Origin of the sequence: Exiguobacterium sp. s168 (genome assembly GCF_018619035.1) — a bacterium.
GTDB lineage: Bacteria > Bacillota > Bacilli > Exiguobacteriales > Exiguobacteriaceae > Exiguobacterium_A > Exiguobacterium_A acetylicum.
This window is the reverse complement of the sequence record NZ_JACSNE010000004.1, coordinates 57,221-114,891: the sequence shown is the minus strand read 5'-3', so window position 1 is coordinate 114,891 and position 57,671 is coordinate 57,221. Positions and strand designations below refer to the sequence as shown.

Annotated in this window: 55 protein-coding genes (2 of these 55 running past the window's edge); 2 read left to right on the top strand and 53 right to left on the bottom strand. The window is 48.9% G+C overall.

Features of this window, described 5'->3' with window-relative positions:
- From KNQ15_RS04355 to KNQ15_RS04340, 4 genes are all read right to left on the bottom strand, one after another.
- Window positions 1-509, bottom strand: the 5' portion of a protein-coding gene (locus KNQ15_RS04355; RefSeq protein WP_029341218.1) for a DeoR/GlpR family DNA-binding transcription regulator. Its footprint begins 238 nt before the window's first position; 509 of the gene's 747 nt are visible here — the first part of the coding sequence; the start codon lies at window positions 507-509; the stop codon falls past the left edge of the window.
- A gap of 287 nt (window positions 510-796) precedes the next feature.
- Window positions 797-1,621, bottom strand: a complete 825-nt coding sequence (locus KNQ15_RS04350; RefSeq protein ID WP_214727963.1) for a fumarylacetoacetate hydrolase family protein — start codon at window positions 1,619-1,621, stop codon at window positions 797-799.
- A gap of 125 nt (window positions 1,622-1,746) precedes the next feature.
- The gene (locus tag KNQ15_RS04345) at window positions 1,747-3,189 is read right to left on the bottom strand and encodes a SulP family inorganic anion transporter (protein ID WP_214727961.1); all 1,443 of its coding nucleotides are present in this window, start codon (window positions 3,187-3,189) and stop codon (window positions 1,747-1,749) included.
- 72 nt (window positions 3,190-3,261) lie between these two features.
- Window positions 3,262-4,170, bottom strand: a complete 909-nt coding sequence (locus KNQ15_RS04340) for a TetR/AcrR family transcriptional regulator (protein WP_214727959.1) — start codon at window positions 4,168-4,170, stop codon at window positions 3,262-3,264.
- A 169-nt stretch (window positions 4,171-4,339) separates the two neighbouring features.
- On the opposite strand from KNQ15_RS04340, the gene KNQ15_RS04335 reads away from it, so the two are divergent.
- Window positions 4,340-5,812 (top strand): DHA2 family efflux MFS transporter permease subunit, encoded by a 1,473-nt coding sequence (locus KNQ15_RS04335; protein ID WP_214727957.1) that lies wholly within the window; start codon window positions 4,340-4,342, stop codon window positions 5,810-5,812.
- Here the strand turns inward: KNQ15_RS04335 and KNQ15_RS04330 are convergent.
- From KNQ15_RS04330 to KNQ15_RS04145, 38 genes are all read right to left on the bottom strand, one after another.
- Window positions 5,791-6,321: a 4Fe-4S single cluster domain-containing protein gene (locus KNQ15_RS04330; RefSeq protein WP_214727949.1), complete on the bottom strand. Its 531-nt coding sequence runs from the start codon at window positions 6,319-6,321 to the stop codon at window positions 5,791-5,793. The genes KNQ15_RS04335 and KNQ15_RS04330 overlap by 22 nt on opposite strands.
- Window positions 6,293-8,122, bottom strand: a complete 1,830-nt coding sequence (locus KNQ15_RS04325; protein ID WP_214727947.1) for an anaerobic ribonucleoside triphosphate reductase — start codon at window positions 8,120-8,122, stop codon at window positions 6,293-6,295. Before KNQ15_RS04325 ends, KNQ15_RS04330 begins: the two co-directional genes overlap by 29 nt.
- A 240-nt stretch (window positions 8,123-8,362) precedes the next feature.
- The gene (locus KNQ15_RS04320) at window positions 8,363-10,402 is read right to left on the bottom strand and encodes an ATP-binding protein (protein WP_149427025.1); all 2,040 of its coding nucleotides are present in this window, start codon (window positions 10,400-10,402) and stop codon (window positions 8,363-8,365) included.
- Window positions 10,403-10,503: 101 nt separating this feature from the next.
- Window positions 10,504-11,028: an AAA family ATPase gene (locus KNQ15_RS04315; RefSeq protein ID WP_214727945.1), complete on the bottom strand. Its 525-nt coding sequence runs from the start codon at window positions 11,026-11,028 to the stop codon at window positions 10,504-10,506.
- A 101-nt stretch (window positions 11,029-11,129) separates the two neighbouring features.
- On the bottom strand, window positions 11,130-11,813 hold the full coding sequence (locus KNQ15_RS04310) for an LrgB family protein (RefSeq protein ID WP_029341209.1): 684 nt from the start codon (window positions 11,811-11,813) through the stop codon (window positions 11,130-11,132).
- Window positions 11,806-12,195 (bottom strand): CidA/LrgA family protein, encoded by a 390-nt coding sequence (locus tag KNQ15_RS04305; protein ID WP_051656227.1) that lies wholly within the window; start codon window positions 12,193-12,195, stop codon window positions 11,806-11,808. Before KNQ15_RS04305 ends, KNQ15_RS04310 begins: the two co-directional genes overlap by 8 nt.
- Before the next feature lie 420 nt (window positions 12,196-12,615).
- Complete coding sequence (gene mutL / locus KNQ15_RS04300) at window positions 12,616-14,448, bottom strand: DNA mismatch repair endonuclease MutL (protein WP_214727943.1); 1,833 nt, start codon at window positions 14,446-14,448, stop codon at window positions 12,616-12,618.
- 10 nt (window positions 14,449-14,458) lie between these two features.
- Complete coding sequence (gene mutS / locus KNQ15_RS04295) at window positions 14,459-16,990, bottom strand: DNA mismatch repair protein MutS (protein WP_214727941.1); 2,532 nt, start codon at window positions 16,988-16,990, stop codon at window positions 14,459-14,461.
- Window positions 16,991-17,052: 62 nt separating this feature from the next.
- Window positions 17,053-17,490 carry a YlbF/YmcA family competence regulator gene (locus tag KNQ15_RS04290; protein ID WP_053452916.1) on the bottom strand — a complete coding sequence of 146 codons (438 nt, stop codon included), beginning with the start codon at window positions 17,488-17,490 and terminating at the stop codon, window positions 17,053-17,055.
- A gap of 112 nt (window positions 17,491-17,602) precedes the next feature.
- Entirely contained in the window at window positions 17,603-18,430 is an 828-nt protein-coding gene (locus tag KNQ15_RS04285) for a DNA-3-methyladenine glycosylase family protein (RefSeq protein WP_214727939.1), read from the bottom strand.
- A complete protein-coding gene (locus KNQ15_RS04280) occupies window positions 18,427-19,695 on the bottom strand; it encodes a DUF445 domain-containing protein (protein WP_353048886.1) in 1,269 nt (422 codons plus the stop codon). The genes KNQ15_RS04285 and KNQ15_RS04280 overlap by 4 nt, the downstream gene beginning before the upstream one ends.
- 105 nt (window positions 19,696-19,800) lie before the next feature.
- Window positions 19,801-20,088, bottom strand: coding sequence for a hypothetical protein (locus KNQ15_RS04275; protein WP_029341204.1), 288 nt, complete (start codon window positions 20,086-20,088; stop codon window positions 19,801-19,803).
- A gap of 124 nt (window positions 20,089-20,212) precedes the next feature.
- Window positions 20,213-21,667 carry a phytoene desaturase family protein gene (locus tag KNQ15_RS04270; protein WP_214727937.1) on the bottom strand — a complete coding sequence of 485 codons (1,455 nt, stop codon included), beginning with the start codon at window positions 21,665-21,667 and terminating at the stop codon, window positions 20,213-20,215.
- Window positions 21,664-23,280, bottom strand: a complete 1,617-nt coding sequence (locus KNQ15_RS04265; protein WP_214728028.1) for an alpha/beta hydrolase — start codon at window positions 23,278-23,280, stop codon at window positions 21,664-21,666. The genes KNQ15_RS04270 and KNQ15_RS04265 overlap by 4 nt, the downstream gene beginning before the upstream one ends.
- 147 nt (window positions 23,281-23,427) lie before the next feature.
- Window positions 23,428-24,603, bottom strand: a complete 1,176-nt coding sequence (locus KNQ15_RS04260) for a glycine C-acetyltransferase (protein WP_214727935.1) — start codon at window positions 24,601-24,603, stop codon at window positions 23,428-23,430.
- Window positions 24,603-25,691, bottom strand: a complete 1,089-nt coding sequence (gene tdh / locus KNQ15_RS04255; RefSeq protein ID WP_023467708.1) for an L-threonine 3-dehydrogenase — start codon at window positions 25,689-25,691, stop codon at window positions 24,603-24,605. Before tdh ends, KNQ15_RS04260 begins: the two co-directional genes overlap by 1 nt.
- A gap of 99 nt (window positions 25,692-25,790) precedes the next feature.
- Entirely contained in the window at window positions 25,791-26,657 is an 867-nt protein-coding gene (locus KNQ15_RS04250) for a 2-oxoacid:ferredoxin oxidoreductase subunit beta (RefSeq protein WP_023467707.1), read from the bottom strand.
- Window positions 26,644-28,392 (bottom strand): 2-oxoacid:acceptor oxidoreductase subunit alpha, encoded by a 1,749-nt coding sequence (locus KNQ15_RS04245; RefSeq protein WP_214727933.1) that lies wholly within the window; start codon window positions 28,390-28,392, stop codon window positions 26,644-26,646. Before KNQ15_RS04245 ends, KNQ15_RS04250 begins: the two co-directional genes overlap by 14 nt.
- 189 nt (window positions 28,393-28,581) lie before the next feature.
- On the bottom strand, window positions 28,582-28,842 hold the full coding sequence (locus KNQ15_RS04240) for a stage V sporulation protein S (protein ID WP_023467705.1): 261 nt from the start codon (window positions 28,840-28,842) through the stop codon (window positions 28,582-28,584).
- A 29-nt stretch (window positions 28,843-28,871) separates the two neighbouring features.
- Window positions 28,872-29,666: a TIGR00282 family metallophosphoesterase gene (locus KNQ15_RS04235; RefSeq protein ID WP_023467704.1), complete on the bottom strand. Its 795-nt coding sequence runs from the start codon at window positions 29,664-29,666 to the stop codon at window positions 28,872-28,874.
- Between the two features lie 49 nt (window positions 29,667-29,715).
- Entirely contained in the window at window positions 29,716-31,278 is a 1,563-nt protein-coding gene (rny, locus tag KNQ15_RS04230; RefSeq protein ID WP_023467703.1) for a ribonuclease Y, read from the bottom strand.
- 193 nt (window positions 31,279-31,471) lie between these two features.
- A complete protein-coding gene (recA, locus tag KNQ15_RS04225) occupies window positions 31,472-32,515 on the bottom strand; it encodes a recombinase RecA (protein ID WP_023467702.1) in 1,044 nt (347 codons plus the stop codon).
- Window positions 32,516-32,626: 111 nt separating this feature from the next.
- Window positions 32,627-33,859, bottom strand: a complete 1,233-nt coding sequence (locus KNQ15_RS04220) for a competence/damage-inducible protein A (protein WP_214727931.1) — start codon at window positions 33,857-33,859, stop codon at window positions 32,627-32,629.
- A gap of 71 nt (window positions 33,860-33,930) precedes the next feature.
- Window positions 33,931-34,509 carry a CDP-diacylglycerol--glycerol-3-phosphate 3-phosphatidyltransferase gene (gene pgsA / locus KNQ15_RS04215; protein ID WP_029341196.1) on the bottom strand — a complete coding sequence of 193 codons (579 nt, stop codon included), beginning with the start codon at window positions 34,507-34,509 and terminating at the stop codon, window positions 33,931-33,933.
- A 63-nt stretch (window positions 34,510-34,572) separates the two neighbouring features.
- Window positions 34,573-35,472: a helix-turn-helix domain-containing protein gene (locus KNQ15_RS04210; RefSeq protein ID WP_050678534.1), complete on the bottom strand. Its 900-nt coding sequence runs from the start codon at window positions 35,470-35,472 to the stop codon at window positions 34,573-34,575.
- Between the two features lie 27 nt (window positions 35,473-35,499).
- Window positions 35,500-36,282, bottom strand: a complete 783-nt coding sequence (locus tag KNQ15_RS04205) for a DUF3388 domain-containing protein (protein ID WP_214727929.1) — start codon at window positions 36,280-36,282, stop codon at window positions 35,500-35,502.
- A gap of 94 nt (window positions 36,283-36,376) precedes the next feature.
- Window positions 36,377-37,081 carry an elongation factor P 5-aminopentanone reductase gene (ymfI, locus tag KNQ15_RS04200; RefSeq protein ID WP_214728026.1) on the bottom strand — a complete coding sequence of 235 codons (705 nt, stop codon included), beginning with the start codon at window positions 37,079-37,081 and terminating at the stop codon, window positions 36,377-36,379.
- Window positions 37,081-38,349, bottom strand: coding sequence for an EF-P 5-aminopentanol modification-associated protein YfmH (gene yfmH, locus KNQ15_RS04195; RefSeq protein WP_214728024.1), 1,269 nt, complete (start codon window positions 38,347-38,349; stop codon window positions 37,081-37,083). The genes ymfI and yfmH overlap by 1 nt, the downstream gene beginning before the upstream one ends.
- On the bottom strand, window positions 38,349-39,602 hold the full coding sequence (yfmF, locus tag KNQ15_RS04190) for an EF-P 5-aminopentanol modification-associated protein YfmF (RefSeq protein WP_214727927.1): 1,254 nt from the start codon (window positions 39,600-39,602) through the stop codon (window positions 38,349-38,351). The genes yfmH and yfmF overlap by 1 nt, the downstream gene beginning before the upstream one ends.
- Complete coding sequence (locus KNQ15_RS04185; RefSeq protein WP_214727925.1) at window positions 39,599-40,150, bottom strand: cob(I)yrinic acid a,c-diamide adenosyltransferase; 552 nt, start codon at window positions 40,148-40,150, stop codon at window positions 39,599-39,601. The genes yfmF and KNQ15_RS04185 overlap by 4 nt, the downstream gene beginning before the upstream one ends.
- 33 nt (window positions 40,151-40,183) lie before the next feature.
- Window positions 40,184-41,911 (bottom strand): ATP-binding protein, encoded by a 1,728-nt coding sequence (locus KNQ15_RS04180; RefSeq protein WP_214727923.1) that lies wholly within the window; start codon window positions 41,909-41,911, stop codon window positions 40,184-40,186.
- 2 nt (window positions 41,912-41,913) lie between these two features.
- Window positions 41,914-42,630 (bottom strand): response regulator transcription factor, encoded by a 717-nt coding sequence (locus tag KNQ15_RS04175; RefSeq protein ID WP_023467692.1) that lies wholly within the window; start codon window positions 42,628-42,630, stop codon window positions 41,914-41,916.
- Between the two features lie 171 nt (window positions 42,631-42,801).
- Window positions 42,802-43,968: a c-type cytochrome biogenesis protein CcsB gene (gene ccsB / locus KNQ15_RS04170; RefSeq protein ID WP_029341189.1), complete on the bottom strand. Its 1,167-nt coding sequence runs from the start codon at window positions 43,966-43,968 to the stop codon at window positions 42,802-42,804.
- A complete protein-coding gene (gene resB, locus KNQ15_RS04165) occupies window positions 43,965-45,512 on the bottom strand; it encodes a cytochrome c biogenesis protein ResB (protein WP_029341188.1) in 1,548 nt (515 codons plus the stop codon). The genes ccsB and resB overlap by 4 nt, the downstream gene beginning before the upstream one ends.
- A gap of 22 nt (window positions 45,513-45,534) precedes the next feature.
- Window positions 45,535-46,125 (bottom strand): thiol-disulfide oxidoreductase ResA, encoded by a 591-nt coding sequence (gene resA / locus KNQ15_RS04160; RefSeq protein ID WP_023467689.1) that lies wholly within the window; start codon window positions 46,123-46,125, stop codon window positions 45,535-45,537.
- Between the two features lie 126 nt (window positions 46,126-46,251).
- On the bottom strand, window positions 46,252-47,013 hold the full coding sequence (locus tag KNQ15_RS04155) for a pseudouridine synthase (protein ID WP_023467688.1): 762 nt from the start codon (window positions 47,011-47,013) through the stop codon (window positions 46,252-46,254).
- The gene (scpB, locus tag KNQ15_RS04150) at window positions 47,013-47,585 is read right to left on the bottom strand and encodes an SMC-Scp complex subunit ScpB (protein ID WP_023467687.1); all 573 of its coding nucleotides are present in this window, start codon (window positions 47,583-47,585) and stop codon (window positions 47,013-47,015) included. The genes KNQ15_RS04155 and scpB overlap by 1 nt, the downstream gene beginning before the upstream one ends.
- The gene (locus KNQ15_RS04145; protein WP_023467686.1) at window positions 47,575-48,330 is read right to left on the bottom strand and encodes a segregation/condensation protein A; all 756 of its coding nucleotides are present in this window, start codon (window positions 48,328-48,330) and stop codon (window positions 47,575-47,577) included. The genes scpB and KNQ15_RS04145 overlap by 11 nt, the downstream gene beginning before the upstream one ends.
- Window positions 48,331-48,422: 92 nt before the next feature.
- Between KNQ15_RS04145 and KNQ15_RS04140 the strand changes: the two genes are divergently transcribed.
- The gene (locus KNQ15_RS04140) at window positions 48,423-48,887 is read left to right on the top strand and encodes a DUF309 domain-containing protein (protein WP_029341187.1); all 465 of its coding nucleotides are present in this window, start codon (window positions 48,423-48,425) and stop codon (window positions 48,885-48,887) included.
- A gap of 17 nt (window positions 48,888-48,904) precedes the next feature.
- On the opposite strand, the gene KNQ15_RS04135 is transcribed toward KNQ15_RS04140, so the two are convergent.
- The 11 genes from KNQ15_RS04135 to KNQ15_RS04085 all read right to left on the bottom strand — a co-directional run.
- Complete coding sequence (locus KNQ15_RS04135) at window positions 48,905-49,252, bottom strand: GNAT family N-acetyltransferase (RefSeq protein ID WP_029341186.1); 348 nt, start codon at window positions 49,250-49,252, stop codon at window positions 48,905-48,907.
- 152 nt (window positions 49,253-49,404) lie between these two features.
- Window positions 49,405-49,932, bottom strand: a complete 528-nt coding sequence (locus KNQ15_RS04130; RefSeq protein WP_029341185.1) for a type 1 glutamine amidotransferase domain-containing protein — start codon at window positions 49,930-49,932, stop codon at window positions 49,405-49,407.
- 97 nt (window positions 49,933-50,029) lie between these two features.
- Entirely contained in the window at window positions 50,030-50,467 is a 438-nt protein-coding gene (locus tag KNQ15_RS04125) for a peptidylprolyl isomerase (protein WP_023467682.1), read from the bottom strand.
- Between the two features lie 103 nt (window positions 50,468-50,570).
- Window positions 50,571-51,575, bottom strand: a complete 1,005-nt coding sequence (locus tag KNQ15_RS17010) for a S66 family peptidase (RefSeq protein WP_214727921.1) — start codon at window positions 51,573-51,575, stop codon at window positions 50,571-50,573.
- Window positions 51,576-51,658: 83 nt separating this feature from the next.
- Window positions 51,659-52,303, bottom strand: coding sequence for a hypothetical protein (locus tag KNQ15_RS04115; protein ID WP_214727918.1), 645 nt, complete (start codon window positions 52,301-52,303; stop codon window positions 51,659-51,661).
- Window positions 52,304-52,407: 104 nt separating this feature from the next.
- Window positions 52,408-53,709: a pyrimidine-nucleoside phosphorylase gene (locus tag KNQ15_RS04110; protein ID WP_029341182.1), complete on the bottom strand. Its 1,302-nt coding sequence runs from the start codon at window positions 53,707-53,709 to the stop codon at window positions 52,408-52,410.
- Window positions 53,710-53,755: 46 nt separating this feature from the next.
- Window positions 53,756-54,568, bottom strand: coding sequence for a purine-nucleoside phosphorylase (locus KNQ15_RS04105; RefSeq protein ID WP_029341181.1), 813 nt, complete (start codon window positions 54,566-54,568; stop codon window positions 53,756-53,758).
- Window positions 54,569-54,586: 18 nt separating this feature from the next.
- The gene (gene deoB, locus KNQ15_RS04100) at window positions 54,587-55,759 is read right to left on the bottom strand and encodes a phosphopentomutase (protein ID WP_214727916.1); all 1,173 of its coding nucleotides are present in this window, start codon (window positions 55,757-55,759) and stop codon (window positions 54,587-54,589) included.
- Window positions 55,760-55,877: 118 nt separating this feature from the next.
- Window positions 55,878-56,762: a site-specific tyrosine recombinase XerD gene (gene xerD, locus KNQ15_RS04095; protein ID WP_029341179.1), complete on the bottom strand. Its 885-nt coding sequence runs from the start codon at window positions 56,760-56,762 to the stop codon at window positions 55,878-55,880.
- A gap of 125 nt (window positions 56,763-56,887) precedes the next feature.
- Window positions 56,888-57,370, bottom strand: coding sequence for a ferric iron uptake transcriptional regulator (gene fur, locus KNQ15_RS04090; RefSeq protein ID WP_023467675.1), 483 nt, complete (start codon window positions 57,368-57,370; stop codon window positions 56,888-56,890).
- Between the two features lie 101 nt (window positions 57,371-57,471).
- Window positions 57,472-57,671 carry the end of an NUDIX domain-containing protein gene (locus tag KNQ15_RS04085; RefSeq protein ID WP_023467674.1) on the bottom strand. It continues 331 nt past the right edge of the window, so the window shows 200 of its 531 coding nt (coding positions 332-531); its start codon lies off the right edge, out of view; its stop codon occupies window positions 57,472-57,474.

The following is a 57,671-nucleotide window of genomic DNA, read 5'->3' as shown; positions in this document are numbered from 1 at the left end:
CCAAGGAACGCGACATCAAAATGGTAAATCAACATTCCTTCACGTGCGTTGTAACCGACGAGTGCTTGCGTTGAATGCTTCAGTTGACCTCCGACGACGAACGTCGGGATACGGTGATAGAGTAACGTGTTCGCTAGAGGAAGACTGTTCGTCACGACCGTAATCGCCTTCTCTTCGAGATACGGAACGATGGCAAGCGTCGTCGTTCCGGCATCGAGGTAGACATACATCCCGTCTTCGATCAGGTCGGCAGCCGCTCGTGCGATCCGTTCCTTCTCTTCGACATGTTTGTCACTCTTTTCGAAGTAACTCGGTTCCTCAATTTGCAAATGGTTCGCTGTCGCGCCCCCGTGCACCCGACGCAGATGACCTGCTGTCTCAAGCTGTGATAAATCCCGACGAATCGTAGACTCACTGGCACCGGTTTGCTCGACGATTTTTTGCATCTTGACGACTTCTTCTCGAGCTAGTAATTCGAGAATGAGTTGATGGCGTTTTTTCGTTAACATAAGGTTTCCCTCCACATCTATAATATAAAGCGTTTACATTCAAAAATCAATCAAAAACGTTCAAAAATTATATAATTTCTCTATAAAACGTTCAAAACACGACTTTTTTCGACATTAAATCGTCCTTATAGTTTCATTATACATCAAAAACGGTCATATGATGACTGTTTTATCGATTAGAATCAATCATTTTTCAAATTATCTATGTATTTCGCAAAATAAAAAACCGCTTTCCAAAGTAATGTGGAAAGCGGTGAATGAAATTCAAGCAATTCGGTCATCTTCGTTCACTGGACTTCGTTTTGGAGGCGACCGATACCTGCAATTGAGACTTCGACGACATCCCCTGTCTGAAGATAGACCGGCGGTTTCATACCGTGCCCGACACCAGCTGGAGTTCCTGTCGCAATGATGTCCCCTGCTTCAAGCGTCATCCCGCGCGACACTTCAACTAAAATCGTCACGACGTCGCGTAACATCAAGGCGGTTGATCCTGATTGACGAAGTTGTCCGTTTACGCGCGTCTCGACGAGGACGTCAAACGGATCAAAGCTGTCCGCTGAGACGATGACCGGTCCGAACGGACAGAACCCATCAAGCGATTTACCACGGAAGAACTGAACGTGTTCTTTTTGTAGATCCCGAGCCGTCACGTCATTGACGATACTATAGCCGAACACATGATCAAGTGCATTTTCTGGTGTCAAATCACGCCCCGTTGTGCCGATGATGATAGCAAGTTCCCCCTCATAATCCAGTTGCTGCGTCAAATCCGCATGCCGTTCGATTGGTTCGAACGGACCGACGATCGATGTCGGTGCTTTCGTGAACAAGACGAATTTCCCTGCTCCCGCCGTATCCATCTCCTTGATGTGATCGGCGTAGTTCTTGCCGACACAGATGACGTTTCGTGCCGGTACATACGGCGTGAGCTGACGAACATCCCCTTTAAGTAGTGGCGCGATATCTAGATCAAGGTCAACATCGAACTCACGTGAAATCACTTCAAACAATGAATCCGTATAGACTTGTGCCGTCACATCATATGTAGAGCCATCCCGTTCAACCCCGATACCTACTTTTCCTTCATGCTCAAATCGAAACCATTTCATCTTAACTGCCCCCTTTTGTTTTTAGTATAGCGAAACCAATCAAGGGACGCACTTCTCATCGTCAATCAGAAGGAAACAAAAAAGCGGTCGACATCGTGTCGACCACTTCCTCATATCCTCTTCCGTTATGCGATTCGCTGCGCTAATCGATCGACGAGCGCTTGCGACTCTTCATTCAATCCAGTGAGTTCGACTTTTTTGCCGAGCCGTTCGTATTTCAAGACGACGTTTTCGATCGCTTCGATAGCGGAATCATCAAACAAATGACACGCCGAGAAATCGAGCGTGATGACGGACGATGGATCAGCGTCGAGCTGGAATTGTTCCGCAAATGCTGTCGTTGACGCGAAGAACAACGGGCCACGAATCGTGTAACGGACTCGATCTGTTTGCTCCTTGCGCTCGACTTGAATGCGCGAAATTTTTGAAGCGAATAATAACGCCGCAAGCAAGATCCCGACAAGAACGCCCATTGATAAATCGTTCGTCAACACGGTGACGAGAACGGTTGCGAGCATGACCGCAGAATCACTTTTTGGTGACGTCTTGAGCATCTTGAATGATCCCCAGTCAAACGTCGCATACGAGACGAAGAACATGACACCGACGAGTGCTCCCATTGGAATCGTCATCAATAGATCATTCATCGTAAACATCAACAGCATTAGGAACACACCTGCTGTCAATGTCGACAATCGCCCACGCCCACCCGACGTGACATTGATGACCGATTGACCGATCATCGCACAGCCCGGCATTCCACCGAACATACCCGCGATGATGTTCGCAATTCCTTGTCCACGTGATTCCATTGCTTTGTTCGACGTCGTATCCGTCATCTCGTCGACGATTCGTGCCGTCAGCAACGATTCGATCAAACCGACGAATGCAAGTGACAAAGCATACGGGAAGATGATTTGGAGCGTCTCAAGTGAGAACGGAACATCCGGTAAGAAGAAGCTTGGTAACGCCGCTTCGATTTGTCCCATGTCTCCAATGACTCGTGTATCGAGTGAGAAGACGACCGTCAACACTGTCATGATCGTGATCGCAACGAGTGGTGCCGGGATTGCTTTCGTCACGCGTGGGAATAACAAGATGATGGCGAGTGATGCGGCAACCATTGCGTACATGATCCAGTTCTGTCCTTCGAACTGCGGCAGTTGTGCCGAGAAAATCAAAATCGCTAACGCATTGACGAATCCGACCATGACGGATCGAGGAATGAATCGTAATAACTTAGCAATTCCTAAAAATCCGAACGCGATTTGTAGAATTCCGGCAAGGATACCGGCAGCTAGTAAATAATCGACACCATGGTCCTTGACGAGCTGGACGACGACGAGTGCCATTGCACCGGTCGCAGCTGAAATCATTCCGGGACGACCGCCGGCAATCGAGATGACGATTGCAATGATGACGGAAGCATATAACCCGACCATTGGGTTAACGCCAGCGATCAGCGAAAACGCGATTGCTTCCGGAACGAGTGCCAAGGCAACGACGATTCCGGACAGCAAATCCGCTTTTGGTTGCAAGAACCACTCTTTTTTCCATTGAGTAAACATATGATGATTGAGACCCCTTTTCTAACATGAATGGTCTCAGTGTAATTGGCTCAGTTTCAAAAAGCAACCCTTTTAGGAAGTTTTGGTCCGGACACGGGCAATTTCATCGACCATTGCCTTATAGGTCGCCATGATTTCCTGACCCGCAAATACCGGATCTTCGTCCATCGTCTCGAGCGCACGACGCAGAAGATGAATTTTGGGTTTCTTCCGTTCGAGCAGCTCTTCATAGATGAAATCAAGAACTTCTTCATGGGCTTCCTTCGATTCATCAGAAATCGATGACAAGGTAATCAAGCGTTTCATATGCGCACTCGTCTTCTCGAATAAATCCTTCCGAATGACGACTTCATCTTGTGGCCGATCGAGCCAAACGGATAGGAAGCGCGGGGGAATCAACTGTTCTTCCGTCCGACTGACGTCTTCGACGAGATGCGTCAATCGATTGAATACATAACGGACGACTCGTTCCGGCTGTGTGTTCGGTTCGGATTGACGGAAGAAGTACATCGCATATTGCAACATCCCTGTATAAATGACAGCTAAATCTAGAAGATACAGTTCTTTCGTCTGACCGAATAAATCACGTAACCGCTCAAACGTCCATTCGATCTCAAGAAGACGGTTATTCTCCATGAATGTCTTCAGTTCTTTTTCATTCGAAGCAATTGCCTCTTCGAACAACGTATATAATTTATATTTTTGCATCAGTTCCAAATAACAATTGCCTTGTTGAATGAACGTCTCATAATCCGAGACATCTCGTCCGACGAGAATTTCCTTGCGCGCTGTCCGCATCTTTTCAAAGACGGTATTAAATACATCGATGAATAATTCATTTTTAGAGGAGAAGTAGTTATAGAACGTTCCTTTGGAAACGTTACTGTGCTCAAGAATGTCCTGGATGGACGTCGATTGATAACCTTTTTCGACGAATAGCTGATAGGCGGCATCTAGAAGTTGTTTCTTTTTTGGATTCATGGTCTTGTCCTTTTCTGTTCAAATGATTGCAATGGTTTAACAATCACTTATTTTAGTGTATGAAGCAAATAATTTGAATTCATTCGACTTAGCCTGGTAAGATAGCCAAGTTAGTCATAGAATTCAAGTCTAACATTTTAGACTCGTAGTACAAAAGGAGCATAACGAAATGCAATCACGCAAGCAATCATCACGACTTTATTTAATTTTAACTGTCCTTATGGCAGGTGCGTTCGTTGCGGTCCTGAACTCAACGTTACTTAATATCGCCTTACCGTCGATCATGGGATCCTTCGGTATTCAGGCAAGCACCGCCCAGTGGTTGACGACGGGCTATATGCTCGTCAACGGAATCATGATTCCGACGTCAGCCTTCCTTGTCCAGAAGTTCTCGACACGTCAACTGTTCTTGACGGCGATGACGCTGTTCTCACTCGGTACAATCATCGCCGGGCAAGCACATGTCTTCCCGCTTCTACTCGGTGCGCGGATGATGCAGGCATCTGGTTCTGCGATCATGATGCCACTATTAATGAACGTTCTTTTGACCGGTTTCCCGATCGAGAAACGCGGACAAGCAATGGGCATCTTCGGACTTGTCATCACGTTCGCCCCAGCCATCGGACCTACATTGTCCGGCTGGATTCTTGAACATTATGAATGGCGGATGTTGTTCCATCTCGTTACACCGATCGCATTACTCGTACTGTTCACGGGTGCCTTCTTATTGAAGAAAGAGACGGTTCGTAGCACACTCAAACTCGATTTATTTTCACTCGTTCTTTCAAGCTTTGGTTTCGGTGGTTTGCTGTATGGATTTAGTTCCGCTGGTTCAGCCGGATGGGGCTCTTGGACGGTCATCGGATCATTGATCATCGGTGTGATCAGTCTGACTTCCTTCATTATACGTCAATTTATGCTCGAAGAACCGATGCTTGAGTTCGGAATTTTCCGTTATCCGATGTTCGCCTTATCGCAAGGGATTTCGATGGTCTTAAACATGTCGATGTTCTCAGCGATGATCTTGATGCCAATCTACATCCAAACGATTCGCGGTATCTCACCGTTCCACTCTGGTCTCTTGATGTTACCGGGTGCAATCGTCATGGCGATTATGTCACCAATCACGGGTCGTCTGTTCGACCGGTTCGGTGCCCGGATCCTTGCCATCATCGGCTTATCACTGACGGTCTTGACGACGTTCTCGTTCAGTCAATTAGCGGCGGATACGTCATATGCGTTCCTCGTCATCATGTATACGTTGCGTTTCCTTGGAATTTCAATGGTCATGATGCCGGTCATGACAAACGGATTGAACCACATTCCGCAACACTTGACGCCACACGGTACGGCATTGAACAACACATTATCACAAGTATCAGGTGCGATCGGTTCAGGTCTGCTCGTAACGATCATGACATCGCGGACGAAACACCACGTTCCAGAATTCGCTTCACAACCAGAAGCCGCTAATCCGGAATGGTTGCAGATGCAGGCGATGATCGAAGGAATCAATGATACGTTCTTCATCGCGACGTTACTTGCACTCGCGGCATTGATCTTATCGTTCTTCATCAAAAAACGACGGACGACGACACTCGCAGTCGTCGAATCCGTCGATCAAGAACAAAAATATGCATGATCTGATTCTCCCCTGTCTGATGATACGGGGGAGTTTTTGTTTTTGTGTAACACTCTTTTTTGCAGTTGCTGTCGATCATAAATTCGTTGATTTGTACTGCCCCGAAAACGTGTCGTTCGGTCGAGTTTCGACAGGATGAACGGACCATCGATGAGTCCGTCTAGTCGCAGTATTAGTGGATGCCACCGTCGACGCTGTAAGATTTCCTCTAGTACATAGCCAGTATATAAAATGACGTCATAATCTGGTCCAAGTTGTTCGAGAAGTTGCACAAGTGCTGCCGCTTGAAGCATCGGCTCGCCGCCGGATAATGTTAAACGACGATTTCCGATCGCCTGAATCCGTTCCACTGTTTCTTCAATCGTCCACTCCACTCCACCTGCCGGATCCCAGGAGGACGGATTATGACAGCCGACACAGTGGTGTGGACAACCGGCAAGAAACAGGACCGTTCGCAAACCGGGTCCATCAACGACAGAATCAGGATGAAGGGAAAGAACGCGTAACATCGTGCTTCACCCGATTCTGCTCTTCAGCCCGTTTTGCCTCATTCCAACGGTCCAGTGTACCGACGAGATATCCTGTGATGCGTCGAATCCGTTCGATCGATCTACTTCCGCAAACCGGACACTGATCCTCGATTGTCTGCTCCGTTCGACAATCAAGACAACGATCGACGGGATGATTGATTGAACCATAGCCGATTCCAGCTTCCGCCATCAAACGAACGATGTCTTCAATCGCTTGCGGATTTCCAGCAAGGGCACCATCTGTCTCGACATAGGTGATATGTCCACCATTACATAATGCATGAAACGGTGCTTCGAGTTGAATCTTTTCACGGATCGTCACGGGCGCATCGACAGGGATATGAAAGGAGTTCGTGTAATACGGTTGATTGGTCACTCCTTTGATTTCACCGAAGTCACTAGCATCACGACGTGTGAACTTACCTGATAACCCTTCAGCTGGAGTTGCCAGTAAACTGAAGTTCAATCCCGTCATCTCGCCATAGTTGTCGACGACCGTCCGCATCGCTTGAATCAAGGCAATACCAATCTGGTGCGCCAGTTCGGAATACCCATGATGATTGCCCGTCAAAACGGTCAAACATTCCGCGAGACCGATGAAGCCGACCGCTAACGTCCCATGCTTGAGGACCGGACCTACGCGATCCGTTCTACGTAACGTCTCGCCATCCTTCCAGACATGTTGATATAAAAATGGAAACGCGTCAGCCGTTTGACTTGCCTGGAATTCATAACGTGCAATAAGCTGCCGGCATGCCAGTTTTGTCGTGTCTTGAACAGACTCGAACATTTGATCGACCGTTTGACATTGAAGCGCCAAGCGGACGAGATTGATGCTCGTAAACGATAGATTTCCTCTTCCCGTGACAGACGGTACATCACCCCTGTCTTCAAACACACGGGTCCGACACCCCATATACGCGACTTCCGCTCCTCCCGGTTGCTCCTGACGATTAAATGGCGCATCGAGAAACGCAAAGTTCGGAAACAATCGTTTTCCCGTTACGCGGGTTGCCAGTTGAAATAGATCGTAGTTCGGATCCGTCGGTGATAAATTGATCCCCTGTTTGACTTTGAAGATTTGAATCGGGAAGATCGGTGTCTCGCCCTTTCCGAGTCCACGTTCCGTCGCTGTCAGCAAGGCGCGCTGGAAGAGTCGACCGGCCTGCGTCGTATTCGTCCCATAATTGACGGATAAAAACGGTACTTGTCCCCCACCACGTGAATGCATCGAATTCGTATTATGGATGAACGCCTCGCATGCCTGAAACGTCTTTTCATACGTCTCCTGCCATGCGCGTCGCTCCCGCTTGCGTCGCTTCCAATGCGGGACGAGGTCGTTTAATTTAGTCCATTCGCGTTGGTAGGTCTTTTCGACGAACGGTGCTAGATCATCGTCAAACGTCGCGAAGGCTTGTCCACCATGCTGCATGTTTTGATTCGCCTGAACGATGATTGCCGCGAGGGCGAGGGCAGAACGGATGTCTTGCGCCGGACGAATTGAACCGTGTGTCGTCTGAAATCCGTTTGAGAGTAGCTGACCGAGCGGGATCTGGGCACACGTCGTCGTTCCGGTCACGTAATAATCGGCGTCGTGGATATACAAGATGTTGTCGTCAAGCGCCTGCAAGACATCTGCTTCGAGATGTCGTCGCATCATCTGCCGCGCTGCTTCCCCAGCAATCCGCTGTAATTTCGCTAGTGGTGTTTTGCCATCAATGTTTGCATTCTCTTGTTCGATATCTTGCGGTGGTGTGAGTAACGCTTCTAAGCTCTCCATGATTCTTCTTCCTCTCACGCTTTTTTGTAATCACTATAGCGAGAGTACAGAAACGTTCGCAATCCCTGCACAATTTACGATTTTTTCAACTGTTTCAGCCGTTCTGTCATCAATCTGTTCGATTTATCGTTCAAATGTCTGCATCTTACTCGTTTTAGCCAAACGCATGAATTTGGACGAATCTCACACGTGAAACGACAAAAAAGAAGAGGCGCATGATATCGCCTCTTCTTCGTCTCTTCATTCTGCTTCGAGTAACGCGTCCGTCGCACTCGGCAACTTGACCCGGAAAACCGTTCCTTCTCCAAGGATCGATTCGACTTCGATATTGCCATCATGTGCGCGAACGATTTCCTTACAGATCGATAATCCAAGACCTGTCCCGCCAATCTTTCGGCTGTCTGAGTTGTCGACCCGGTAAAACTTGCTGAATAAATGCGGCATCGAATGGCTTGGAATCCCGATCCCGAAATCGCGAACGCTGAGTTCGATTTGATTGTGTTGGTGAGTCATCGTCACGACGACATCCCCGCCGTCCGGTGAGTACTTCACCGCGTTATTCAAGAGATTACCGAGTAACTGTTTCATGCTGTTCGCATCTGCCTCGACCATGAAGTCCTGTTCATCATTCAAATCAAGTTTCAGACTGTGTTGCTCCGTCGCTGCTTGATAGAACTGAATTTGTTCCTTGACGATTTCTTTCAGGTCAAAGATTTGTTTGTCATACTCTTGCTTTCCTGACTCCATCCGCTGGACGTTCAAGAAGTCACTGACGAGATCGGTCAGACGTTTTGATTCATCGTGAATCGTCTGCAAGTATCGCTTGTTCCGCTCAGGATCCAAATCCCGTTTCAACATGAGCTCCGTAAAGCCATAAATCGAAGAGAGCGGTGTTCGAAGTTCATGCGAGACCGTTGAGACGAGTTCCGACTTCACGCGGTCGACTTCTGTCTCAGCCGTGACGTCACGGAAGACGAGAATCGTTCCTTTTGAATGTCCCCCGTGCGCAATGGCTTCGGCATAGACTTGAATGAAGTATTCCCCCTGATCAATCGACAAGGAGAACATGCCCTCCGGAATCTCACCCGATAAGACTTCTTCAAAGTATGCTTCAAACGCTTCCTTTTGATCCATCTGCTCGAACATCGTTTCCGGTCGGACTTCGAGGAAGGTCATCGAATCGTTGTCTTCTTCGACTTGTAACGACTGGAAGATATCGAATAACGCCTGATTTCCTAAGATCGTCTTCTCTTCGTGTTTGATGTAGAGAATCGCTTCCCGAACGGAATTCAGCAGTTGTGCCGTCTCTTTTCGTTCGTATTCCATCTGTTCGTAGAGTGACATTCGCATCAATGAGATCGCAATCTGTTTTGAGAACGATTCCAGTTCCGCTAAATCCTGTTGGTTGAATGGTGCGTCAAATCGTGCTAGATAAAGACAGGCAATCAATTCTTCTTTTGCCGGATCCATGATCGGAATGACACCTTCATAGACGTGATACGGATACTTGATCAGATCGTCGTTCGCGACCTTTTTTGAAGAATGTGCGGTTTCCTTTGAAATCATGACTCGCTTTAGTAGTAACGACTCCGTCTTCAGACTTTCTTGTTGTTCTTCTGTCATTTCTTTTGGAACGACTTGCGCGATTTCATTATTCTTAATCAATAACAATGCCCCGAACTCTGTCTTCGTCAACCGGACAATCGTACTGATGACAGACGAGTAATCGAATAAACTCTCCTTTGAAGCAAGCGTTTCGATCAGTTCATTCCGATCCTGCAAATGGAGTTCATTCGTCCGCGTCACTTCAAGAGCACGCTCAAGCTCATTCTGTTTTTGCTTCAATACTTCCTGATTGTGTTCCATTTCTTGATTCTTTGTTGACAATTCTGCATGTTGTGATGAGATCGAACGTGCCATCTGGTAAAACGATGCCGTCAATTGACCGACTTCATTATGGCTGTCGACATCATGCTCGAGCGAAATCGACTTCCCTTCTGCAAGGCGACGACTCTTGACGTTCAATTCGCGGAGTTGTGACGTCACCCGATGTATCAACGGACGGACGATGAACAATAGACAAAATAAAAAAATCATCAAGTTCAAGAACCAGAACCATTGTGTCTTTTGTAACTGGTCAAGTACTTGCTCCTTCGTCCGACCGTCTGCATTATCCACGTATAAATAACTGGCAACCGATGTGATGACACTTAGTGCAAAGACACTATAAAAAATCGCCATCAACTGTCTGCCCAATTTCTCAGTCATCCAGTGTTTCATGTTCATAAATCCTCCTAGCAATAAGTTGCCCTTCGTTCAAGATTGTTTCCTCCTCATCTATTATCATCTAATGATTCCCGGAAACATCCCTCTTGAATCCTTTACGATCGGGCAGGCGAGAGTCCAATCCCGGTCACGAGAGCAATCGCATCAATGACTTGCCCTTTCGTCAGATCATCCGTCTCGATCTGTTGACTGAACAGCGGATCGGATAATTGCCGTAGTCGTTGTTCCGCTTGTTGACCGCCCCACGAGTTTGGACGCTCAAAGCGGCTGATCAGGCGGCGTTTGACAGTCGTCTCCTTCGCCATCAAGGCGATATGACGGACATCATGTCCAGTCTCGCGTAACGTCCCGATGATTTCCTGAAAGTACGCTGGATTCGTCAAGGTCATCGGTACGATGATCCGCGCATCTTCCGTATCGAGCTGTTCGAGGAGCTGTCGATTAAACGTGCGCCACAACGGCTCATCCTGAAAATCATCCTTGTTTTCCGGCAGTTGCGCCCGTAAGAAATAGCCTGTCTCCTCTGGATCAAAGATGTGTGATCCGCTCCAGCGTTGTTGTAGCCCTTTGGCTGCCGTCGTCTTCCCGACACCAAACGTACCGTTAATCCAAATGATCATCTTATTCTCCTCCACCCTGTCTTCTGTTGTACTATACTGCAAAAGTGGTCGACAAGTTTCAATCGGTTATAAAAAAACACTCCGTTGAAAAAACAGAGTGTTTACCCATATAACCATGTGATTAAAAACGGTGCGATGACGCTAGCACAGACGGCCGTCAAGACCATCGTCAGCAGACCGACCGCCCCTTCACGTTGGTCAAGACTCATTGATTTCGTCGCGCCCATGACGTGGGCAATCGATGCTAAGCCGACGCCACGGCTAACGAAGTGACGAATCTTAAGTCCTGTCATGAGTTTTGGACCGACGATCGATCCGGTTAACCCCGTCAATAAAACGAAGGCTGCCGTTAGCGTCGTCGTCCCACCTGCTTTTTGCGAAATCGCCAAGGCAACAGGTAACGTGACTGATTTCGGTAACAGGGCAAGGTTCGTCGTCCGCTCAAGATGGAGCAGCAGACCGAGTAACAGATCTGAACTCATTGCAATACATGTTCCAAGCAAGACACCAAGTCCGATTTCCGGTAGAAAACGGCGAACGTGATGTCGGACGCGGTAGAGCGGAATCGCAAATGCCGTGATCGCTGGACCGAGCATCTTCGATAAGTACTGTCCCCCTTGCATATATTCTGCATGTGAGACCCCACTATAGATGAGGATGATAATCAGGACAGCCGTCACCGTCAGGATCGGTAACGTCCAGACACGAGGATGCCGTTGGTAAATGAACATTGCGCCACTGAATAAAAGAATGGTCAAAATGATCCAGAACAGTGTCTCACTCATGTGGTGTCACCGCCTCTTTCCGGTGTGCCAAGCGGTCGACGATATACGCTGAGCCGACTAACGTCAGGAGGCTGCTGACGACGACGATTAATAGGACTTGAAGACCAGATGTTCGAAGGAATGCTGTATAATCCATGATTCCAGACAGTGCCGGAACAAAGAATAACGGCATGACGAACAGCAGAAAGGTTCCGCCCCGTTCGACAGCGACGAGAGGAAGCAGTCGACTTTTTAACGTCACGTACAGAAGAATCAAGCCGATGATGTTACCGGGTAAGGGTAACTGGAAAGTTTCGCTCACCCAGTCCCCACTGAGTGAAAAACAAAAAATAAGTGCGATTTGAGCAATGATTTGAATGATACGCATGATGCGTGACAACATGATAAAGGTCCCCTTGTTAACAGTTTCGGGTCTTATTATCCGCCTCTTTCCTTCAACAATCAATGAAATCTAGTTAATCAACTGAAGTAACCGTTCTCATGCAAATTCACACCTTTTTTTGTAGTAGCACAAACAAAAACTAGTCAATCGTGTATCAGTACAACAAATGATTCGAGACGAACAAAAAGGAGCTGATTCCAAAAAAAGAATGACGCATCACACGCAACTCCTACAGGAAAAGCGCATTTATACGCTTTAGAGACAAACAAGACCCGCTTTCCTGCTTGAATGAAGCAGGAAAACTGGCTTGTGTCTCGCCTGAGGAAAGTGCGTGAAAAGACACGTCATTCTTATTTGTAGAGACTTACTTTAAAGTCAGCTCCCTTTTTAATCTGAGACGATACCTGAATGGGATCGTGATTACATGACCCGTTTGAACAACTTCTCAAGTTCATACGTCGTCCATTCGATGATGACCGGGCGTCCGTGTGGGCACGTAAACGGCATTTCCGTTTTCGCTAGATCGTCAATCAAACGGCGCATCATCTCATCGTTCAACGGATGATTCGCCTTAATCGACTTCTTACATGCCATCATAATGGCGGCATCTTCCCGGTACGTCTCGAGATCGATTTTTCGTTTCATCAAGGCTTCATCGAGTAATTCCTGAATCGTCTCTTCCTGCCGATGCGATGGGAACCACGTCGGAACTTCTCGGACGATGAAGCTTTGTGGACCGAATGCTTCAAACTCGATGCCGACGTCTTTTAGCAACGGAAGGACTTCATCCATCCGTTTCATATCATCCGACGAAATTTCAAACGTATACGGTAAGAGCAATTGCTGCCGCTGTTCCGGTGGTCGACCGAACATGACCTTATACGTCTCGTATTTGATTCGTTCTTGCGCCGCATGTTGATCAATCATATACATCCCGTCTTCCCCGGCACAGACGATATAGGACGAATGGAGTTGACCGATGACGTCGAGATGCGGAAAGCGCGGACGCGCGGGTGATTCCTCAATCGCTTCGACAAAGTCCTGCTTGACCGGTTCGAGCGGTTCGAACAGATCATCCCCGTTGCTAAACGGTAATGATTTCTCTACAGGTGGTCGATCGTCTTCTTGCGGCTTTTTCGGAATCGGATAATTCCAGACCGCTCGCGAAGACGTCTCTTCGACTGGTTCCGCGACGTAAGAAAAATCGAGTTTTTCCTGGCTGCTCGGATCCTTTTTTGGTTTCGGTGGCGTCACCTTCGGAATCAATGTCTCCCGGCTGAGTGTCATCTTGATCGTCTCCTGGATCAACTGGCAAAGCTCCATCTCCTTTGAAAGACGGACTTCCCGTTTCGCCGGATGGACGTTGACGTCAATCAGGAGTGGATCCATCGTCACCTCGATGACCGCAATCGGATACCGTCCGATCGGTAGTAACGTATGATAACCATTCAAGACCGCTTGCGTCAGGGCAAAGTTTTTAACCGAACGTCCATTGAGAATCAACGTAATATAATTCTTCGAGGCACGGGTCACTTCCGGTTTGACGAGATGACACGTCAATTGATAATCGGCATTCGCACCTTTTGCGACTAACGTCCCTTGGATCGTCTGGTGACCGTAGACGCTCGCTAGTGCTTGCCGGACGTCTCCCGATCCGTTCGTCTGAATCAACGTCTTTCCTTCATGGGTAGCCCGAAGCTTGACGTCCGGGTGGGCAAACGCCATCCGGTTCAAAACGTCCGTGATTGCCGCAAGCTCCGTATGTGTCGTCTTTAAATACTTCAGCCGGGCCGGTGTATTGAAGAAGAGATGCTCGACCGTCAATTCCGTTCCCCGGTTCATCGCTGCCGGTGTCCGTTCGACAACCGTCCCGTACTCAAGCGTTACCTGAATCCCTTCCGCGTCCTCGCGTTTCGTCTTCAACGTCACTTTACTGACGGACGCGATCGAGGCAAGTGCTTCTCCGCGGAACCCAAGTGTCTTGATCCGAAACAAGTCATGCTCGTCCTTGATCTTACTCGTCGCGTGACGGACGAAAGCCAGTTCGGCGTCATCCGGATAAAACCCATGTCCATTGTCGCGGATCGTCATCCGTTTCATTCCGGCTTCTTCGAGTTCGACATCAATTTGGGTCGCACCGGCATCAAGTGCATTCTCGACCAGTTCCTTGACGACCGATGCTGGGCGTTCAACGACTTCTCCCGCCGCAATCCGGTTCGCTAAACTATCGGATAATTCACGAATGATCCCCACTACATTCTCCTCACTTTCTTGCTTCGGCTTGTAGACGGTACAGCGTATTCAGTGCCTCGAGTGGTGTCATGTTGATTAAATCAAGACTCGCCATCGTCTCTCGCAGAGGATCCGCATCTGAGAACAGACTGAGTTGATCAATCGGCTCCTCCTGAACAGGAGCTTTGACAGGTGCTGCGACCGGAACAGGCTCAGCCTGCTCGAACTCGGACAAGAGGACTTGCGCCCGCTCGATCAGACTATCTGGTAAATCAGCTAACCGCGCGACGTGGATTCCGTACGATTGATCGGCTTTTCCATCGCGCACTTCATGCAAGAAGACGACACGCCCGTCTTGTTCAACGGCACGGACGTGAACATTCGCTAACCGCTCAATCGATTCTTCGAGCACCGTCAGTTCATGATAATGCGTCGAAAATAGCGTCTTCGCTCCGACATGACGAGCAATGTGTTCAACGATCGCTTGTGCGAGTGCCATCCCATCGTACGTCGAGGTCCCGCGACCGATTTCGTCAAGCAGGATCAAGGACCGATCCGTTGCACGCGTCAACGCTTCTTGTGTCTCGACCATCTCGACCATGAACGTCGACTGTCCACTGACAAGGTCGTCTGCCGCCCCGATTCGAGTGAAGATTTGATCGAAAATCGGCAGTTCCGCTTGAGCAGCTGGTACGAACGAGCCGATTTGATGCAACAAGGCAATCAAAGCAAACTGTCGCATATAAGTCGACTTACCAGACATGTTTGGTCCAGTGATCAACAGCATCTCGCGTCCTTCGTTTAAGGTGATCCCGTTCGCGACATATTCACCACGTGGTAAGACCGTTTCGATAACCGGGTGACGTCCTTGCTGAATATCAACCGTTCGTCCCGTCGTCGTGATCGGTCGGACGTAGTCATGCGTCTCAGCAATCTCGGCCAGTGCGACGAGGACGTCGAGTTCCGCAATCCGGCGACTGACCCGTTGTAAGCTTTCGATGTGCCCTTTGACTTCATCGCGCACCCCGCAGAAGAGATCGTACTCGAGTGTGACACTCTTCTCCTCCGCACCAAGGATCAATGCTTCTTTTTCTTTCAATTCCGGTGTGATATAACGCTCAGCATTGGCAAGTGTCTGCTTCCGTTCATACCGTCCTTCCGGCAACAGCTTGGCATTGGCACGTGAGACCTCGATGTAATAGCCGAAGACACGGTTATAGCCGATCTTCAACGTCTTAATGCCGGTCGCAGCCCGTTCGCTGGATTCAAGTGTCGCGAGCCATGTCTTTCCGTCTTTTGAAGCGACAAGTAACTCGTCGAGGTCTGGGGAATAACCGGACTTGATCATTCCGCCCTCTTTCGTTGAGATTGGTGGGGCTTCGACAAAAGCACGATCGAGTAGATCGCTCAACTCGTCGTGCGGATCGAGTCCGAGACTGAGTTGACCGAGACGTTCGCTCATCATCTCTTCAAGTGCTGATTGGATGCGGGGAATCAGCCGTAACGTCGACTTCAATTGAACGAGGTCGCGCGCCGACGCTGTTCCGTACCCGACTTTCGCGACGAGTCGCTCGAGATCATAAACTTCGCGTAACGTATCTTTTAATTGCTGACGTTCGAAATAGTGTTGCAACAGCTCTTCAACGGCGTCGAGTCGTTCCGTGATCACTCGCTCGGATAACAACGGCTTTTCCAGCCACCGTTTCAGCATTCGTCCGCCCATCGCTGTGCCCGTCACGTCAAGTAGACCAAGCAAGGAACCCTTTTTATCTCCTGTCCGTGCTGAACGGACGAGTTCGAGATTCTTGACCGTATTCGGCTCGAGTTGCATAAAATCGCTCGCCTCATAGACGACAGCCGGTTGCAGATGCGTCAACGCTCGTTTTTGTGTATCGTGCATGTAGGCATAGAGGACGGCAAAGGCTTCCGCTTGTGCCGCATCAATCGCGCGGTCTCCATGTGGATGCGTCTCACGCCGCGAACTCCGCGTTAGTGGAATCCGCAAGGACGCGAGTGCCGTCTCATGTTCCTCTGTCGTGACGATGATTTCTCGCGGCAAGATGATGCTCAATTCCTTGACTACACCATCGAGTGTCGCAACGCTCGTCAAGGCACTCTCACCGGTCGAGACGTCTCCGCGGGCAATTCCAAAACGACCGTCCTGTTCGACGACCGCGACTAAGTACCGATTCTCTTTTTCCGTCAAGGCGGACATCAACGTCCCCGGTGTGATGACTTGGATGACTTCGCGTTTGACGAGTCCTTTCGTCAACTTCGGGTCCTCGACTTGATCACAAAGCGCCACCTTATAACCACGTTCGATCAACTGTTCGATGTAGCCGTTCGCTGCGTGATGGGGTACGCCGCACATCGGAATCGGATGTTCGGCGTTCTTGCCGTTTTTCGCCGTCAGCGTCAACTCCAGTTCATGGGCGACTTTCTTGGCATCTTCAAAGAATAATTCGTAAAAATCACCGAGCCGATAAAACAAGAAGGCGTCCGGATAATCCGCCTTGATCGAGAAGTATTGTTTCATCATCGGTGTGTTGTGTACTGCTTCCATTCCTCCACCTCATTCGTAGAAAAAGCCGACGGATGTCCGTCGGCTTTTCGTTCATTTCGTGATTAGTAGCCGCAACCGCCGCTTTTGTTTTCTGCTTCCATGCCGCTGCCTGTCTTACCAGCGAGAACATCCCCGTCCGTCGCTTCGATGATTTGATCCGTAATGCCGTTCGAGATCGTCACCGTGATGTATTGGAGAAGTCCGTTGACTTCTTCTTGTGTTTCTTGGAACTGTTGGACGACAGGCATCTCATCGAGCTCAGCGAACAATTTATCGAGCTTCGCTTCGACACGTGCGAGTGCTTCTGTTTTGCCGTAATGTTGGCAGTTGACTGCCTCTTTTTGAAGGAACTTGATTTGTTTCATCATCTTTTGGACTTTTTCATTCCCGTTGATGTTGGCTTCTGCCGCTTTGAATCGTTCTACTTCCTGTGTCTCTGAAATCATTTTGGCGATTTCATTGGCTTTTTCGATGATTTGTTCATCTGTATACATCCACATTCGTCCCCTCTATCGTTAGCGAACACGTCGCTTCCCTTAGCATTTCTGAACGATTCCTCGTTCTGTCGCATTCATTATACCGTTCTCGCGATAGAGTGACAAGAATAGTTCCTTATTCGATTGAACGCCATAACAGATAGGCGGCGTGACTGCGGACAGGAGCAAATTCTTCCGCCAGTCGTGTCGCTTCTTCCACCGATGGTCGATACCCGAGTAACCGTTCGAAAGCCCGTAAAATCCCGATGTCCGATGCCGGAAAGAGATCCGGACGACCGTATCCGAACATCAGGACGTTTTGAACCGTCCATGGTCCGACACCTTTCAGTGCAATCAACGTCTCAGCAATTTCTGCGTCAGTCGCTGACGTCAATCCATCATAATCAATCGCTGCCGTCGCTACGCCGAGCAAGTAATCGACTTTACGTCCTGATAGTTGCAGAGCAAGCAAGTCCTCACGACGCGCGGTTGCTAATTGACGCGGTGTCGGCGGAAGGATGATTCCGTCCTGGACCGTTCCGAATGTTCGAAAGACACGTTCCGTCAATGTATGGGCAAACGCCAGATTGATTTGTTGATGAATGATCGAACGGATCAAGGCCGTGAATGGTGAATGATCCAGCACAAGTCGTTCGTCGCCGAACCGTTCGACGATCGCGTGTAATGACGTCGCTTTGAGACGCCGCGCAGGATTCGGCTCACTGAGTCGAAAGCGTCGCTTGAGTTGCGTCAGCACCGCTACTTGTGGTCCTGAACCGTCAATCCGTAACGTGTAACCATCGATGGCTTCTATCGTCGTGATGTACGCCTGATCGTTGATGAAGACTGGAACGACGAGTCGCCCTGCACGCTCGACTTGTAACGGGTCTTCCGTCAAACGAGACATAACACCTTTAAAATCAAATGCTTCCGACAACGTCAGATCATATGTCCACCGGCTCATCCGACGAATACCTTGATTGCACCAAGAATCAGACCGATAATGAATCCACACAAGGCTCCGTTGACCCTGATCCACTGCAAGTCACTGCCGACTTTATCCTCGATCATATGAATCAATGTCTCGGTATCGAAGCGGTTTAAGTTCTCGCGGACGAGTCCTCCGATTTTTTGGTGGTTTTGCTCAACGAAACGAACGAGTTGCTCCTTCATCCACTGATCGCTGCTATCCTTGAACGTCGGATGTTGTTCCCAGTCATCTAAGGCACGGGAGAGCATCGGCATCGCTCGTTCCGTCCAGAAGGCATCTGACGTCATGTAGCGTTCGAGTTCAATCAGACCAGCATCGTAAGCACGTTCAATAACCGGAACGAAATCGAGTCGATCGACTTCGCTTGCCTTCCAGGCATCAATTTTTGCTAGACGCTCTTCATCGATCGACAATTGTGCCAGGTTACGGCGCAGATGATCGAGAATCGCTAAGCGATTCGGATGATGGACTTGTCGCATGTCTTGAATGACCGTTAACAAGACACCTTGAATGACAAGACTGAGTTTTTCTTCTGAATAGACTTTTTGGACGGTTCGCGCCGTCACCCGTAAGAACGTATTTTTTTCTTGATCGATCATCGCCGTATAGGCAAGACGACCGATTTGGTCACGAATGATCGGATCTTCAAGTAGACGTTGCCCATAACCGAGTAACTGATCCATCAGCCACTCGTCAAGCCGACGTTCCTCATTCAATTCCATCGCCCGGACTGCCAGTCGTTGCGACGGATACGCTTTGATCGTTTCCGTTAATCGTGTATCTGCGAATTCGAGAATCGCTTCCTTCGGTAGTTTTCGAATCAGACCGACCAATAGTTCGGTGACAGTCGCTCGAAAAGCAGGCAGAACCAGAATCGAGCGTAAGATTTTGATGACACGATCCGCGAGCGTCATGTGTTGCAGTTTCGCGACGATACTTTCTTTATTCAGTAAGTCCGTCTCGAGCATATGAACGATTGATTCGATGACCCGTTCCCGATTTTTCGGCAACAGGTTCGTATGGGGAATCTTTAAGCCGAGCGGATGGCGAAACAGCGCCGTAATCGCGAACCAGTCGGCGATCCCACCGACAAGTCCGGCTTCGAAACCGCTCTGGAGCCAAAAGATCCACGCATTTTCTTTAAATGGCAATGAGACAACGAATCCGACCGCCATGAAAATCAACGAGACGGTCGCAAGCCGCCGTGTCGATGTTTTAGGTTGTTCAAGTGATGACACATCGTTTCCTCCTTCAATTGAGTCACTTACCTACCTTACGAACGGGATGAGGATTAGGTTTCGACACGAAAGAGCCCCAGTCATCGACTGGGACTCCCTATGTACTTAAAACGTGTATTCACCAAAACGGTCGCCATCCCATGTCGCGGTTGCCGTTGAGACAAAATAGACTAGTCCGTTGCCGAATGTATTTTCCATTAATGAAACGAGTTGTTGTCCGTTCGTCTGCTCGACGAACGCCAATCGTACTTCTTCTTTTCCTTGATAAATCCGTTCGTAGACACTTAAACCGCGTGCATTGAGAAACGTGCGTGCCGACTCGAATTGAATCGGACCGACTTCAGGTCGTCGTTCCTGAATGAACGACTGACATTTTTGCTCGAATGTCTCCATGGTTTTTCACTCCTTCTCTCTTTCTGTTCATGGATATCATGTTCCCGACTCTTCCTCATCATAATCCTCAAATGTGAAAAAAGCGACAGATGCGTCGCTTCTTTCATCATTTTGCGACGATTTCTCATAATCTGACACCAAACTGTCGGGCGGCATGAATCGCAGACGTCGTCGCCCCGATCGTCCCGGCACCCGGAAAGATCGTGTCGCCGATGGCAAAGAAGTGATCGATACCCGTCCGAAACGGAGCCGCGAACAAGAGACTCGTACTCGGACGTTGCGGATACCCCCCGACTCCACCGTCCGGACGGAACGTATAGCGAACCCACGCACCGGGTCCACCCGGATGGCGTTCAATCGCCTGTTGTCCGAAGCTCGGAAACTGTTGTTCAAGAATAGCTTCGAAGATTGCCGACATCGTCTCGACTTGTTCGTCGTAGCGTTTCCGGTCCGTCTTATCAAATGTACCGATTGGAACATGACATGACATCGTCAGCGTCCGCTGACCGGCTGGTGCACGTAACCGGTCATCCGGACGGGAGAGGGAGATGAAGGCATGTCCTGAAGGTAAGGACGGATCATGGACTTGCCGGAATGCTTCATCAGACAAAATGATCGCCTCCGGTATCGCCGCATAATACGTAAAGGTCGCCCATTGCTGTAGCTTTTCTTGTCGTCGGTACGTTCGTCGTAACGTTCGTCGCATATCCGCGCTGACGACTTCCCGGATGCCTTCAAGCGGAACAGCGCAGATGACAGCATCGGCAAGCGTCAAGCGCCCTCGCCAATCCTCGATCAAAAAACCATCCGGCGTCTTGCGAATCGACGTGACTTTTCGCCCAAGCAGACATGTTGCCCCGTTCGCCTCGGCTGTTTCTTTTAATTGCTCGGCCAGTCGGTACAAGCCGCCCGGAACATAATAGGCACCTTCGTGATAAATCGATAAGGCGACAGCCCCTAGTAAAGCAGATGCTTCCTGCCCTGTCTGCATGCTGTCGAGTAAGATCCCGTCGATCACTTGTGCGAACAACGTATCCGCTAGTCGATGTTTGCGTAACAGATGACCAATCGTCAGAGGAAAATATGGTAAGAGGACGACACTTTTCGCGTGACGGACTAACCGCTGAACATCGGCTAGATCTTGAAGTGGCAATGCCGGCAGTTCTGCCATCAGTGGACGAATCGCCTCATGAATCTGCTTGATTTCAGCAAAGAAAGCACGAATCGACGATGCCTGCTCCGGAAAATGTGACGTCAATTCGATTAGAAAGGCATCGCGATCCTGATAATAATGAATCGTCCGTCCTTCGATGCGAATCGTCATGACGACGTCGAGTGACTCGACACGGTGCGTCACTCCAAGATGATCGAGCACACGGGCATGAATGCCGCCAGCCTCAAATCCCATCCCAAGGGTCGCTCCAACTGGATATGTCAGATCCCGGCGCGTGAACTTCCCGGCTGACCCTCCCCATTCACGGCTCCCCTCAAGGACGGTGACCGTATGCCCTTCTTGTGCGATCAATGCAGCAGCCGTTAGACCTGCAATTCCTCCGCCAACGATGACGACGTGTTTCATGATGATTCCTCCTCCGTGACCCGGTTTTCTTTAAACAGGAAATTGCGGATTTCGCGGAAGACTGGCTCCCGGCGATGAATCGTGAAATGATCATATTTATACGATTTTGTTTGGATGTTATCCGTATAGTTCTCGAGTGCAAATGAACTCTTCAGCGAAATCAGATTGAAGTCGCCCCCTTTGGCACCAAACGAATAGACAAGTACGTCACGTGGCCACGTCTCGAGCCGCTGGGTCAGGTTGTTCATCGCTGGAGAACCTTTCGCCAGATCGCGGATTGCGGGACTGTTCGTATTCGTGCCGAGTGGTGCAAGCGTCAAGCCGAGTTTCGCGTAATCGGAGCCGGCGATCGGTGAGTCGAGCGTCACGACTTTTCGGACGTGATACGGCATCTCTTCTTGAACCGTGTAGGCGACGACATCAACACCACCCATGCTGTGCCCAACGAGCTGGATATCGGCAAAGGTCGCTTTTTGTTTCGCGTCATACGCAGCAATCGCCGCATTCAACCACTTTTGTTGATCGGCAAGGCTTGCCTCATCGTCCGCAAAAACGATTCGGACAAGCGGGTATCCGGTCGGTGAGGGGTTGACGCTACAGGTCGCTTTCCCGGAGCGTGTCACGTCACATCGTCCTCCGTCATCGGCCACTTTTTTATTCGTGAAGTTTTGAATCATCGGAACGAACGTCCGCTCCGTCCCGAACAATCCATGGACGAGGAACGTCGGCACGATTTCACTCTTTCCTTGTGTGACAATCTGTCGCGTCGGCGGTGGGGCACTCGACGTATCTTCCGCAAATAGCCACCACGCCCCTCCCCCGACGATCAAACAGACGAGAAGTGAGATACTAATCGTTTTCAGCTGTTGACGACGTAGTTTACGGACACGATGAAAGACCCAGTAGAGGAATAATCCGACACCAATTAATAATACGATACCAGTAATGATCCAGCCTGTCGGATTCGGTACATAGGCAATCAACTGTAGTTGGTTTGCTTTCGTTCCGTATAATTTCCATGACACATCATGGTAATTCGACCAGTCGATTTTTTCACCATTTTGGAGACCAATCACTTTTGGTCCATGGAGCTTGATCTCGATATCGGCTTGACGGATATACCGATCGGCTAATTTTTTAACCTGTCCTGTCGGTTGATACCCTTTGATGTTTAACCGATCGATACTGAGATCAATGTTCGTATCGAGTCGGTACGTATCGAACCAAAATCCGTCCGATTTTTTCATGTCAAACTTCGTATCGGGTGGAATCAGAATCCCACCGATGCCGGTCTTCCATTCGTCCTTGATCGACGTCATATCCTTGAAGTTCGCGAATGTCTTTTGCATCCGGATGCCTTCGTAGTCATCCTTCGTCTTAAACGTCTTCGCCGCATAGCCGTTCTTCTCAGCTTGTTTAACATACCCCTTCCAATTCGGATTCAAATTGAGTAGACGAGCCACCGGATGTTCCTTTGCGGCATATGTCGTCTTTAAGGTGACACTTTGATCGGTATGGATCGTTGCATCGTACTGGATGCGAATACACCCCCCAAGGAGCAGTGTCAGCATCAAAAATGAGAGCAATATCCCTTTCTTCTTCTTACTCATCAGGTCACATCCTTTCCTCATCAGTTATTCCCTATCTTGCAAAAGTAAAAACGGTTGACTTCTCATTCTTCCGCCCGTGACGCACATCAGGCAGCGGGTCGACGACCCACTGCCTGAGAGTATGCGGACGCATTTCGTCCGTGATCAGCATTAACCGATCAAGTTTAATTCACGACCGACTTTTTCGAACGCTGCGAGAGCCGTCGTCAAGTCTTCGCGTGTATGTTCAGCCGTCACGATCGTCCGAACACGTGCTTTTCCTTTTGCGACTGTCGGGAAGGCGATGCCTTGAGCGAAGACGCCTTCTTGACGCAAGCGGTCCGACAATTCGTGGCAACGTGCTTCATCTCCGACGATGACCGGTGTGATTGGCGTCGTCGACGTGCCGATATCAAATCCGAGATCACGGAGTCCTTTTTTAAAGAATTCCGTGTTTTCCCACAGACGATCAAAGAGTTCCGTTTCTTCTTCCATGACGCGGAGCGCTTCCCGGTTCGCTTCGACGACTGCTGGTGGATGTGATGTCGAGAACAAGAACGGACGTCCTTTATGAATCAGGTAATCTTTGACGTGCTGTTCACATGCGACGTATCCGCCAAGGACGCCGATGGCTTTTGAGAGCGTACCGACTTGCAGGGCAACACGTCCGTCAAGACCGAAGTGATTGACTGTACCGCGTCCCGCTTTCCCAAGCACACCTGATGCATGGGCATCATCGACCATGACGAGCGCGTCATAGCGTTCTGCTAATTCAACGATCTCAGGGAGTGGCGCGATGTTTCCGTCCATCGAGAAAACACCGTCCGTGACGACGAGGCGCGTCCGCGCGTCCTGTGTTTCTTGTAATGCTGCTTCAAGATCCGCCAAGTCGACGTGTTTATAGATCCGGCGTTTCGCTTTCGTTAGACGAATTCCATCGATGATCGAAGCGTGGTTCAACTCATCCGAGATGACGACGTCTTCCGGACCGAGCAGTGCCGATAAGACACCAAGATTCGTGGCGAATCCAGACTGGAAGACGAGTGCCGCTTCCGTATGCTTGAATGTCGCGAGTTCCCGTTCGAATGCTTGGTGCATCTCGAGTGTTCCAGCAATCGTCCGAACTGATCCCGTTCCGGCACCGAACGTGCGCGCTGCTTCCGCTGCTTGTTCAGCGAGACGTGGATGCGCCGCGAGTCCGAGGTAGTTGTTCGACGACAGTTGAATCAATTCCTTACCGTCGATCGTCACGCGGTTATGTTGTGCGCTTTCGAGTGCTACGAGGTTGCGGAACGTGCCCGCCTGTTTCATCTCTTCTAGTTCTGTCCGTAAGTGTTCAAATCCCATTAATTCGTCCCCCTTGGTTGTAATACGACTTTTCCGCATTTCCCTTGACGCATCAATTCAAATCCTTCTTCGAACCGCTCAAGCGGCAATGTGTGTGTGATCAACGGGCGGACATCAACTTTTCCGCTCGACAAGAAAGCAGAAACTTGACTCCATGTCTCATACATCTTCCGACCGGTGATGCCTTGAACCCGGACGCCTTTGAAGACGACGTGGTTCGTCAAATCGATTTCGACCGGTTTGACCGGCAGACTAAGGATATTGACGTCTCCACCTGCTGTCACCATCTCGAACGCTTGACGAATCGCAACAGGATGACCACTCATCTCACAGACGACATCAATCCCGTCGCCGTCCGTCATACGTTCAATTCGCTCTAAGACATCGTCATGACGTGAATCGATGACGACATCCGCCCCCATCGTCCGCGCGAGTTCGAGACGATACGGATTGACGTCGATCGCAACGACTTCCGCCGCACCGGCTGCTTTAGCGACCGAGACCGCCATCAGACCAATTGGACCACAACCGACGATTGCGACCGTTTTCGCACTGACATCACTCGCAAGAACGGTATGGACGGCATTTCCCATCGGCTCTTGGATCGAGGCAATCCCTGCTGGCATGTCTTCCGGGTTGACCCAGAGGTTTTCTTCCGGCATGACGACGTATTCCGCAAAACAACCTTGTGTATCGACACCGATGATCTTCGTGTTCTTACAGATATGGTATTGACCACGTAGACACTGTTTACATTGATGACAGACGATATGCGTCTCCGCCGAGACACGGTCACCGAGTTTCAAGCGTTTCGTGCCTTCTCCGAGCTCAACAACTTCGCCCGAGAACTCATGACCGAAGACATACGGTGGATTGACACGCGAAGCTGCCCACGCGTCCCACTCATAGATATGCACGTCCGTCCCACAGATCGATGTTGCCTCGACTCGAATCAAGACTTCTCCACGACTCGGTACGGGTACCGGTACTTCTTTCAGTGCCGCACCGAACCCGCGTTCTTCTTTGACGAGTGCCCGCATCGTTTTCGTCGTTGTCGTCTCTTCTACCGTCGTTACTAATTTCGTCATCTTTCCCCGACTCCTTCGTGGAAGCTCACGTTTTTTTATATGTGGCGAACTTCCAAATGTTTAGCATCCCCAAAAAACCAAACACATCTTTCCTCTATCTTACATGAATTCTGCTGCCAGTTTACCGAATGTTTCTTCGTTTAGCTCAAGATCCGCATACGCAAGACCCGATTCTTGATACCCATCGATTTGTGACTGGTAATCAGGACGTGTTTCATCCTGATAGATCAATCCCATAACGAGTCCGTCGTGAGCATGAACGGTTTGTTTCGCAAGATCCAAGTTCGACGGATCGTATCCTTCGATATCAGACAGCTTCGTCAAGTTTTGTTTGAACCAATCGTACGTATTGACCTTGTTGAACGTGACGCATGGACTGAAGACGTTGATGAAAGCAAACCCTTTATGTGCCGTCGCCTGTTCAATCAATTGCGTCAAGCCCTTCAAATCATTCGAGAAACTTTGGGCAACAAACGTCGCGCCAGCCGTCAAGGCGAGTTCAACGGGTGAAACACTCTTTTCGATCGACCCTTTTGGAGTCGATTTCGTCTTGAATCCAGGTGCAGAAGTGGGTGACGTCTGCCCTTTCGTCAAGCCGTAAATCTGATTGTCCATGACGATATACGTCATGTCGACATTGCGCTTGAACGCATGAATCGTATGTCCCATGCCGATTGCAAATCCATCACCGTCGCCACCAGACGCGATGACCGTCAATTCGCGGTTCGCCATCTTTACACCTTGGGCGATCGGCAAGGACCGTCCATGAACGCCGTGGAAACCATACGTATTGATATAACCAGAAATTCGACCAGAACAGCCAATCCCGGAAATCAATGCCAACTCTTCTGGTTCGAGACCGACGTTCGCGACAGCACGCTGAATCGCTGCTTGAATCGAGAAGTCTCCACATCCTGGACACCAGTTTGGTTTGACATCATTTCTAAAATCTTTAAAGGTTGCCATGATATACCCCTCCTACGACCTGCTCGACGACCTCTGCCGGATAGAACGGGTCGCCATTGAATTTCAGGATATGCTCGATCTTCGATGCATGTCCACAGTTCATCTGGATCAGTTTCGCCAGTTGTCCCGTTGCGTTGTACTCGACGACGATGACTCGTTTTGCCCGCTCTAAGTGCGGCGTGACGAGTTCACTTGGGAACGGATGGACTTGACGGATATGCAAGTGATCGACCTTGATTCCTTGTGCTTCGAGTCGTGGCATGATCTCTTCGATTGTTCCACGCGTCGAGTTGAAACCGACGAATAAGATATCCGGTTCTGCATGATGCTCTGTTACGAGAACGGCATCCTGTAAGCGGAACGTGTTCAGCTTACGGAGTCGCTTCGTCATCTGATCGACCCGGTTCTTCGTCGCTTCCGACGGACGCCCTTCCTCATTGTGCTCAACACCCGTTACGTGATGAATTCCGTGCTTGACGCCTGGAATGACGCGTGGGCTGATCCCATCTTCCGTCACTTCGTAGCGTTTGAAGTACGCTTTTCCTTCAAGTTCTGGTAAGTCTTCTTGAATCAACTTTCCGCGACGGATCTCAACGCGTGACATATCTGGTGGCTCGACCGATTGTTTTCCGAGCGACAGCATCAAATCCGTCAATAGAATGACCGGACACTGGTATTCCTCTGCAATATTGAATGCCTCTGCTGCATCGTAGAACGCTTCCTCGACCGTTGACGGTGCCAAAACGACCTTTGGGATCTCACCATGCGTACTGTAGATCATCGCCATCAAGTCCGACTGTTCCTGTTTCGTCGGTAGACCGGTTGACGGACCACCCCGTTGTGTATCGACGATCACGAGCGGTGTTTCCGTCATCCCGGATAACCCGATCGCTTCCGCCATTAATGACAATCCTGGACCAGCTGACGCCGTCAAAGCACGGACACCTGCGTAGTTCGCCCCGATCGCCATCGTGACTGCCGCCAATTCGTCTTCCGTCTGGACGACCGTTCCGCCGAACTGCGGCAGTTTCTTAATTAAGTATTCCATGATTTCAGATGATGGTGTGATCGGGTAAGCTGCCATCAGACGTGCTCCACCAGCAATCGCACCAAGGGCAATCGCATCGTTTCCGATCATGAACATCCGTTGTTTTCCGTCTGCCGGTTCCAAGACGAATCGCTCACCATCTCCTGCGAGTGCTTCAAATGCTGCTGCACCTTCACGGATCGCTGCTAAGTTTTTCTCGACCATGTCTGGTCCTTTTCGTCCGAAGATCTGCTCGACGACGGCTTGGAAACGCTCCGGTGCAATCCCGAGAATCGCACTCGATGCACCGATCGCGACCATGTTCTTCATCAAGGCCGTACCGAGATCTGCTGCAATCTCCGTAAATGGAATCGCATACAAGGAAGCTCGTGCTTCGTCTGGATTCGTCGGATTGAATTTCGCATCCGCGATGATGATGGCACCTTGACGCAATTCATGGAAGTTAACATCGATCGTCTCTTGATCGAACGCGACCAAAATATCGAGATCATCGGAAATCGTCCGGACTTCCTGTGTCGCGACACGAATCTTATTGTTCGTGTGCCCTCCCTTGATACGTGACGAAAAGTGACGGTATCCGTACAGGTAATAGCCGAGTCGATTCAAGGCAATTGCAAAGATTTCGCCTGTTGATTCGATCCCTTCTCCCTGCTGACCGCCAACTTTCCATGATAACTGATTATACATCGACGTTCGCTCCTTCTCTGTCCCCTGAAATGATAGTTCTCTCTATCCTCCCCCATGATACCGATTTACCGGAAGTAGTACAATGCTCCCTCGGTGGAAAGGTGAGAAAATTTCGCAGGCGCAGCAAAAAGACCATCTACTCCAGTCGAGTAAATGGTCTACTTGCAAATAGGACCTATGTCCAATTCGTCATCGTGGTTCAATGATGAGTTTGATGGCGGTTCTCTCTTCTCCATCAATCAAAATGTCTGTGAAGGCTGGGATACAAATCAAGTCGATGCCAGAAGGAGCCACGAATCCACGTGCGATGGCGACGGCTTTGACAGACTGATTGAGCGCTCCCGCACCAATGGCCTGAATCTCGACGGAACCTCTCTCTCGAATGACACCCGCGAGTGCACCTGCTACCGCGTTTGGATTCGACTTAGCTGATACTTTCAGGACGTCCATGCGTGTACCTCCCCATCCAGAAATGGCAATCAGTCGAAGAATACTGACTGATCCGTCAGATGAATCCGTTCAATCTTCGTTGCTTTTTTTGTTGTGTCATCGATATGAATCAAGACTCCATTAAGTTGTTCCCGTCCTTCGGCAACTTCAAACCGTGTTGGAAGCTGTGTCTTGAATTTTCGTAGGACATCTTCCTGACGCATCCCAAGCACACCGTTTAGTGGACCTGTCATCCCGACATCCGTGATGTAAGCCGTTCCTCCGTCAAGGACACGCTCATCTGCTGTCTGGACGTGCGTATGTGTGCCGACGACAGCTTGAACTCGACCGTCGAGGTGATAGCCCATCGCGATTTTCTCACTTGTTGCTTCCGCGTGGACATCAACGAAGATGGCATCGACTTTTCCTTCGACTTCCGCGATCAGTGCATCGACGGTACGGAACGGGTCACCGAGTGGTGGTAAGAAGACCGTTCCTTGGACGTTGATGACGGCAATCTTTTTATTACCTGCCTTGACGATCATCATCCCACGACCTGGTGTGCCTTCCGGATAGTTCGCCGGACGGACGATTCGATCCGCGTCGTCGATCCAGTCAAAGATGTCGCGGTTATCAAACGTGTGATTCCCCATCGTGATTCCGTGGAATCCGAGTTCTAGGAATTGATGATAGATTGACTTCGTGATGCCGCGTCCGTGTGCTGCGTTTTCGCCGTTGACGAGCATGACGTTCGGGTTGTACTTCGCTTTCAAGCGTGCTGTGAATTGTTGTAGGATATGTCGACCAGGTGCACCGACGACATCTCCGATGAATAAAATCTTCATTGCTGTTCCTCCGTTCATTAAAAAAAGTGGCGGTCGCCCGCCACTCCACTTATTTCGCGTATTCGACTGCTCGTGTTTCCCGAATGACCGTGACTTTGATGTGTCCCGGATAATCGAGTTCTTCTTCGATTTTTTTCCGGATGTCACTCGCCATCTTGTGAGCCAGTACATCATCGACGACGTCAGGTCGAACGATGATACGAACTTCACGACCCGCTTGGATCGCAAATGATTTTTCGACACCGTCGAACGATTCCGAGATTTCCTCGAGGCGTTCGAGACGGCGAATATAACTTTCGAGTGTCTCTTGACGTGCACCCGGACGAGCAGCAGATAATGCATCTGCGGCTGCGACCAAGACGGAAATGACAGATGTCGCTTCCGTATCCCCGTGGTGGGATGCGATCGCGTTGATGACGGTTGGATGCTCTTTGTACTTCGTACCGAGCTCGACACCGATCTCAACGTGACTGCCTTCGACTTCGTGGTCGATCGCTTTCCCGATATCATGCAGAAGACCCGCACGCTTCGCAAGCGTGACATCTTCTCCAAGTTCTGCTGCCATCATACCTGCAAGATGGGCAACCTCAAGCGAGTGATACAGGACGTTCTGTCCGTAACTCGTACGGTACTTCAAGCGACCGAGAATTTTGACAAGGTCCGGATGAATGCCGTGGATTCCGACATCATACGTCGCTTCTTCCCCGATTTCTCGAATTCGTTCGTCGACTTCACGACGGGATTTGTCGACCATCTCTTCAATACGGGCCGGGTGAATCCGACCATCCTGAACCAATTTCTCGAGCGCCATTTTAGCGACTTCGCGACGAATTGGGTCAAAACCAGACAAAATGACGGCTTCCGGCGTATCATCGATGATCAAGTCGATTCCAGTCAAGGTCTCGAGCGTACGGATGTTGCGGCCTTCCCGTCCGATGATCCGACCTTTCATCTCATCATTCGGCAAGTTGACGACCGATACAGTCGTCTCTGCGATATGTTCAGCGGCGAACCGTTGAATCGCAAGTGACAAGATGTTACGTGCTTTCTTGTCGGCTTCTTCTTTTGCTTTTTGTTCGATTTCTTTTTGAAGAATGGCTGCGTCATGTAAAGCAGCCTGTTTCGTCTCATCCATGATGATCGTTCTTGCCTCGTCTTGCGATAAATTCGCGACGCGGACAAGCTCTTGACGTCCCTGTTCATACAGGTCCTCTACTTTGCGCTCTAGTTCTTCAGCTTGATGCTTCCGTTTCGCGATCTCTGCATCACGTGTATTGATTTGATCTTCCTTACGGTCGATGGCATCAACACGGCGATCGAGTGTCTCTTCTTTCTGGAGCAACCGGGCTTCTTGTTTCGCTAGCTCTTGGCGACGTTCACGCAATTCTTTTTCCACTTCGTTACGAAGTTTGAATGCTTCATCTTTCGCTTCGAGTACTGCTTCTTTTTTCGTTGCCTCAGCCGATTCGCGCGCACGTTCGACGATTTTATTCGCTTCCGTTTCTGCGCCTTGAATCTTCGCTTCTGCAATCGATTTCCGCAAGAAGTAGCCTACGATGAATGCGATCAGCAAAGTGAGGAGAAGTATGACAATCCAAGTCAGTGTACTCATGGGTTCACCTCCCCTTTGCAAGGTGTTTCTTAGTTCATTTCGGTATTTCATCGAAGCTGTCTAAAAAACGTACATCTATATTGTAAGGATAGCACTCGTTCATTGTCAACGAACGGACGGGAAAGAATTCCACTGTTTTCCTCTTTTACACTAAAAAAGAGAGGATTCGCATGCGAATCCTCTCTGAAACGGTTTATTCAGCAAATAGATCTTCTGGTTGTTCTGCTTCGAAATCAACCGGCTCTTCGCGATCAACGAGACCGTGGTGTTCACGAATCAAACGTTCGACCTCTGCTGCGACTTCCGGATGCTCGACCATGTATTGTTTCGCGTTCTCACGCCCTTGACCGAGACGTTCAGAGTTGTACGAGTACCATGCACCACTCTTTTGAACGATATCAAGATCCGTTCCGATGTCGATCAACTCACCGACTTTCGAAATCCCGAGACCATACATGATATCGACTTCCGCTTGTTTGAACGGAGGTGCGATCTTGTTTTTGACGACCTTGATCTTCGTTTTGTTACCGACGACGTCCGTACCGTTTTTCAACGCTTCCGCACGACGTACTTCTAAACGAACAGACGAGTAGAATTTAAGTGCACGACCACCTGGAGTCGTTTCCGGGTTACCGAACATGACACCGATTTTTTCACGGATTTGGTTGATGAAGATGACGATCGTCTTCGATTTATTCGTTGCACCAGACAATTTACGAAGCGCTTGGCTCATCAAACGTGCTTGAAGACCAACGTGTGAGTCACCCATCTCGCCTTCGATCTCTGCTTTTGGTACGAGTGCCGCAACAGAGTCGACGACAAGAATATCGACCGCACCAGAACGAACGAGTGCTTCCGCGATTTCAAGTGCTTGTTCCCCAGTGTCCGGTTGTGACAAGAGGAGCTCATCGATGTTGACACCGAGTTTATTTGCATATGCTGGATCAAGCGCATGCTCCGCATCGATGAATGCGGCTTGTCCACCTTGTTTTTGAACTTCTGCGATTGCATGAAGCGCTACCGTCGTTTTACCTGACGATTCAGGTCCGTATACTTCGATGACCCGTCCACGTGGGTATCCACCTGCACCTAGGGCAATATCTAATGTAATCGATCCAGAAGAGATTACTGATACCTTCTGATCCGCATTTTCTCCAAGTTTCATGATAGAACCTTTACCGAACTGTTTCTCTATCTGGCGTAACGCCATCTCAAGTGCTGCTTTACGATCACTCACGTAGCAGGCCTCCTTTTAATTATCTTACTGAGATTATTGTACTTCTTTTGAGACCGAATGACAAGCATTTTACGAACATTTATTCGCATACTTGCACTTTGACCATTTTTCTCACTCTGGTGCTTTTTCGAGATGTTTCAGTAGAAGGAAATAGGTATCCTTTACGGCGCGCAGGCGAATCATGCCTCGATCAAACGATGGATATTGCCATTCGACAATCCGTGTTCCATGTGCGTCCGCAATAGCACAATAGACCGTTCCGACCGTTTTTCCGCTGTTGCTCGCCGGACCTGCTTCCCCCGTCAAGGCAACAGCGATGTCCGATTGATAAAGGCTTCGTGCTCCTTCTGCCATCGCGATCGCCACCTCTTTACTGACTGCCGTATGTTCTTTTAAAAGCTCTTCTGGTACCGACAGTACGGCTTGCTTCGCTGCGTCATCATAGACGACGGCGCTCCCACGCAATACTTGACTCGCACCGCTGACATCAACGAGACCACTTGCGACGGCTCCTCCCGTCAGTGATTCGGCGAGCGAAAGTGTCAATCCTGCTTCTTGATACCGTTTTAGGACGACTTCCGGCAGACTCGTCTCCCCATATCCATAAAAGTACATGCCGACTTCAGCAAGGACGTGTTGTTCGAGTTCATCGAGCATACGATCAGCTTCCTGTTGATCGAGTGCTTTAGCCGTCAGGCGTAACCGGACTTCAGCGAGCTCCGCATACGGTGCGACCGATGGATTCTTCGCCTCCTTAATCAACGTTTCCAGACGGTCATTTAAAGCTGATTCCCCGATTCCGAAGAATCGTAACGTCCGAGAACGGATCGTTTCTTGACCGAACAGATGACTGAAGTGATCTTTGAGGATTTGCTTCATCTCGCGTGGCACACCAGGTAAGACGATATATTGGTGGTGTTCCGTCTGAACCGACATACCGGGAGCAAGTCCTGCATCATTACGTAAAACCGTCGCTCCTTCGATGACGAGAGCTTGTTTTCGTTCGTTGATCGTCATTTCCCGTTGACGTGTCTTTAAGAACCCTTCGATTCGCTCGTACGCCGCTTGATCGAGAACGAGATCACGTCCGAGGAAATCAGCGAGCACTTCTTTCGTCAAATCGTCTTCCGTCGGTCCAAGACCTCCTGTGATGACAAGGACGTCTGCCCGCTGTTGTGCCTGACGGAATGTCTCTTGCATCCGCTCATGATTGTCACCGACTACCGTATGATAATGAACGTCAATTCCGGCACTCGCTAACCATTCGGAAAGGTACTGTGCATTCGTGTTCGCGATTTCCCCAAGGAGGAGTTCGCTTCCGACTGCGATGATTTCTGCTTTCATGTTGATTCCTCACCTTCTTGAAGTATAAGAAAAGACTGTTCGGTATGACGAACAGTCTAAATTGATCCATCTTACATGGATTTCGTAATTAACTTAATGTTTTTAGCGAAATATTCGACACCTGAGTAGATCGTCAAAATCAAAGCAAGCCACATCGTAATATCTGCGAACGGAATATTCCACATCGCAAAGATGATATCGTGCAGCAAGTATGCCGTAATTGATGTCAGCTGAACCCATGTCTTGGCTTTGCCAGAGTTTCCAGCAGCAAGTACGATCCCTTCGTCAGATGCGACGAGACGAAGACCTGTGACTGCGAACTCTCGACAGAGAATGATGACGACGATCCATGCTGCGACGAATCCAAGTTCCACCAAGTAGACAAGAGCAGCTGCAACTAACATCTTATCGGCAAGTGGATCCATGAATTTTCCAAAGTTCGTCACTAGTTTTTGTTTGCGGGCGATATACCCATCGAGCCAGTCCGTCAGTGAAGCAACAAGGAAGATGATAGCTGCAACGAAGTGTGAGACGGGAAGTTCAGCTCCCAGCACATCCCACTGTCCCCAGTTCGGATCAATCGCAAGTACGATGACGAACACGGGAATTAATAAAACGCGTAATACTGTCAATTGATTCGGTAAGTTCATGTAACGCCCTCCTCCTTCATTTCGTATGTAAATGACATGCCATCTAAAAGAAGGCACGCCGAATTACGGCGTGGCTACTTTCTTTAGATAGATGTTTTGGACGAGAAGCGAACGGTTCAGTTTCAGTTCTTGGTCATTGACGACGATTTTATCAATCCCTTTAATCGAACCGATCCGGATGCGGATCAAGTCCGTCTTCGCGTCCTTCACGACGATCGGATTTGGATCCGATGCGTTGATGTGGTCTGGCGCGAGTGCTTCTCCTTCAAGTGATGTATCACGTACACCAACGAATGGCGACGGAGAGGCATCTTTCTTGATTTGAATCGAGACACTCATCGTATCTTTCGTTGCGACTTCATATGTGACATCTTGACCAGATGTCGACTTCGCAGCAAGTGCCTCTTTTTTAGGTTCTTCTTTTGTTTCTTCTTGTTTCGCCGGTTCTTCCTTCGGCTCTTCTTCGGTCTTCGCAGGCGCATCCGTTTCCTTGCTCGGTGCGTCTCCTTGATCGATCGTCACATCATTTTGTTTCGGCGCGGACGTCTTCGCCTCTTCGTTACCGTCGAGGAACGTCTGCAGACCATAATACAAGGCAGCACCGATTGCAAAGATCAATACGATGATGATGATGTTCGGAATCCAACGTTTCGCAACGCTCTTCTTCGGAGCACTGGATTTCGAATACGTCGCGCGCCGTGACAGTTCGACGACCGGCTGTGCTTCCGGTTCTGGAAGATCACGCTTGTAGGTCGTAAAGACTTCATCAACGTCAAGACCGAGTGCTTCAGCATATGTCTTGATGAAGGCACGGGCATAGAATGCACCCGGTAATTGATCGTAATTGCCTTCTTCAATCGCGACGATATAACGCTTTTGAATCTTCGTCGTCGTTTGAATTTGTTCGAGAGAGACACCAAGTGCCTCCCGTTGTTCCTTTAAGTAGGTTCCGAGCTCGGTCATCGGTAACACACCTTCCATTTTTCATACTTATTCAAAGTTGAACCAATCATTTCCACCATGGGAACGAGGCAGTTCAGTCACAATGATTTCTTCAGTCGTGTTGCGTAATTCAATGATGTAATCAAAATCATCCCACGTATACTCACTTGATTTGACGAACGCATCCGGATGTTCGACGATCTTCGTCGCCGGTAGACGCATGACTTCACGCAGGATTTGCCAGTGTCGTTCATCGAAATTTCGTTGTGACACTAACGCATCGATGATGTAGACATAATCACCCGTCCGCTCGTCGTCAAACAACGATGTTCGAACCGTCTGTTTAATCAACGTCGACGATAGGAACAACCATTTCTTATTCGCACTGACACTCGCTGCGACGATCGACTCTGTCTTGCCGACTCGTGGCATGCCGCGGACACCAATCAGCAAGTGACCCTCCTGTTTACATAGCTCTGCCATGAAATCGACGAGAATCCCTAAGTCTTCCCGCACGAAGCGGAACGTCTTTCGTTCATCACTGCTTTGATCGATATAGCGCCCGTGACGAATCGCGATTCGGTCACGTAGTTTTGGTTTTCGTAGTTTGATGACCTCTATGGTTGACATCGTCTTGAGAATAGCGGCGAGTCGTGGAATTTGATCCGGTTGTTTCGTTTGGAGCAACATACCACGTCGTTGATGATCGACACCATTGATCGTCACGATCGAAATATGTAACATTCCCATCAACGAAGCAATGTCCCCGAGTATACCGGGACGGTTGACCTTTAATTCATATTCGAGATACCATTGCTCGAACTCACTCACGCGCCCATCCTCCTCTATCAATACGATTATCCATTCCTCATGTTAAATGATTTTTTGAAAAATGAAAAGCATTCCTGAACTGAAATTCCATCACCTACATCCATGCGCCATCTATTTTCAGGATGGCTCCGGACACATAACTTGATTCAGGTTGCACTAAGTAACGGATGGCAGAAGCCACTTCTTCTACTTTCCCGAATCGACCAGTAGGGATTTCAGCGATCGCTTGTTCCTTTTCATCTTCCGAGAAAATCGCGTTCATCGGTGTATCGATCCACCCCGGTGTGATCGCATTGATACGTCCGTGCATCGGTCCAAGCTCCTTACTGTAGGCTTTGACGAATCCAAGTTGTGCCGCCTTACAGGTTGAATAGGCAACTTCACCTGCGACACCTTGCTCCCCTAACACACTACTGATGACGACGATCGCAAGTTTTGACGTAAACGGTTTTGTCCGCGTCACAGTTTGGCTAATCCGCATCAAGGCATCGACATGAATCTTCCAAAGCTCCTGCATCGATGTTGCCGATTGATCGAGCAACAAACCGCTATAACTCGTTCCGGCACAATGGACGAAGGCATCAACGACAGGTAATGCCGCACAAAATGCCTGCAAGTCACTTTCATCCGCTAAGTTCGCAACTAAGATTTGATGTTCCCCAGGCCACTCCTCTATCATCCGTTCTAAAACCGCTTGCTGTCGATACGTCTGAAGCACCAATTCATGTCCGGCGGCAGCTAGTTGTTTCGCTGCCGCAAGACCAATGGCACCACTCGCACCGGTGATGAGGATCCGCATCACGTGTAAGGCTTAACGATGGAAATTGCTCGATTTTCAATAGAGAACAACTCATCGAAACGAGCTTCAATCTCTTCTTTCGTAATCGACGCAATCATCGTCGGGAGTGTGAATAAATTCGTACCGGCAAGTGCGTGACGCGAGAACTGGTTCGCGATGAATTCTGGTGAATTCAAGGCACGGAGGAACTTCCCTTGCATCATGTTCCGCTTGCGCGTGACTTCATCTTCCGTAAAGTCAGGACGTGTTTGCAGGAGTGTCTCATACGCTTGGATGAACTTATCTGGATCTTCTGTCTCCATTCCAAACGTCGCAAAGGCGAACTCTTCCTCACTCGAGTAATCAAAGCTGAACGTATCGTCAATCAGACCGTCTTCATACAGTTCCAAATACGTCGATGATGTTTGATCGAACAAGAGGTGTAACAGCAGTTCACTCGTTAATTCACGACGAACTTGTGACTCGCCACGAAGCGATTCGTCCTTATAACCGATCAATACCTTAGGTGTCTTGACGTCGAGCTCGAGTTCAAAACGTGGACGATGTACGCCATGCGGTTCTTGACCATAATCCCGCTCGATCGCCGGACGATCCGTATAGTCTTTCTTCGCCTGATTCGCCTTGATCAATGCCAGTGTCTCTTCCGGATCAATGTTTCCGACGACGAATAACACCATGTTCGATGGATGATAGAACGTACGGTAGCAAGTATACAGGTCGTCGGCTGTGATTTGATTGATCGATTCCGGAGTTCCCGCGATATCGATCCGGACTGGATGCGTCGCATACATCGATTCAATCAGACCGAAGAACAGGCGCCATCCCGGATTATCTTGATACATCTGGATTTCCTGAGTGATGATCCCCTTCTCTTTTTCAACGCTTTCCGGCGTGAAGTAAGGATCTTGTACGAAATCAATCAACGTCTCGAGATTTTGTTCGATTAATGACGTCGCTGAGAACAAATATGCCGTCCGCGAGAACGAGGTAAAGGCGTTCGCTGAGGCACCGAGACGACCAAATTCTTGGAAGACATCGCCTTTTTCGGATTCGAACATCTTATGCTCGAGGAAGTGGGCGATGCCGTCCGGTACCGTGATCCATTCCTCCCCTTTTTTGAATCGTTGATCAATCGAACCATAACGTGTCGTAAACGTCGCATACGTCTTTTCATATCCTTTTTTTTGCAATAGGTAGACGGAGAGCCCGTTATCAAGCTGCTCGTGGTATACCGTTTCGTCTGTATCGTGATAGGTCAGTTGTTCCATCATGCTTCACCTCGCAATAGATATACGGCATCAAGATCGATTGCCGCTGCTAATCGAACGACGTCTTCACGTGTCGCCGTCTCAATGATCTGAATCTCATCTTCAAGTGTCAGTCCACGCATCTTCGAACCATTTAACCAGCCGATCAATTGACCCGGCTGATCAAGGATTTGACGACGCGCATTGATCAGCATCGCCTTCGTCTGTGTCAATTCTTCATCCGTGAACTGTCCTGCTTTCAAATCAACGAGTTGTTCCAAGATGATCTTCTCGGCACGTTCTGCTTCTTTTGTGTCGACCCCTGCATAAACATAGAGTGCACTGTTCAGTGCCGCGTAACGTGAGGCCGCATAATACGCGAGGCTCTCTTTTTCACGGACATTCATGAACAGTTTTGAATGGGGGAAGCCACCGAATAGACCATTGACGATTTGCATCCGAATCGAGTCAGCAGATGTCGGATCGACCGCTACCCGGTAACCGAGATGCAATTTGCCTTGTTTGATCGGTTGCGTTTCACTCGACCGTTTCACGCCATTGACTGGTTTTTGGGCCGGAATGTAATGGCTGATCTTTTCAGAATGCGATGGCAAGAAGGACAACGCATCTTCCATCTCCTCCTTCGTCACATGTCCGACGACGAAGACATCAATCCGATCGTCTTCGATCATCGAACGGTATGTATCACGCAAGGATGACGGGGTGATCTGTTCGAGTTCTTCGAGTGTTCCGAGGGATGGCAACGCGACGGCTTCACCTGGTGCCATTAATTCAAGAAGACGTTGCTGGGCGTAGCGCATTTTATCGTCATATAGCGAACTAATCCGTAAGGCATGCAGTCGTTTTTCTTGTTTGACGAACTGTTCACGGAAACCACCTTCCGTCAAATCTGGATACAGCACCATTTGTTCGAGCAATTCAAGTGCTTCTTTTAACAACGACGGATGATGAACGAGTTCTCCCCGGACGACATCGAGTTGGAACGAGATGACGTGCTCTTCTCCGAACTTCGACGCGTCCGCATAAAGTCCCGCATCATATAATGTTTCAAGCGGTTCACGTAATGCTTTCATCGACGGATAAGCGGCTGTCGATTTTTCCATGATGTACGGTAGGATTGCACGGCTTGTCAGCGTCTTCGCTTCTAACGGTGCTGAAAATGTAACGAGAATCGTCGTCGTCTTGAATTTATCAGTCGGAACGAGATGAAAGCTCGTTCCTTCCTTTTTCCATGTGCTAAATGACTGACTCATTGCTCTCCATCCTTTCGTTTGAATACATGCGCACTGCGGACATATTCAATATCTGCTTTTTGTTTGACGGCATTCTCGTAACGGGCTGCTGTAAAGAAGAAGTCACTGAGTCGGTTGATGAACGGTAACAAATGAGCGGCTTGAGGGATATCGATCATCGAACGTTCAACACGACGACAGACCGTCCGTGCCACGTGTAATGTTGCAGCTGCTTCCGTTCCACCGGGCAAGATGAATTTATCGAGTGGCGGTGATAACTCCGTTAACGTGTCGATCCAACTTTCTAAATCAACCGTCGCTTCTTGACTCAAGCGTGACGGGCGCGGTTCGACATACATCAAGTCACTACCACAATCGAATAAGGCGTGCTGGATCACTGTCAGTTGTTCCCGCACCTCGATTGATGATGCTTTCGTCCGGGCAAGTCCAACGAAACTATTCAATTCGTCGAGTTCTCCCATCAAGCTAATCAAACGATCATTTTTTTTGACTCTCCCACCAACGAGGGATGTTTCTCCTTCGTCACCAGACTTCGTGTAAATTTTCATTTTTCATTCACTCCTATAGCGAAAGGAAGCGACTCATAATGTTCGCTTCCCTTGTTTTTTCGGTAATCGGATCCGGAAGGTCGCTCCCTCACCCAAGCGGCTGTCGACTTCGACTTCACCACCATGAGCTCGGACGACATTCGCCACGATTGCAAGACCGATTCCTGTACCTGTCTTGCCACGTGTCCGCGCTTTATCGGCTTTATAAAAGCGGTCAAAGACGAACGGTAGATCTTCTTCTGGGATTCCGTCACCCGAATCAATGACGGATAATGTAATGTTTTCCCTATCTTCATCAATCTTAATCTTGATTTCGCCGTTCTCCGTGTAGCGCAAGGCGTTACCGAGGAGATTCGTCAACACTTGTTCCATCTGATCCGGATCGGCATCAAATATGATGTTCGGACCGGAAACTGAGAACGTGACCTGCTTATCGCGACCCATCTGTTTGAACTTCTTGATAACTCGTTGTGCGAAGGAAACGGCTTCGACGGCTTCGATCCGTAATTCCTGATACCCCGCTTCCATCCGTGCGAGATCGAGTAGATCATTGACAAGACGGGACAGACGTTGCGATTCATCATAAATGATTGAGGCGAATTCTTTCGTCGCCTCATCACTTTCGGTCATCCCGTCGACGATTGCTTCCGAATATCCTTGCAGCATGACGAGTGGCGTCCGCAGTTCATGACTGACGTTCGCGACGAAGTCGGCGCGCATCTTTTCGAGTTGTTGCGCTTCCGTCATATCACGCAGGACGGCGACCGCTCCAATCTGTTCTTCTTGTTCGAGTAACGGACTGACGATGATGATGTAGAAACGTCCCTCTCGTTCGAAGGACACGGTCATCTCCGTCTCTTCCTGCATGACCGTCTGGAACAGTTCGATCAGTTCGTCTGGTACCGGAGAACCTGCGAGGAATGCCTCTGCCGGTGGATTCGTCGCGAGGAGTTCGCCTGATTTCGAGAACGTCAGCACGCCATCTGCCATACAGCGCAGAATCGAGGAAAGCAAGTGCCGTTCCTTATCGAGATCCGTGACATATTGATTGAGTTGACTACTCATTTCATTGAACGCAAGCGCTAAGTCACCGATCTCATCACGCGAACGTTGCGTCAGGCTCTGATCAAACTTTCCTTCACCGGCCTCAACGACAGCTTGACGAATCGTCCGCAGTGGTGCTGTGATTCGTGTCGAGAGGAAGAAAGCAAAGACGGTCGTTCCAATGATCGCTAACAGGACACAGAGTTGGATGATCTGACGTGCTCCCTCATTCGCCTGTTCGATGTTCGTCAACTGCTCGATCAAGTAGATTGTTCCGTTGCCACTGTCCGTAATGAGCGGTGCCCGATACGCGAGTGCCGCCTTTCCATCGAAGGTCTCATAGTTGCCGATCGCCGTCTCGCCTTCTTCACCGTCAATTGCTTTCCAGTTCTGACGTTCGAGTTCCTTGATGATCCGGTTCGCCTTCGCTTGTGAGATGTTCGCTTCGACGGAATCGTCCTGCGTCTTTGCGATCAGTGTCGCGCCGTAAATATCCGTGATTTCAACAGCAGTACTCGACCCTTCCTCGATGCCGGCGTGCGCCTGAAAGACGGTCTCGACTTGTTGACCGAGTTTCGCGAGGTGTCCCCGCTCCTGTTCGATATGGAACGAGTTGAAAAATTCAAGTAACAAGATCGTCAAGGCGATCAAGACGACCGAAACGAGTAACAGAATCGTTCCCCATAGTTTGATGACAACGCTTTGCAACCATTTCATCGTCAGGTCGGACTATTCTCGAACTTGTATCCGACACCCCAGACCGTCGTGATCATTTGAGCGGCGTTCGGAGACAAACGATTCAGCTTTTCACGCAGACGTTTGACGTGTGTATCGACCGTCCGCAGATCCCCGAAGAATTCATAGTTCCAGACTTCCTTGAGTAGTTGTTCCCGCGAGAATACCTTATCCGTTTGTTTTGCTAAGAAATACAGGAGTTCGTATTCTTTTGGTGTTAAATTGACTTCTTGTGATTCAACCGTCACGCGGTGGGCATCATTGTCGATCGTCAAGTGTGGGAAGACGATGACATCTTTTGTTTTCGCATCCGTGTGGAGGAATTTCGTCGCACTTGCCCGACGAAGGATCGCTTTGACACGCAAGACAACTTCGCGTGGGCTGAATGGTTTGACGATATAATCATCTGCCCCCATCTCAAACCCATGGACGCGGTTCGTCTCTTCGCCTTTTGCCGTCAACATGACGATTGGCGTCGCTTTCGTTTTCCGCAGTTCTTCACAGACTTGCATCCCGTCCATCTTTGGCATCATCAAGTCGAGGAGAATGACATCGTATTCTGTCTCAAGCGCCATTTCAAGCGCCGTTTCTCCATTGTCTGCTTCCTCGATCGTGAAATTTTCCCGCTCCAGATACATCTTCAACAGGCGACGAATCCGTTCTTCATCGTCGACGACTAAAATACGTGCTTCTTCTGACATGCTGTCTCCTCCTATGAACTAAACTCTACTCCTCTATCCTACTACTCTTTTAGTATACTATGAAACGAAAAGAATGGCTTGCTCTGGCTGATTTCTCCGAAAAGGCACACTTCGATCGGACGGATACGAAAAAGCAGCGGACCGTTTCCGGATCCGCTGCTTGTTTTTTCCTTATGCGTAAGAGTGTAATCCTGCTACGACAAGGTTAACGAAGACGAGGTTGAACATGATGACAGCAAATCCGCCAACACATAGCCAAGCTGATTTTTTACCAATCCAACCACGCTGGATGCGCATATGGAGATAAAAGACGTAGAAGAGCATCGTAATGAGTGCCCATACCTCTTTCGGATCCCAGCCCCAGTAACGGCTCCATGCCATTTGCGCCCAGATCATCGCGAAGATCAGACCGCCAAGGATGAAGATTGGAAGACCAATCGCAACAGAACGATAGCTGATCTCATCTGCTGTCTCAAGATCGATCTTACGCGCGATCGGCTTCAAGCTCTCAGCAAGACGCTTGCGAAGAATGACGAAGCGAAGCAAGACGTATAAGACGACGCCGCCGATGATCGACCATAAGACCGTGTTGACTTTGTTCGCATTCAAGAAATTCGGTAATTCAATGACGGCACCTGAACCCGATAAGACTTTCCCGCCTTCAGGACCTGTCAAGACTGGCATCGCATAGTCATGCGTCATCGTTGCACCGTTTTTCGCCACGTATTCGATCGTCGACGCAGAACCTGTCGCTTTGAACAACAGCCCAACTAAGATGTAACCGACGACACATGCGAGTGAGAACATGACGACTTCGAGCCACGTCCGTGTTTTCGATTCCTTGCTGAAATCCGTCGCGTGAATCAGATACAATAATCCGGTCGCGAAGCTGACGGCAAGAATCCCTTCGCCGAGCGCTGCCGTCGTGACGTGGATTTTGAGCCAAACACTTTGTAGTGCTGGGATCAACGGTTGGACTTCATCCGGGAACATCGACGCATAAGCGATAACGAGCAATGCAACTGGCATCGCAACCAAACCGAGGACATTGTTTTTGTAGATGGCATAAACGATCAAGAAACCAAGCACCATCATCATGCCGAAGAATGTCGTGTATTCATATAAATTCGAAACTGGAACGTGCCCAGCTCCAGCCCAGCGCGTGAAGAAATATCCGAGCTGCGCGAGGAAACCGATGATCGCAAGCGTAAAGGCGATTTTACCAGAACGCGTCGGTCCTTTTTTACCACTCGTCGCTACAGCGAAGAATCCTGTACTGACGAGGTAGACGATGAATGATGTAAGGAGCAGGTTACTGCTCAACTGAAGCAAATTCATTTAGCTTCCCCCTCTTCCCGCAACTTTTGTCGATCCTCAAGTTCTGGCAGACCGACTTCCGTCAACGCGAGATTGGCTTCCTTTTGGAGCCCCAATGCATTTTTGTTCGTAAATCCAGCAATCTGGATTCGACCGTTCTTCTCTTTGAGCCAGAGACGACGGTGCGGCCAGTACATCCCGATCAATAGGCCTGCCATGAAGATGATACCACCTGCAAACAGGAACGGTAGCGTCAAATCTTTTTTAATCCGGACACCCGAGATGTTCGAGAGTTCCGTACCGGCGAATGCCATCTTGTACTGATTCTCATCTCCACCGACATTAAGTTTGATCCCAATCAAACTCCGTTCACCTTTCGGATGTTCCGGTGACTTGATGCTGAAGACGAAGGCTGGATTGACTGGACGTCCCGAGTTCGTCGTTGGCTGACCATCTTTGACGACGAAGTCCGGAAGGAAGTCCTTCAGTTCGACTTCATATCCATCTTTTAAGGCATATGTTTCTTTCGGATCACGCAAGTCGACCTTGATCGTATCGACGACTTTGTCCGTTTTCTGGTTAACGATATTAAACGACATCGTCTTGAATTCCGGATCTGCCGCGTACTGTTCCTGGAAGACTTGATAATCGTCGAATTCGAATGGGCGGTTGACTGCCGTCTCACCTGACTTGATTTCTTCAAGCTCCGGTTTGAAATCGGATGTTTCGCCGACTTTCTTGTACAGCGTCATCTTCGTATCATAGTTTTTCGGTACGTTTCCGCCTGCTGCTTCAAGTGATTTCTTGAACTTCGCATCGACCTTCTCAGGATCATAGAATTCGATGTTGAACGCTTCATTTTTCAAGTAGTACTGGTTATCCGTCGCCTCGATCGGCAACGTCTCTCCTTCACGGAGCCAAAGCAATTCATCTTCGTGCATGCCTGGTACGACTCGAAGCATCGCGCCACCGAAGAATAAGACGAGTCCGATGTGATTGATGTATGGACCCCATCGTCCGAAACGTTGCTTTTCAGCTAAAAGTGCCCCGTCTTGTCGACGGATTTTATAGCCTTTTTTCTCAAGCAACGGTGCGATCGCATCGATTTTTTTGACATCGCCAGTCGCTTCCGCGCCAAATCGCTGACCGTTCATGAAACGGTCCGACTGGATGACCGGTTGTTTCTTCAGTGCTCGGTAGAGCGGGAAGAATCGGTCAATCGATACGATGATGATCGAGAGTAATAAAAGCGTGATCAATCCGATATACCACCATGATTCAAACAGATTATGGAATCCTAACGTATAGTAGATGTCACCTGCCGTGCCGTATTCCTTTTGATAAAACTCTTCTGGTGGTGTTGCCTGTGGAATATACATCTCCTGCGGGAAAATCGTTCCGACCCCGCTCGCGATGATGATCAAGGCAATCAACCATAACCCGACCTTGACGGACGAAAAGAACGTCCATGCCCGATCGATCCAAGATGGATTTTTACGTTTCGATCGAAGCTCCGCTTCTTCGTAACGCATGTCCAGTTGTTTGAAATCTTCTTGCTCCTGCATCCTTAAATCCCCCTTCGATGCGTTACTCGTTCGCCTTCTTCACCATCTCTTCGAGCTTCGCTTGATCAATCTCACCTTCATACTTCTCGACGACTTCACCCTTTTTATTGATGATGAACGTCACAGGTAAGTTGTAGATCCCGTAAGCCTTCTCGACCGAACTGTTCGTATCCATGAGAATCGGATAGTCCGTTCCGCCAATATCCTTGATGAAGCTTGAGACACGAACTGGTGTTTCACCGACATTGACCGCTACGAAATTGACGCCCTGGTCTTGCATCATCTGATAGTTGTCATTGATCAATGGCATCTCTTTCTTACATGGTTCACAGAATGTTCCCCAGAAATTGAGTAAAAGTCCTTTTCCTTTATACTCGTCCATCGAGTGCTGTTTCTCACCATATAGATCAACGAGTGCGAAACCAGGGGCATCATCGCCTGCCATGACACGACCGTTTTTATCACGTGTCGCTTGATCGACGAATTGCATGATGACAACTGCTCCGGCGAACAAAACGATCGTCATGATCATTAGACGCCAGAAGGAGCGTTTTTTCTTTTTTTGCTGGGCCGCTGCTAAGCGTTCTTCCGGATTTTGTTTCGTTTTTTTCATATTTTACCGCCTCCACCCATATTGTACTTGAAATCGCTTTACCGTTGACAAAATGTGAAATTCGTTAATCGTTTTGTCACAAAAAAAGAAAACTCAACCCGGAGGATGAGCTTCTCGCTTTACAAATTAACGTTTTTTTGTGTTCTTACGTCTTTTCGTAGGTGGAGCGGCTGGATCCGCTAGCTCACGCAATTGATTGACTTCTTTTTTTGAAAGTTCACGCCACTCGCCAGAAGTAAGACCTGCCAGTGTCAAGAAACCGAACTGTTCACGTTTCAACTTCAAGACTTCCGAACCGAGTGTCTCGACCATTTGACGGACTTGGCGGTTATGCCCTTCGTAGATGACCATTTCAAGAATCGCCGTATTTTTCTTCTTATCGATATCTCGCATCTCGACACGTGCTTTACCTGTCTTGAAACCATCCGGTAAGACGACACCTTTTTCAAGACCTTTGACGTGGAAGTATTCTGGCACACCTTTGATTTTGACGATGTAGCGCTTCGGTACCTTATATTTCGGATGAAGCAACAGGTTCGAGAATTCACCGTCGTTCGTCATTAAAAGAAGACCGCTCGTATTATAGTCGAGTCGACCGACTGGGAAGACACGGTGTCCGGGTGGTACGAGATCAACGACCGTCTTACGTCCTTTATCGTCTTCAACCGTCGAGACGACACCTGTTGGTTTATAGAGCATGTAATAGACGTGCTCTTCACGCTCAAGCTTCACGCCGTCTACTTCGACTTCTGCACGTGCTCCGACTTTCGTTCCAAGCTCCGTGATGACTTTTCCATTGACCTTGACGCGACCTGCTGTGATCAATTCCTCTGCTTTACGCCGCGAAGCGACACCTGCTTGTGCGATGATTTTTTGTAACCGTTCCATTAATTCACTCTCTCCTCTAATGAAGGATCATTCCGGAAGAAGAGATCTCCATCCGATTCGAACGTTTCTTCGAACTCGAGTGGCGGTAACTCTTCAATACTGTTTAGACCAAAATGGTCCAGGAAATGATCCGTCGTTTTATACAATTTTGCGCGACCGACGCCTTTGGCGCGTCCCGCCTCTTCAATTAAACCTTTTGCACTTAACGTATGGATGACACGCTCCGTCTTCACACCACGAACGACTTCGATGTCAGCACGTGTGACAGGTTGTTTGTATGCGATGATGACGAGTGTCTCCATTGCTGCTCGAGACAAGGAATCTTCTGCGAGCGAACCGGCATATGCCTGAATATACGGCGACATTTCTTTTCGTGTCACCATTTTAAAGACACCACCCGACTCCACGATTTGGAGCACACGCTGCTCTGCTTCGAATGTCGTTTGAAGAGCCAGCAACTGTTCACGTGCTGCCGCTTCACTGATCTCTAGCGCTTGACTGAGACCACGTGGATCGATCCCATCGTCTCCGACGACGAATAACAGGCTCTCAATGATTTGTTCATACGCCAATCTGACTCTCCTCCTTCACCATGCTCCGCAATAGGATATCATCGGTCATCTGTTCACAATCAATGACCCGTTGCTTGACAAGCTCAAGAACAGCGAGGAAACTGACGACTAGTTCTTCGACCGTCGGTTGCTCCGCAAAAAAGCCGAAGAATGTCGTACGCTCCCGTGTCGCGACGTACCGGGCAACGGACTCCATCTGTTGCTCGAGTGAACGTTCTTCTCGTTTGACCGTCTTCGAACGACGTACCTTCCAAGCTTCACGTTGGCGCATTTTTTCATAGGCACGTAATAAATCACTCAGAGATAACGTACCATTATACTCTTGTGCATCCGTGTCGAGATAACGCATCAAATCCTCTGGTTGTTTCGAGAACAGCTCAAGGCGTGCCTCTTCCTTTTCTTTCAGGACGAGTGCTGCTTCCTTATATGCTTTATACTCGATCAACTGTTGAATCAGACCTTCTCGTGTCGGTTCTTCCTCGAAATCAGGAATCTCATCGTATTCCGTCTGTTCGATCGGCAAGAGTTGTTTGCTTTTCAGTTGCAACAGCGTCGCTGCCATGACAAGATATTCACTAGCAACATCTAGTTCAAGATGCTGCATCGCACGGATATAGGACACATATTGATCCGTCACCATGGAAACGGATATATCATAAATATCGATTTCTAATTTACCAACCAAGTGTAACAGCAAGTCCAGCGGGCCTTCAAACGCATCCATCTTTACACTGTATGATTCCATGATTCTCCCTGCCCATCAACGTTTTTTGCGCCTTAGTATACCATACAACTGGTGGGTTCGACTATGTTATATTCAAAGGAAGAGGTGATTCCATGAATCCGATTGAACGATTCGTATTTGAATTCAACATCCGGCACGATTACTTCGAGTGCCATGAAATTTTAGAGGAAGTCTGGCAAGAAGGACAACGTCAGGACGAGGCGCTTGTCGGTCTGATCCAGCTGGCCGTCGCCCGCTATCATCATCGTCGCAATAACCAATCCGGTGCACAACGGACGTACAGTAAGGCATTCGATAAGATCGAACGCCACCGAGCAGCGCTTATCACGTCTGGTATCGATGTCTCACGCCTACTCGATCATCGCGATCACTTCACAGATCCGGTCTATCGACACATCCCGTTACCTGTCTTCTCGGACGTCATCCGAACCGTCGCACTTGAAGCGACAGCACCTGATCTCGATTATGTGACGCATAAACACCGTTTGCGCGATCGTACGGACGTCGTCACGGCACGACAAGAAGCGCTACAAAACCGAAGAGACCGGTCCATTTAAGCCATGGACCGGTCTTTTTATTGATTTTTCCATTTGTCGACAAGGCGTTGCGTCTCTTCGGTCGCACCCGTAATATCCGTTCGAAGAAGCTTAGTTGCTTCATCCAGTAAGAGATACGACATCCGTTCTCCCCGGAATGACGGCGATAAGGCGATATGTTTCAATTCAGCATGGCCATCCATTAATTGAAACCCGATGACACCAACGAAATCCTCATCTTGTTTGTACAAATACAAGCGTTGGTCTTCTTCCTGTTCATAGGCTTGAACCGTTTCAAGCAAATACTTCGGATCCTTCACTTCGCACGAAAAGGCGATCAGCCCCATCGCGGTCCGTTCATTCAACTTCTTATATTTTACTAGCATGTGATTCTACACCTTCCTAATTTCAACAACTCTCAGGAGCATGAACGACTGAGACTCATTCATTCTACACCTTCTCACACCGAATTACTGCATTTTTTTCATAATCCACTAAAAATGCAGGAGTCCGTCTCGTGACGTCCCCTGCATCTGAGTCATGCTTGTTCTTCCATCACTTGGATGAAGGCACGCATGTAGTCTGGTAGATCGGGCGGACGACGACTCGAGACGATATGCCCGTCGACGACGACTGCTTCATCGTGCCAAATCGCACCTGCATTCGTCATATCATCCTTGATTCCTGGCGTACTCGTGACGTTGACACCTTTTAAGATGCCTGCAGAGATCAGCACCCAACCAGCGTGGCAGATTTGACCGATCGGTTGCTTGTTCTGGTCAAAATGACGCACCATATTCAGAACGGAGTCAAAGCGACGTAACAAATCGGGTGACCAACCACCCGGAACAAGAATCGCATCATATTCCGACGGGTTGATCTCATCGAACGTCTTATTTGATTTAATCGGGACACCATACTTCCCGATGTACGTCTCATCCGCCTTCTCTCCGACGATATCGACGATTGCCCCTTCTTCACGTAAACGATGGACAGGATACCATAATTCTAAATCCTCGAAGTCATTGCTGACGACTTGGATGATTCGTTTTCCTTCTAAACGCATGACAAACACTCCTTTTCGAGTTGAGTTCCCTTACTGATTGTACCCGGATCTAAAAAAAGAAAAACTCCTCTTCGAACGTTCGAAGAGGAGCAAGAACTTACGCTTCGACGCGGATTTCTTTGATGCCAGCGCCTTGCTTCATTTTTTGTGCATGTTCGAGACCTGAAGTCACTTGTCCGAAGACCGTGTGTACGCCGTCGAGGTGCGGTTGTGGCTCGTGTACGATGAAGAATTGGCTTGATCCTGTGTTACGACCAGCGTGTGCCATCGAGAGTGAACCCGCTTTGTGTTTGTGTGGGTATGATGTTGACGTTTCACAAGGAATCGTTTTTCCTGAACCGCCTGTACCGTTTCCGATTGGGCATCCGCCTTGTGAGACGAAGCCTGGGATGACACGGTGGAAGTTCAATCCATCGTAGAAGTTCGAGTTCGCAAGGTTTTCGAAGTTTTCAGTCGTGATCGGTGCTTCATCGTTGAACAATTCGAATTCGATTTTATTTCCATCTTCTAATAAGATATGACCAGTTTTTTGCATGTTTGACCAACCTTTCGTGCTTTTCAGCAGGAGATTCGTCACGATTCGAGATCGTGATTCCATGGTACAGTGTACCAAATTTCAGGGCGTCGTGCAGACCTTTTTACTCGACAGCCGCCTCTAATACATCGAGTGTGACCGAATCCGTTGCTTCGACACGAATCTGAATTCCATTCGCCAGTGTCGCAACAGGATCCGTATGTCCGAAGTCCGCATCGAGAATGATTGGGAAATCATAGCCCCGCGTCGCACGCAGAATGATGTCTTTGAGCGGAAAATCCGGATCAAAATCGACTTTGCGTGGGAAACGTCCGACGACGAGTGCCGCAATCTTGTCATACGCACCCATGTGTCGTAATTGCGTGAAATATCGGTCGACCGTTTCCGGTGACTCACTTTCGTCATCCTCGAGCATCAAAACGACACCATCAAATGATGGCAAGTATGGTGTTCCGGCAAGCAGTAAAAGTGTTCCCGTGTTCCCCGTTAGAATCGGTCCTTCTGCAACGCCTGTCTTAACGATCGTATATCCCGCGTTCACTTGATGTTCCCGTCTTCGGTCGTCCGCAACATCCCAGCGTAAAATCTCGTCCGTCCACTCTTCAGACGCTTCGATCCGACCGATCGGCTCCGTCTGCATGAACGTACGGTTGAACGACTCTTCCGTATACGGATCTAGACCATCGAATTGACCAAATTGTGTCAGCAGTGCGGGTCCGACAAACGTCGTCAATCCTGTCTGCTGATAGATGCCAGCAAACAGTGCTGTGATATCACTGAAGCCCACAAAGATCTTCGGATTGTTCCGAATCAATTCATAATCGAGTTCGTCGAGCAACTGGTGCGAGTTAAACCCACCGATCGTCGAGATGATCGCTTTGATCGATGGATCAGCGAACGCCATATGTAAGTCTTGCAGCCGTTCGCCGATCGTTCCTGCCGTATGACTATGAACAGCCGTTGCGTTCGGCATCAAGACGACTTCGAACCCCATTTTTTCAAGTGTTGCGATACCGCGGGCAAGACGACGCGGTACGTATGCTGCGACAGCAGACGCCGGCGAGACGATGGCAATCTTATCCCCTTTTTGTAAGCGTGGTGGTTTCACGAAAGTTCCCCCTTATTCATTACAAGTATTTCCAGTATAACAAATTGAATGGGAACCGCGTACTCTCATTTTTTTGGTCCACTTTATAACGTTACGAACAACGAATTTCCGTCCTCCAATAACTCACCTTTTTTCGAGACATAATCAATCTTGACCGTCATGTGTTGAAGAATTCCTTGCTCACGTAACGACTTTGCCCACTCTTTGATCTGTGCTCTATCCTGTTCATGTCGTTTGCGAGGCACGTCCACCAAGAGCGTCGGAGCGATTTCCGCACGTAAATAAGCATTTGAATCAAAACGGACCTTACCAAGTCGCTGAATTTTATCGTTGTCATAAAGTACGGTCACGCTCAATTGATCCTTCAGTTTTTCGAGAGTCGGCGACGGAATCCGTTGCTCTAACCGATCTTCCCAAAGTGCCGCATGATACGTATCGACGAACTTTCCAGACTCCTTCTGTTGATAGACGAAAAACTCAGTATTCGTTTTTTCATCGACTGCTCGCGCTGCATACTCAAACGAATAATTTCCCATATTGTCGTAAATACTACCGGTCACCTTTGCTTCCGGAAGGTGCTTTTCTAAGTATGTCTTTGCTTTTTGTTGTACTTCAGCCTCTTTCGTTCCATCTGACTCCATGTCCTTTGTAAAAGCGTACGTCATCATCAATGCGCCGCCTCCGATAACTCCAACTAAACTGGCAACTACTATGAACCAACGTTTCACACGATCGCTCCTCTGCGTATATCCATATTTTTACACTTTTGATTTTATCATAAAAAAAGAGTAGCGGACGAAGTCCACTACTCAGATATTGCTTATCGGATGGATTACTGGATGACAGCGTGAACGAGCGGACGTGCTTCCGGTTTCGTTTCACTGATATGGTATGCGTGATCCATTTTTTCGATTGCTTGGTCGAGCGTTTCTTTGTTTGAACGAAGCGTTGCGATGACATCGCCGACTTCAACACGATCGCCGACTTTTTTGTGCAGCGTAACGCTTGCTGCGTGATCGATCTCATCTGCTTTCGTCGCGCGTCCTGCACCGAGGATCATCGCTGCAACACCGACTTCGTCAGCGATGATTTCAGAGACGTAACCCGCTTTTGAAGCAACGAATGTTTTTTCGTATTTCGTTTCAAGTGCTTTTGTCATGTCGTCAACGAGTGAAGCGTCGCCACCTTGAGCTGCGATGAACTTCTTGAAGACGTCAAGTGCTGCTCCGTTACCGAGACGTGTTTCGAGATCCGCATATGCTTCATCGAACGTCGGGTAGAACTCACCGAGGACTGCCATGTGTGAAGCGATTGTCAAGGCGATGACTTTTAAGTCACGGACATCTTTTCCTTGAAGGACTTCGATCGCTTCCTTGACTTCGTTTGCGTTACCGATTTCAAAGCCGAGCGGCTGATCCATGTCTGTAATGACAGCAACCGTCTTACGATTGACACTCTTACCGATCGAAACCATCTCTGTCGCGAGTGCTTTTGCATCTTCGAACGATTTCATGAAGGCACCAGAACCTGTCTTAACGTCAAGTACGATGCTGTCTGCTCCTGCTGCGATCTTTTTCGACATGATCGAACTTGCGATCAATGGAATCGAGTTGACCGTCGCTGTGACGTCACGAAGTGCGTAGAGTTTTTTGTCTGCAGGCGTCAGATTACCCGTTTGACCGATGATCGCCATCTTGATGTCGTTGACTTGTGAGACGAACGCTTCTTCTGAAAGCTCGACGTCAAAACCAGGGAACGCTTCGAGTTTGTCGATGGTTCCACCTGTATGACCGAGTCCACGACCGCTCATCTTCGCAACCGGAATACCGATTGACGCAACGAGTGGTGCGACGATCAAACTGATTTTGTCACCGACGCCGCCAGTTGAGTGTTTGTCGACTTTTTTCCCGTGGATACGTGAAAGGTCGATCACGTCGCCCGAGTTGACCATCGCCATCGTCAAATCAGCGATTTCACGGTCTGACATTCCTTGATAGAAAATCGCCATCGACATCGCTGACATTTGGTAATCCGGGATCTCTCCGTTCGTGAATCCTTCTACCATTGCTTGAATATCAGCTGTCGCGAGTTCGCCACCGTCTCGTTTTGTTGCAATCAAATCTACCATACGCATAATCTAGTTCCTCCTCAGGAGTGGTTTGTGAGTTTTAAAACAGTCGTTACATTTTTTTAATCGAACCGCGAACGAGTGATAGGAAGTGTGCCCGGACGCGTTCTGTCGTTTCGATGACTTCATCATGGTGTAACGGTTGATCGAGAATACCTGCTGCCATGTTCGAGACACACGAAATCCCGAGAACACGCATATCTGAATGACGGGCAACGATGACTTCAGGGACCGTCGACATACCGACGACGTCGCCACCAAGCATCCGTGCCATCTTGACTTCTGCTGGCGTCTCATACGTCGGACCAGTGTTTCCGAAGTAGACACCTTGACGGACACGAATTCCGAGTTCATCTGCTGTTTCTTGTGCAAGACGAAGTAATTCTGCATCATACGGCTTCGACATATCTGGGAAACGTGGTCCCATCTCGTCGACGTTCTTCCCGATCAGTGGGTTCGTACCGAAGAAGTTGATGTGGTCCGTGATCAACATCAAATCACCTGGTTCGAACGCTTCGTTACATGCGCCGGCTGCGTTCGTGACGATCAACGTCTCGACACCGATCGCTTTCATGACACGAACAGGGAACGTGACCATATCCATTGAGTATCCTTCGTAGAAGTGGAAACGTCCTTGCATCGCAACGACTTGTTTCCCTTCAAGAGTACCGAAGACGAGTTGTCCCGCGTGTCCTTCGACCGTTGATACCGGGAAGTTCGGGATTTCATGATATGGAATCGCGATCGGGTTTTCAATCTCATCCGCGAGGACACCAAGTCCTGAACCGAGAATCAATCCGATTTCCGGTTTTGCCTGCATCTTGCTTTCTAAAAACGAACGTGTTTCATTCCAGTTGACTGTCATCTGAATCGCTCCCTCGAATTATAGTTCTGTTAAAAAGCTTGTTCCATGTGCCGGCATTTTGACGCCGAAGTTTTCTGCGACCGTCGCTCCAAGATCAGCGAACGTCTCACGGATACCGAGCGGTTTTGCGACACCATTTTTATGGTAAGCAAGCAGCGGTACGTATTCCCGAGTATGGTCTGTCCCAGCATGAACCGGATCGTTTCCGTGGTCAGCCGTGATGATCAAGAGATCGTCTTCGTTTAAGCGAGCAAACACTTCCGGAAGACGTGCATCGAACTCTTCGAGCGCTTGTCCATAACCTTGTGGATCACGACGGTGTCCGAACAATGCATCGAAATCGACGAGGTTCAAGAAACAAAGTCCGTTGAAATCCCGATCGAGTTGCTTCACGAGCTGATCCATGCCGTCCATGTTCGACTTTGTACGGATCGCATCCGTCACGCCTTCGCCGTCGTAGATATCAGCGATCTTACCGAGTGAGATGACATCCAGTCCTGCTGTCTCAAGCTCGTTCATGACCGTTCGGTCGAATGGTTTGAGTGCATAGTCGTGACGATTCGCTGTCCGCACCCACGCTCCTGCTTCACCAAGGAATGGACGCGCGATGATACGACCGAGCATATACGGGTCATCCCGTGTGATGTCGCGTGCATATTCACAAATCCGATACAGTTCCTCTAATGGAACGACTTCTTCGTGAGCAGCGATTTGAAGGACAGAGTCTGCCGATGTATAGACGATCAACGCGCCTGTCTCGACATGTTCTTGTCCGAGTTCGTCGAGAATTTCCGTACCAGAAGCCGGTTTGTTCCCGATGATCTTCCGTCCTGAGAACTCTTCTAAGCGATGAATCAAATCATCCGGGAACTTTTCAAAGACACGGAATGGTGTATCGATCCGCAGACCCATGATCTCCCAGTGCCCTGTCATCGTATCTTTCCCTGCAGATACTTCCTGCATTTTTCCGTATGCCGCAAGCGGTGCTTCTTCAGCTGAGACACCTTCGATCGGTTCAATATGCGAGAGACCGAGTTTTGCCATATTCGGCATATTGAGTCCGTTGCGTTCACGCGCGATATGACCGAGCGTATGTGAACCAAGATCTCCGAACTGTTCAGCGTCCGGTGCTTCTCCGATTCCTACGGAGTCCATGACGACCAAAAATACACGTTTAAATGATTGAGCCATTTGCTGTTCCTCCTATATACGAGCTGTAGTTGTGCGATTCCCGTTACGATTTTTCCCGGAAAGAGACTAGACAAAACGCATCATTTGTCTGAAGTCAGACCCTTAAAAGATAGAACCATCATGCCCGTGGATGATGTTTCTTATACACGTCGTGGAGTCGTGCTTTGTTAACGTGGGTATACATTTGTGTCGTTGACAAATCAGCGTGTCCTAGCATCTCTTGTACGACGCGTAAATCGGCACCATTTTCAAGTAGATGGGTCGCAAACGAATGGCGCAAGACGTGCGGCGTGATCTCTTTTTCGATCCCCGCTTCCTTTGCTCGTCGTTTAATCATCTTCCAAAACCCTTGCCGTGACAAACGATCACCGCGACTGTTTAAGAAGACATCGTCCGTCTGTTGACCACCAAGACTGTTACGCGCGAGATCCAGATACGTCCTAACGCTTTCAATCGATGTCGTACTCATCGGGATAATCCGGGATTTGTTCCCTTTCCCAAGACACGACAGATACCCGAGTTCGAGTTGCAAATCGTTCAACTTCAGTTGGAGCAGTTCGCTGACGCGCATGCCTGTTCCATAGAGAAGCTCAAGCATTGCTGCATCTCGTCGTGTAAGCGGATCGACCCCGACGACCGAATCAAGCAAGCGTTCGACGTCCGTTTGACTCCAGACGACCGGCAACTTTTTCTCCGGTTTCGGTAAATCAAGATGACGAGACGGATCATGTGTTGCAAGTCTCTCTTCGACCAAATATTGATGGAACGAACGGATTGAGCTCGTCGCCCGGCGAACCGTCGATCGTGACTTTCGTGCCTCAAGCAATCGTTCAATATGGTCGACGATATGATGTCGGTGAACCTGTTCGAACGAGGAAACTTCCGCTGTTTCAAGCGTCTGTAAGTATTGATTTAAATCATTTCGATACGCAGCTGCCGTATTCGCGGACATTTGCCGTTCAATCACTAAATAATTGATAAATGCTTCCAGTTGTTCACGCACTGAACTCATCCTCTTCGTTTACGAAATCGCTTACTTTCCCATCATATCAAAGGTGTAAACCGTTGTGAAGAGGTCTGACCTATAAAAATTGAAAAAGAAAAACCATCCGAAATTTCGTCGGACGGTCAGACTGTTTGTGTTTGCGATTGTTCCAACGCTTCCCGAGCATGACGCTCTTGGCAGACACGGCAGACGCCATGGAATGTCAGGCGGTGATCCTTGATTTTAAAGTGGAATCGGGACACGATTTCTTTCTCTACTTCTTCCAGCATATCGTCTAAAATCTCTTCGACGGATCCGCATTCGATACAGACGAGATGGTGATGCGAATGACTCGCACCCTCTTGTCGTAAATCAAATCGGGATACGCCATCTCCGAAGTTGACTTTATCAACGACTTCAAGCTCCGTCAATAATTCAAGCGTCCGGTAAACCGTCGCAAGTCCGATGTCGGAGTTCTTTTCTTTTACAAGGAGAAAGACATTTTCGGCACTGAGGTGATCCGACTCATGTTCGAGCAGGACACGCACAGTCGCTTCACGTTGGGGAGTCAGCTTATATCCTTTACCGCTTAGCTGTTTTTTGATGCGTTCTACACGACTTTCCATCATAACGCCCCCTTTGTTCGAACTGATGCTATTATCATAGCTGATAATCAGTCTTTTTTCAAATTAAAATGATTATCAACTGAAAATCATTTAAATGAGAATCATTTTAAAGTACGGATCTGCCAATGCTGAATTGCCATGATCGTCTTCGCATCAACGATCGTTCCATTTGCAACGAGTTCGAGCGCCTCTTCGAGCTTCAATGTCTTATTCTCAAGGAACTCATCCTCATCGAGTTGACGATCACCGGCAGTCAGACCAATCGCTTCATAAATATGTACACGCTCACTACAGAAACCAG

What these genes read in the sequence shown, in the direction of transcription:
- KNQ15_RS04350 (WP_214727963.1), bottom strand. Translation starts at nt 1,621, where the DNA reads ATGAAATGGTTTCGATTTGAGCATGAAGGAAAAGTAGGTATCGGGGTT.
- KNQ15_RS04345 (WP_214727961.1), bottom strand. Translation starts at nt 3,189, where the DNA reads ATGTTTACTCAATGGAAAAAAGAGTGGTTCTTGCAACCAAAAGCGGAT.
- KNQ15_RS04340 (WP_214727959.1), bottom strand. Translation starts at nt 4,170, where the DNA reads ATGAATCCAAAAAAGAAACAACTTCTAGATGCCGCCTATCAGCTATTC.
- KNQ15_RS04335 (WP_214727957.1), top strand. Translation starts at nt 4,340, where the DNA reads ATGCAATCACGCAAGCAATCATCACGACTTTATTTAATTTTAACTGTC.
- KNQ15_RS04330 (WP_214727949.1), bottom strand. Translation starts at nt 6,321, where the DNA reads ATGTTACGCGTTCTTTCCCTTCATCCTGATTCTGTCGTTGATGGACCC.
- KNQ15_RS04325 (WP_214727947.1), bottom strand. Translation starts at nt 8,122, where the DNA reads ATGGAGAGCTTAGAAGCGTTACTCACACCACCGCAAGATATCGAACAA.
- KNQ15_RS04320 (WP_149427025.1), bottom strand. Translation starts at nt 10,402, where the DNA reads ATGAAACACTGGATGACTGAGAAATTGGGCAGACAGTTGATGGCGATT.
- KNQ15_RS04315 (WP_214727945.1), bottom strand. Translation starts at nt 11,028, where the DNA reads ATGATCATTTGGATTAACGGTACGTTTGGTGTCGGGAAGACGACGGCA.
- KNQ15_RS04310 (WP_029341209.1), bottom strand. Translation starts at nt 11,813, where the DNA reads ATGAGTGAGACACTGTTCTGGATCATTTTGACCATTCTTTTATTCAGT.
- KNQ15_RS04305 (WP_051656227.1), bottom strand. Translation starts at nt 12,195, where the DNA reads ATGTTGTCACGCATCATGCGTATCATTCAAATCATTGCTCAAATCGCA.
- mutS (WP_214727941.1), bottom strand. Translation starts at nt 16,990, where the DNA reads ATGGAAGCAGTACACAACACACCGATGATGAAACAATACTTCTCGATC.
- KNQ15_RS04290 (WP_053452916.1), bottom strand. Translation starts at nt 17,490, where the DNA reads ATGTGGATGTATACAGATGAACAAATCATCGAAAAAGCCAATGAAATC.
- KNQ15_RS04285 (WP_214727939.1), bottom strand. Translation starts at nt 18,430, where the DNA reads ATGAGCCGGTGGACATATGATCTGACGTTGTCGGAAGCATTTGATTTT.
- KNQ15_RS04275 (WP_029341204.1), bottom strand. Translation starts at nt 20,088, where the DNA reads ATGGAGACATTCGAGCAAAAATGTCAGTCGTTCATTCAGGAACGACGA.
- KNQ15_RS04270 (WP_214727937.1), bottom strand. Translation starts at nt 21,667, where the DNA reads ATGAAACACGTCGTCATCGTTGGCGGAGGAATTGCAGGTCTAACGGCT.
- KNQ15_RS04260 (WP_214727935.1), bottom strand. Translation starts at nt 24,603, where the DNA reads ATGGGATTTGAACACTTACGGACAGAACTAGAAGAGATGAAACAGGCG.
- tdh (WP_023467708.1), bottom strand. Translation starts at nt 25,691, where the DNA reads ATGACGAAATTAGTAACGACGGTAGAAGAGACGACAACGACGAAAACG.
- KNQ15_RS04250 (WP_023467707.1), bottom strand. Translation starts at nt 26,657, where the DNA reads ATGGCAACCTTTAAAGATTTTAGAAATGATGTCAAACCAAACTGGTGT.
- KNQ15_RS04245 (WP_214727933.1), bottom strand. Translation starts at nt 28,392, where the DNA reads ATGTATAATCAGTTATCATGGAAAGTTGGCGGTCAGCAGGGAGAAGGG.
- KNQ15_RS04240 (WP_023467705.1), bottom strand. Translation starts at nt 28,842, where the DNA reads ATGGACGTCCTGAAAGTATCAGCTAAGTCGAATCCAAACGCGGTAGCA.
- KNQ15_RS04235 (WP_023467704.1), bottom strand. Translation starts at nt 29,666, where the DNA reads ATGAAGATTTTATTCATCGGAGATGTCGTCGGTGCACCTGGTCGACAT.
- rny (WP_023467703.1), bottom strand. Translation starts at nt 31,278, where the DNA reads ATGAGTACACTGACTTGGATTGTCATACTTCTCCTCACTTTGCTGATC.
- KNQ15_RS04220 (WP_214727931.1), bottom strand. Translation starts at nt 33,859, where the DNA reads ATGAAAGCAGAAATCATCGCAGTCGGAAGCGAACTCCTCCTTGGGGAA.
- pgsA (WP_029341196.1), bottom strand. Translation starts at nt 34,509, where the DNA reads ATGAACTTACCGAATCAATTGACAGTATTACGCGTTTTATTAATTCCC.
- KNQ15_RS04210 (WP_050678534.1), bottom strand. Translation starts at nt 35,472, where the DNA reads ATGACCGAGCTCGGAACCTACTTAAAGGAACAACGGGAGGCACTTGGT.
- ymfI (WP_214728026.1), bottom strand. Translation starts at nt 37,081, where the DNA reads ATGCGGATCCTCATCACCGGTGCGAGTGGTGCCATTGGTCTTGCGGCA.
- yfmH (WP_214728024.1), bottom strand. Translation starts at nt 38,349, where the DNA reads ATGGAACAACTGACCTATCACGATACAGACGAAACGGTATACCACGAG.
- yfmF (WP_214727927.1), bottom strand. Translation starts at nt 39,602, where the DNA reads ATGAGTCAGTCATTTAGCACATGGAAAAAGGAAGGAACGAGCTTTCAT.
- KNQ15_RS04185 (WP_214727925.1), bottom strand. Translation starts at nt 40,150, where the DNA reads ATGAAAATTTACACGAAGTCTGGTGACGAAGGAGAAACATCCCTCGTT.
- KNQ15_RS04180 (WP_214727923.1), bottom strand. Translation starts at nt 41,911, where the DNA reads ATGAAATGGTTGCAAAGCGTTGTCATCAAACTATGGGGAACGATTCTG.
- KNQ15_RS04175 (WP_023467692.1), bottom strand. Translation starts at nt 42,630, where the DNA reads ATGTCAGAAGAAGCACGTATTTTAGTCGTCGACGATGAAGAACGGATT.
- ccsB (WP_029341189.1), bottom strand. Translation starts at nt 43,968, where the DNA reads ATGAATTTGCTTCAGTTGAGCAGTAACCTGCTCCTTACATCATTCATC.
- resB (WP_029341188.1), bottom strand. Translation starts at nt 45,512, where the DNA reads ATGCAGGAGCAAGAAGATTTCAAACAACTGGACATGCGTTACGAAGAA.
- resA (WP_023467689.1), bottom strand. Translation starts at nt 46,125, where the DNA reads ATGAAAAAAACGAAACAAAATCCGGAAGAACGCTTAGCAGCGGCCCAG.
- KNQ15_RS04155 (WP_023467688.1), bottom strand. Translation starts at nt 47,013, where the DNA reads ATGGAACGGTTACAAAAAATCATCGCACAAGCAGGTGTCGCTTCGCGG.
- KNQ15_RS04145 (WP_023467686.1), bottom strand. Translation starts at nt 48,330, where the DNA reads ATGGAATCATACAGTGTAAAGATGGATGCGTTTGAAGGCCCGCTGGAC.
- KNQ15_RS04140 (WP_029341187.1), top strand. Translation starts at nt 48,423, where the DNA reads ATGAATCCGATTGAACGATTCGTATTTGAATTCAACATCCGGCACGAT.
- KNQ15_RS04135 (WP_029341186.1), bottom strand. Translation starts at nt 49,252, where the DNA reads ATGCTAGTAAAATATAAGAAGTTGAATGAACGGACCGCGATGGGGCTG.
- KNQ15_RS04130 (WP_029341185.1), bottom strand. Translation starts at nt 49,932, where the DNA reads ATGCGTTTAGAAGGAAAACGAATCATCCAAGTCGTCAGCAATGACTTC.
- KNQ15_RS04125 (WP_023467682.1), bottom strand. Translation starts at nt 50,467, where the DNA reads ATGCAAAAAACTGGTCATATCTTATTAGAAGATGGAAATAAAATCGAA.
- KNQ15_RS04110 (WP_029341182.1), bottom strand. Translation starts at nt 53,709, where the DNA reads ATGCGTATGGTAGATTTGATTGCAACAAAACGAGACGGTGGCGAACTC.
- KNQ15_RS04105 (WP_029341181.1), bottom strand. Translation starts at nt 54,568, where the DNA reads ATGACAGTCAACTGGAATGAAACACGTTCGTTTTTAGAAAGCAAGATG.
- deoB (WP_214727916.1), bottom strand. Translation starts at nt 55,759, where the DNA reads ATGGCTCAATCATTTAAACGTGTATTTTTGGTCGTCATGGACTCCGTA.
- fur (WP_023467675.1), bottom strand. Translation starts at nt 57,370, where the DNA reads ATGGAAAGTCGTGTAGAACGCATCAAAAAACAGCTAAGCGGTAAAGGA.